The sequence below is a fragment of the Rhizobium sophorae genome, assembly GCF_013087515.1.
Lineage (GTDB): Bacteria > Pseudomonadota > Alphaproteobacteria > Rhizobiales > Rhizobiaceae > Rhizobium > Rhizobium sophorae.
The window spans coordinates 1-56322 of the sequence record NZ_JABFCN010000005.1 but is presented as its reverse complement, the minus strand read 5'-3'; the positions used below and the strand labels follow the sequence as shown (position 1 = coordinate 56322).

At 60.6% G+C, this 56322-nt stretch carries 52 protein-coding genes and 5 pseudogenes (1 of these 57 only partly in view); 34 read left to right on the top strand and 23 right to left on the bottom strand.

Annotated elements, in window-relative coordinates; translation table 11 throughout:
* On the top strand, positions 1 to 1094 hold the 3' portion of the coding sequence (locus G9X64_RS04220) for a formimidoylglutamate deiminase (RefSeq protein ID WP_171376005.1). Its footprint begins 253 nt before the window's first position; 1094 of the gene's 1347 nt are visible here — the last part of the coding sequence; its start codon lies beyond the left edge, outside the window; its stop codon occupies positions 1092 to 1094.
* Positions 1095 to 1214: 120 nt separating this feature from the next.
* Entirely contained in the window at positions 1215 to 1934 is a 720-nt protein-coding gene (hutC, locus tag G9X64_RS04215; protein WP_168315012.1) for a histidine utilization transcriptional repressor HutC, read from the top strand.
* 354 nt (positions 1935 to 2288) lie between these two features.
* Here the strand turns inward: hutC (G9X64_RS04215) and hutC (G9X64_RS04210) are convergent, their stop codons facing one another.
* Positions 2289 to 3044: a histidine utilization transcriptional repressor HutC gene (gene hutC / locus G9X64_RS04210; protein ID WP_011654961.1), complete on the bottom strand. Its 756-nt coding sequence runs from the start codon at positions 3042 to 3044 to the stop codon at positions 2289 to 2291.
* A gap of 197 nt (positions 3045 to 3241) precedes the next feature.
* Between hutC (G9X64_RS04210) and G9X64_RS04205 the strand changes: the two genes are divergently transcribed.
* From G9X64_RS04205 to G9X64_RS04185, 5 genes are all read left to right on the top strand, one after another.
* Positions 3242 to 4084 (top strand): transporter substrate-binding domain-containing protein, encoded by an 843-nt coding sequence (locus G9X64_RS04205; RefSeq protein ID WP_003548669.1) that lies wholly within the window; start codon positions 3242 to 3244, stop codon positions 4082 to 4084.
* Between the two features lie 219 nt (positions 4085 to 4303).
* Complete coding sequence (locus G9X64_RS04200) at positions 4304 to 5029, top strand: ABC transporter permease (protein ID WP_168315013.1); 726 nt, start codon at positions 4304 to 4306, stop codon at positions 5027 to 5029.
* A 10-nt stretch (positions 5030 to 5039) separates the two neighbouring features.
* Positions 5040 to 5744: an ABC transporter permease gene (locus G9X64_RS04195; RefSeq protein ID WP_168311544.1), complete on the top strand. Its 705-nt coding sequence runs from the start codon at positions 5040 to 5042 to the stop codon at positions 5742 to 5744.
* Positions 5745 to 5772: 28 nt separating this feature from the next.
* On the top strand, positions 5773 to 6549 hold the full coding sequence (locus G9X64_RS04190) for an ABC transporter ATP-binding protein (RefSeq protein WP_003548676.1): 777 nt from the start codon (positions 5773 to 5775) through the stop codon (positions 6547 to 6549).
* Entirely contained in the window at positions 6546 to 8033 is a 1488-nt protein-coding gene (locus G9X64_RS04185; RefSeq protein WP_171376004.1) for an HAL/PAL/TAL family ammonia-lyase, read from the top strand. The genes G9X64_RS04190 and G9X64_RS04185 overlap by 4 nt, the downstream gene beginning before the upstream one ends.
* Before the next feature lie 8 nt (positions 8034 to 8041).
* Here the strand turns inward: G9X64_RS04185 and G9X64_RS04180 are convergent, their stop codons facing one another.
* The 6 genes from G9X64_RS04180 to G9X64_RS04155 all read right to left on the bottom strand — a co-directional run bounded on the left by G9X64_RS04180 (position 8042) and on the right by G9X64_RS04155 (position 15712).
* A complete protein-coding gene (locus G9X64_RS04180; protein ID WP_171376003.1) occupies positions 8042 to 8584 on the bottom strand; it encodes a hypothetical protein in 543 nt (180 codons plus the stop codon).
* A 96-nt stretch (positions 8585 to 8680) separates the two neighbouring features.
* Positions 8681 to 9496 (bottom strand): transporter, encoded by an 816-nt coding sequence (locus tag G9X64_RS04175; protein WP_168311547.1) that lies wholly within the window; start codon positions 9494 to 9496, stop codon positions 8681 to 8683.
* 217 nt (positions 9497 to 9713) lie between these two features.
* Positions 9714 to 10502, bottom strand: coding sequence for a hypothetical protein (locus G9X64_RS04170; protein ID WP_018246356.1), 789 nt, complete (start codon positions 10500 to 10502; stop codon positions 9714 to 9716).
* An 88-nt stretch (positions 10503 to 10590) separates the two neighbouring features.
* A complete protein-coding gene (locus tag G9X64_RS04165; protein ID WP_171376002.1) occupies positions 10591 to 12867 on the bottom strand; it encodes a tetratricopeptide repeat protein in 2277 nt (758 codons plus the stop codon).
* A gap of 73 nt (positions 12868 to 12940) precedes the next feature.
* Complete coding sequence (locus G9X64_RS04160) at positions 12941 to 13951, bottom strand: HAD family hydrolase (protein ID WP_171376001.1); 1011 nt, start codon at positions 13949 to 13951, stop codon at positions 12941 to 12943.
* 90 nt (positions 13952 to 14041) lie between these two features.
* Complete coding sequence (locus G9X64_RS04155; protein WP_168311550.1) at positions 14042 to 15712, bottom strand: arylsulfatase; 1671 nt, start codon at positions 15710 to 15712, stop codon at positions 14042 to 14044.
* Positions 15713 to 16007: 295 nt separating this feature from the next.
* Here G9X64_RS04155 and G9X64_RS04150 point away from each other — a divergent pair, with 295 nt between their 5' ends.
* The 6 genes from G9X64_RS04150 (at position 16008) to G9X64_RS04125 (ending at position 21215) form a co-directional block, all read left to right on the top strand.
* Positions 16008 to 17903, top strand: a complete 1896-nt coding sequence (locus tag G9X64_RS04150) for a sensor histidine kinase (RefSeq protein ID WP_171376000.1) — start codon at positions 16008 to 16010, stop codon at positions 17901 to 17903.
* Entirely contained in the window at positions 17900 to 18532 is a 633-nt protein-coding gene (locus G9X64_RS04145; protein WP_171375999.1) for a response regulator transcription factor, read from the top strand. Before G9X64_RS04150 ends, G9X64_RS04145 begins: the two co-directional genes overlap by 4 nt.
* 100 nt (positions 18533 to 18632) lie before the next feature.
* The gene (locus G9X64_RS04140; RefSeq protein ID WP_168315019.1) at positions 18633 to 19004 is read left to right on the top strand and encodes a response regulator transcription factor; all 372 of its coding nucleotides are present in this window, start codon (positions 18633 to 18635) and stop codon (positions 19002 to 19004) included.
* 292 nt (positions 19005 to 19296) lie between these two features.
* Complete coding sequence (locus G9X64_RS04135; RefSeq protein WP_171375998.1) at positions 19297 to 20034, top strand: phosphatase PAP2 family protein; 738 nt, start codon at positions 19297 to 19299, stop codon at positions 20032 to 20034.
* Between the two features lie 207 nt (positions 20035 to 20241).
* Positions 20242 to 20994: a COG4280 domain-containing protein gene (locus G9X64_RS04130; protein ID WP_168311555.1), complete on the top strand. Its 753-nt coding sequence runs from the start codon at positions 20242 to 20244 to the stop codon at positions 20992 to 20994.
* Positions 20991 to 21215 (top strand): hypothetical protein, encoded by a 225-nt coding sequence (locus G9X64_RS04125; RefSeq protein ID WP_168311556.1) that lies wholly within the window; start codon positions 20991 to 20993, stop codon positions 21213 to 21215. The genes G9X64_RS04130 and G9X64_RS04125 overlap by 4 nt, the downstream gene beginning before the upstream one ends.
* Positions 21216 to 21288: 73 nt before the next feature.
* Here G9X64_RS04125 and G9X64_RS04120 read toward each other — a convergent pair whose 3' ends face one another.
* The 6 genes from G9X64_RS04120 to G9X64_RS04095 form a co-directional block, all read right to left on the bottom strand.
* The gene (locus G9X64_RS04120) at positions 21289 to 22809 is read right to left on the bottom strand and encodes a mechanosensitive ion channel family protein (protein WP_168311557.1); all 1521 of its coding nucleotides are present in this window, start codon (positions 22807 to 22809) and stop codon (positions 21289 to 21291) included.
* Between the two features lie 368 nt (positions 22810 to 23177).
* Positions 23178 to 25739, bottom strand: coding sequence for a GcvT family protein (locus G9X64_RS04115; protein WP_168315021.1), 2562 nt, complete (start codon positions 25737 to 25739; stop codon positions 23178 to 23180).
* Between the two features lie 126 nt (positions 25740 to 25865).
* On the bottom strand, positions 25866 to 26039 hold the full coding sequence (locus tag G9X64_RS37380) for a hypothetical protein (protein WP_512700250.1): 174 nt from the start codon (positions 26037 to 26039) through the stop codon (positions 25866 to 25868).
* Positions 26040 to 26048: 9 nt separating this feature from the next.
* A complete protein-coding gene (locus tag G9X64_RS04105) occupies positions 26049 to 26288 on the bottom strand; it encodes a hypothetical protein (protein WP_017957896.1) in 240 nt (79 codons plus the stop codon).
* Between the two features lie 9 nt (positions 26289 to 26297).
* Positions 26298 to 26558, bottom strand: coding sequence for a hypothetical protein (locus G9X64_RS04100; RefSeq protein WP_032996996.1), 261 nt, complete (start codon positions 26556 to 26558; stop codon positions 26298 to 26300).
* A gap of 3 nt (positions 26559 to 26561) precedes the next feature.
* Complete coding sequence (locus tag G9X64_RS04095; protein WP_168311559.1) at positions 26562 to 26882, bottom strand: helix-turn-helix domain-containing protein; 321 nt, start codon at positions 26880 to 26882, stop codon at positions 26562 to 26564.
* Between the two features lie 250 nt (positions 26883 to 27132).
* Between G9X64_RS04095 and G9X64_RS04090 the strand changes: the two genes are divergently transcribed.
* Positions 27133 to 28194 carry a class I SAM-dependent methyltransferase gene (locus G9X64_RS04090; protein ID WP_168315023.1) on the top strand — a complete coding sequence of 354 codons (1062 nt, stop codon included), beginning with the start codon at positions 27133 to 27135 and terminating at the stop codon, positions 28192 to 28194.
* Positions 28195 to 28213: 19 nt separating this feature from the next.
* On the opposite strand, the gene G9X64_RS04085 is transcribed toward G9X64_RS04090, so the two are convergent.
* A complete protein-coding gene (locus tag G9X64_RS04085; protein WP_171375997.1) occupies positions 28214 to 29239 on the bottom strand; it encodes an AraC family transcriptional regulator in 1026 nt (341 codons plus the stop codon).
* 60 nt (positions 29240 to 29299) lie between these two features.
* Between G9X64_RS04085 and G9X64_RS04080 the strand changes: the two genes are divergently transcribed.
* The 9 genes from G9X64_RS04080 to G9X64_RS04040 all read left to right on the top strand — a co-directional run bounded on the left by G9X64_RS04080 (position 29300) and on the right by G9X64_RS04040 (position 39665).
* Complete coding sequence (locus G9X64_RS04080; RefSeq protein WP_168311561.1) at positions 29300 to 30766, top strand: alpha-glucosidase/alpha-galactosidase; 1467 nt, start codon at positions 29300 to 29302, stop codon at positions 30764 to 30766.
* 123 nt (positions 30767 to 30889) lie between these two features.
* Complete coding sequence (locus tag G9X64_RS04075) at positions 30890 to 32977, top strand: ABC transporter substrate-binding protein (protein WP_168311562.1); 2088 nt, start codon at positions 30890 to 30892, stop codon at positions 32975 to 32977.
* Between the two features lie 173 nt (positions 32978 to 33150).
* A complete protein-coding gene (locus tag G9X64_RS04070) occupies positions 33151 to 34158 on the top strand; it encodes an ABC transporter permease (protein WP_026188757.1) in 1008 nt (335 codons plus the stop codon).
* Position 34159: 1 nt separating this feature from the next.
* Positions 34160 to 35296, top strand: coding sequence for an ABC transporter permease (locus G9X64_RS04065; RefSeq protein ID WP_168311563.1), 1137 nt, complete (start codon positions 34160 to 34162; stop codon positions 35294 to 35296).
* Positions 35297 to 35306: 10 nt separating this feature from the next.
* Positions 35307 to 36974 (top strand): ABC transporter ATP-binding protein, encoded by a 1668-nt coding sequence (locus tag G9X64_RS04060; protein ID WP_171375996.1) that lies wholly within the window; start codon positions 35307 to 35309, stop codon positions 36972 to 36974.
* 22 nt (positions 36975 to 36996) lie between these two features.
* The gene (locus G9X64_RS04055) at positions 36997 to 38367 is read left to right on the top strand and encodes an alpha-glucosidase/alpha-galactosidase (RefSeq protein ID WP_171375995.1); all 1371 of its coding nucleotides are present in this window, start codon (positions 36997 to 36999) and stop codon (positions 38365 to 38367) included.
* Between the two features lie 355 nt (positions 38368 to 38722).
* A complete protein-coding gene (locus tag G9X64_RS04050; protein ID WP_171375994.1) occupies positions 38723 to 38962 on the top strand; it encodes a DUF982 domain-containing protein in 240 nt (79 codons plus the stop codon).
* A 62-nt stretch (positions 38963 to 39024) separates the two neighbouring features.
* Positions 39025 to 39231: a hypothetical protein gene (locus G9X64_RS04045; protein ID WP_168311566.1), complete on the top strand. Its 207-nt coding sequence runs from the start codon at positions 39025 to 39027 to the stop codon at positions 39229 to 39231.
* 212 nt (positions 39232 to 39443) lie between these two features.
* Positions 39444 to 39665 (top strand): hypothetical protein, encoded by a 222-nt coding sequence (locus tag G9X64_RS04040; protein WP_017992210.1) that lies wholly within the window; start codon positions 39444 to 39446, stop codon positions 39663 to 39665.
* Between the two features lie 407 nt (positions 39666 to 40072).
* On the opposite strand, the gene G9X64_RS04035 is transcribed toward G9X64_RS04040, so the two are convergent.
* Complete coding sequence (locus tag G9X64_RS04035; protein ID WP_171375993.1) at positions 40073 to 40510, bottom strand: NUDIX domain-containing protein; 438 nt, start codon at positions 40508 to 40510, stop codon at positions 40073 to 40075.
* Positions 40511 to 40627: 117 nt separating this feature from the next.
* On the opposite strand from G9X64_RS04035, the gene G9X64_RS04030 reads away from it, so the two are divergent.
* From G9X64_RS04030 to G9X64_RS04020, 3 genes are all read left to right on the top strand, one after another.
* Complete coding sequence (locus tag G9X64_RS04030; protein WP_171375992.1) at positions 40628 to 41212, top strand: nucleotidyltransferase family protein; 585 nt, start codon at positions 40628 to 40630, stop codon at positions 41210 to 41212.
* Positions 41213 to 41270: 58 nt separating this feature from the next.
* Positions 41271 to 41759, top strand: a complete 489-nt coding sequence (locus G9X64_RS04025; protein ID WP_246270890.1) for a hypothetical protein — start codon at positions 41271 to 41273, stop codon at positions 41757 to 41759.
* 189 nt (positions 41760 to 41948) lie between these two features.
* A complete protein-coding gene (locus G9X64_RS04020; protein ID WP_171375991.1) occupies positions 41949 to 42563 on the top strand; it encodes a 2'-5' RNA ligase family protein in 615 nt (204 codons plus the stop codon).
* A gap of 618 nt (positions 42564 to 43181) precedes the next feature.
* On the opposite strand, the gene G9X64_RS04015 is transcribed toward G9X64_RS04020, so the two are convergent.
* Entirely contained in the window at positions 43182 to 45176 is a 1995-nt protein-coding gene (locus G9X64_RS04015) for an AI-2E family transporter (protein WP_171375990.1), read from the bottom strand.
* An 825-nt stretch (positions 45177 to 46001) separates the two neighbouring features.
* On the opposite strand from G9X64_RS04015, the gene G9X64_RS36355 reads away from it, so the two are divergent.
* Both G9X64_RS36355 and G9X64_RS04005 read left to right on the top strand, forming a co-directional pair.
* A complete protein-coding gene (locus G9X64_RS36355) occupies positions 46002 to 46265 on the top strand; it encodes a hypothetical protein (protein WP_246270889.1) in 264 nt (87 codons plus the stop codon).
* A gap of 93 nt (positions 46266 to 46358) precedes the next feature.
* Entirely contained in the window at positions 46359 to 47123 is a 765-nt protein-coding gene (locus G9X64_RS04005) for a metallophosphoesterase (protein ID WP_168311568.1), read from the top strand.
* 258 nt (positions 47124 to 47381) lie between these two features.
* Here the strand turns inward: G9X64_RS04005 and G9X64_RS36350 are convergent.
* Positions 47382 to 47486, bottom strand: a pseudogene (locus G9X64_RS36350) (mobile mystery protein B); the annotation flags it as partial.
* A 14-nt stretch (positions 47487 to 47500) separates the two neighbouring features.
* Here G9X64_RS36350 and G9X64_RS04000 point away from each other — a divergent pair.
* Positions 47501 to 47896 (top strand): annotated as a pseudogene (locus tag G9X64_RS04000) (OmpA family protein); the annotation flags it as partial.
* On the opposite strand, the gene G9X64_RS03995 reads toward G9X64_RS04000, so the two are convergent.
* From G9X64_RS03995 to G9X64_RS03985, 3 genes are all read right to left on the bottom strand, one after another.
* Positions 47897 to 48544 carry a thermonuclease family protein gene (locus tag G9X64_RS03995; protein WP_246270888.1) on the bottom strand — a complete coding sequence of 216 codons (648 nt, stop codon included), beginning with the start codon at positions 48542 to 48544 and terminating at the stop codon, positions 47897 to 47899.
* Between the two features lie 203 nt (positions 48545 to 48747).
* Positions 48748 to 49053 carry a hypothetical protein gene (locus G9X64_RS03990; RefSeq protein WP_003548855.1) on the bottom strand — a complete coding sequence of 102 codons (306 nt, stop codon included), beginning with the start codon at positions 49051 to 49053 and terminating at the stop codon, positions 48748 to 48750.
* A gap of 452 nt (positions 49054 to 49505) precedes the next feature.
* Entirely contained in the window at positions 49506 to 49940 is a 435-nt protein-coding gene (locus G9X64_RS03985; RefSeq protein ID WP_168311570.1) for a hypothetical protein, read from the bottom strand.
* A 206-nt stretch (positions 49941 to 50146) separates the two neighbouring features.
* Between G9X64_RS03985 and G9X64_RS03980 the strand changes: the two are divergent.
* Together G9X64_RS03980 and G9X64_RS03975 are read left to right on the top strand one after the other, a co-directional pair.
* A pseudogene (locus G9X64_RS03980) lies at positions 50147 to 50843 on the top strand (GGDEF domain-containing protein).
* 358 nt (positions 50844 to 51201) lie between these two features.
* A pseudogene (locus tag G9X64_RS03975) lies at positions 51202 to 52116 on the top strand (ArdC family protein); the annotation flags it as partial.
* A gap of 55 nt (positions 52117 to 52171) precedes the next feature.
* On the opposite strand, the gene G9X64_RS03970 reads toward G9X64_RS03975, so the two are convergent.
* A complete protein-coding gene (locus G9X64_RS03970) occupies positions 52172 to 52417 on the bottom strand; it encodes a WGR domain-containing protein (protein ID WP_168281160.1) in 246 nt (81 codons plus the stop codon).
* Positions 52418 to 52714: 297 nt separating this feature from the next.
* Here G9X64_RS03970 and G9X64_RS03965 point away from each other — a divergent pair, with 297 nt between their 5' ends.
* Positions 52715 to 53044 (top strand): helix-turn-helix domain-containing protein, encoded by a 330-nt coding sequence (locus G9X64_RS03965; RefSeq protein ID WP_171375989.1) that lies wholly within the window; start codon positions 52715 to 52717, stop codon positions 53042 to 53044.
* Positions 53037 to 54293 carry a type II toxin-antitoxin system HipA family toxin gene (locus G9X64_RS03960; RefSeq protein WP_171375988.1) on the top strand — a complete coding sequence of 419 codons (1257 nt, stop codon included), beginning with the start codon at positions 53037 to 53039 and terminating at the stop codon, positions 54291 to 54293. The genes G9X64_RS03965 and G9X64_RS03960 overlap by 8 nt, the downstream gene beginning before the upstream one ends.
* A 75-nt stretch (positions 54294 to 54368) precedes the next feature.
* Here G9X64_RS03960 and G9X64_RS03955 read toward each other — a convergent pair.
* Positions 54369 to 55216, bottom strand: a pseudogene (locus G9X64_RS03955) (type IV secretory system conjugative DNA transfer family protein); the annotation flags it as partial.
* A gap of 96 nt (positions 55217 to 55312) precedes the next feature.
* Positions 55313 to 55639 (bottom strand): mobilization protein, encoded by a 327-nt coding sequence (locus G9X64_RS03950; protein ID WP_171375987.1) that lies wholly within the window; start codon positions 55637 to 55639, stop codon positions 55313 to 55315.
* A gap of 276 nt (positions 55640 to 55915) precedes the next feature.
* On the opposite strand from G9X64_RS03950, the gene G9X64_RS03945 reads away from it, so the two are divergent.
* Positions 55916 to 56322, top strand: a 407-nt coding sequence (locus G9X64_RS03945) for a MobA/MobL family protein (RefSeq protein WP_171375986.1), incomplete at its 3' end; no start/stop codon positions are given.

Genomic DNA, 56322 nt, shown 5'->3' with positions numbered 1-56322 from the left:
ACAAGTTTGCCCTGGCGATGACGCCGGAGCATGTGGAGGCGGTCGCGGCCAAGCTTTATGCGGAAATGCTGGAGGCCGGTTTTTCCCGCGTCGGCGAATTCCACTATCTCCATCACGACAGGGATGGCAGCGCTTACGCCAATATCGCCGAGCTTGCCGAACGAATTGGTGCTGCGAGCGAAGAGACCGGTATCGGCCTGACGCTGTTACCGGTCTTCTATGCCCATTCCGGCTTCGGCGGAGCTGCCCCCATCGACGGCCAGCGGCGTTTCATCAACTCGCTCGAAAGCTTCGAAAGACTGATGGAGGGATGCCGGGCAGTGACCAGCCGGCTCGACGGCGCCGAGCTTGGGCTTGCACCACACAGCCTGCGCGCTGCAACACCCGACGAGCTCGCAAGGCTGGTGCCGATGGCGGGCGACGGCCCCATCCATATCCATGTCGCCGAGCAGGTGAAGGAGGTCGAGGACTGCATCGCCTGGTCCGGCGCGCGGCCGGTGCAATGGCTGCTCGATCATGCGCCTGTCGATGAGCGCTGGTGCCTGATCCATGCGACGCACATGACCGAGGACGAAACGCGGCGGATGGCGAAAAGCGGCGCGATTGCCGGCCTCTGCCCGATCACCGAAGCCAATCTCGGCGACGGCGCCTTTGCCGCGCCGCTCTTTCTCGAAGAGGGCGGGCGTTATGGCATCGGTTCGGATTCCAACGTGCTGATCTCCGTGCCGGAGGAACTGCGCCAGCTCGAATATTCGCAGCGCCTGGCGCTTCGCGCCCGCAACGTCGTCGCGGCACCTGGCGGTTCAACGGCGCTTACGCTGTTCACACACGCGCTTGCCGGCGGCGGTGCCGCATTGAAAGCACCGGCAGGTCTCGCCGAAGGCCATCACGCCGATATCGTTTCGCTCGATGCTACGGCCGTTCCTTATCTCACGGGCGACCAGATCCTCGACCATTGGGTGTTTGCCGGCGCCGTCGCCGTCGATTGTGTCTGGGCGCATGGCCGCAAGCAAGTGGAGGGCGGACGCCATCTCAGGCGCGATGCTATCGACCGGCGTTTCCTGGCGGTCATGGGCGAGCTGCTGGCCGCCTGAAAAAGAGCTTTTCCTGTCCGGACATTCAAATTAGAGCAATTCCAGCAAAAGTGTGTAACGGTTTGCGTCCGGGATTGCGTAAAAACAAAGAGATAGCGGGAGACCAATCGGAACGTGGCGATGAACCAAAGCAGGGATCTCACCTTGCATCAGCGCATCCTCAGCGACATCGAGGGCCGTATCGTCTCGGGCGATTGGCCGCCGGGGCACCGCATTCCCTTCGAGGTCGATCTCGCCACGCAGTATGACTGCTCGCGCATGACGGTGAACAAGGTGCTGACCCAGCTTGCCAAGGCCGGCCTTATCGAGCGCCGCAAGAAGTCCGGCAGCTTCGTGACCCAGCCGCAGGCGCAATCGGCCATTCTCGAAATCCACGACATCAAGGCCGAGGTGCAGTCGCTGAACCTGCCCTATTCCTACGCGGTTTCGAAGAAGGTGAGCCGCAAGGCCAAGGCGGACGACAGCCGCCGGCTGGAACTGCCCGTGGCGTCCTCGGTCGTCGAGGTCGTCTGCATCCACAATGCCGGCGCGCGGCCCTTTTGCCTGGAGGAGCGGCTGATCAGTCTTGCGACGGTTCCTGAAGCCGCCGATGCCGATTTCCTGACGATGGCGCCAGGCCCCTGGCTGCTCAACCAGGTGCCGTGGAGCACGGCCGAACACCGGATCCATGCCGTCTCAGCTGGTGCCGAGCTGGCCGTGGCTCTCGATATACCACGCAATACCGCCTGCCTCGTGGTCGAACGCCGCACCTGGAGCAATGCCGGCCCGGTGACGCATGTGCGCTTCACCTATCCTGGTGATCGTCACGCGCTGGTGGCGCGTTTCACGCCGGCATCGTAATAAGTGCCCGATCCAACCGGCCGGTGCCCCGGTGACGAACCTGCTGGATCTCAAAATCTCGCCCATGGGTGGCTATCGGAACTGCTCGGCATGAGGGTCGCCGGCAGCGTCATCCTCTGCCATTCGATCGCAGACTCGGCCCACGCCTTGTCCACGCGTTCTCGCCTCCTTTTAAAAAGGTCGCCTCCGCCCGTTTTCACAGGCCGTTGTAAGTCTCTGCCAAAACCTTATAGCGGGGCCGCCTGATGCCATGGCCGTTTTCCTCAGCCGAGCAATGCGAGCCTCTGCTGATCACAACCTCACTCCTGGCGGTGTCGTAGCCTGGAAGTCCCATATACAACATCGCGGGTGTTTTCATTCCTCGAACATCTTGCCGCTGCGCGCTTCGAGCCGGTAGCGGTGGCCGGGATAGACGAGGCGGGCGGTCGAGACCACCTGTTTCGCCGACCATGTGCGCCGGCGGATCGTCAGGCACGGTTCGGTCTTCATGATGGTCAGGAGCTTGCATTCCCAGGCCTGCGGCATCGCGGCCTCGACGACATGCTCGGAGCCGCTGAGCGGGGCCGCGGCCGTCAGATAGGCGTTCGGTGTCAGCGTCGAAAAATCCTGAGCGAGATATTCCGGGGCGGCTTCCGGATGCACGAAGCGGTCCTCGATCTGCACGGGAACGCCGTTTTCGCTGTGGACGATCAGTGAGTGGAAAACCGCAGCGCCGATCGGCAGTTCCAGCGCGTCGGCAACCTCCGGAGAGGCGGTTTCCTGGGCGAGAACGACGACGGCGGCCTCATGGACATGGCCGCGTTCGGCGATTTCCTCGGCGATGTTGCGCACTTCGAACAGCGCCGAATAGCCCTTGCGCTCGGCGACGAAGGAGCCGACGCCCTGTATGCGGATGAGCTCGCCCTCATTGGCAAGTTCGCGCAGCGCCCGGTTGGCGGTCATCTTGCTGACGCCGAGTTCGACGACCAGCTCGTTTTCCGAGGGCACGCGGTATTTCGGCGGCCACTCGCCGCTCTGGATGCGGTCGAGGATCACCTGCTTGACTCCGGCATAGAGCGGGGTGCTGTCATTTTCCGCCAGTTCGCGCTTCATCTCGCCGGGACGCTTCATTGCCTATTCCTTTTGCACGAATGGAATTCGCCACATAAATCGACTTTCCCTCTTGCATATCACAAAATATCTCATATGGTACCATATACAACCTCCCAATCGGTCCTTGAAACAAAAATAGGACAGGAAAGGGCAAGCCGGCGAAGATCGGCCGTGGTGCCGCAAGGTCTGTTTCAACTCCAGAGGAGAATTCAAAAATGAAATTCAGCGCAATCCTGCTTTGTGGCGTGGCGGCGTTTTCCGCCTTCGCCGCGCCTGCCTTTTCCAAGGACTGGACGAAGGCGACCATTACGCTCGAAGGCGCCTATGCGCCCTGGAACCTCACCAATGCCGACGGCACGCTCGGCGGCTTCGAGCCGGAACTCGCCAAGGTGCTGTGCGAGCGCGCCAAGATCGAGTGCACGCTGGTTGCCTCCGACTGGGACGGCATGATCCCGGCGCTCAACGCCGGCAAGTTCGACGTGATCATGGATGCGCTATCGATTACCGAAGAGCGCAAGAAGATCATCGACTTCACCATTCCCTATGCCGCCACGCCCGCCGCCTTCGCCGCCGCCAAGGACAGCCCGCTGGCGAACGCCGCCGGCACCGGCGCCACGATCAAGATGACGCCCGGCCAGACCGGCGTGAAGGAGATCGACGCGCTGAAGGAAGTCTTCAAGGGCAAGACGATCGGCATCCAGGCGGCCACCGTCTACGCCAAGTTCGTCTATGACAATTTCGGCGACATCGCCGAGATCCGCGAATACAAGACCGGCGCCGATCGCGACCTCGACCTGCAGAACGGCCGTATCGACCTCGGCTTCGATGACGCCGTCTATTTCGCCAACGCGTTCAAGGCCGCCAACGACACGCTCGCCTTCACCGGCCCGGAGATCGCCGGCTCGATCTGGGGCGAGGGTGAAGGTCTCGGCCTGCGCAAGGCCGATACCGACCTGCGCGACAAGTTCAACGAGGCGATCAAGTCGACGCTTGCCGACGGCACGGTCAAGACCCTGTCGATGAAGTGGTTCAAGATGGACGTCAGCCCGCAGCAGTAAGCGTTTCGGCCTTTCGGCCCGCAGACACCTGTCTCCGGCTTTATCGCCGGAGACAGCATGTTAGAACAGGATGATTTTAGGCCGGATCGGCCTAACATCTGAATCCTGTTCTAATTTTCAGAGTTAGAGCATGATGTCGTCCGAAAACCGCTGACACTTTTCGGCATCATGCTCTGGTGTCAATCCGCAAAACACTGCCACGGACGGGGAACGGACGCTATGGCAAGCTTGGAACTGCTCGGCTTCGGCTCGACGGGATGGGGCGCGCTGCTCATTGCCGCAGCCTTGATGACGCTGGCCGTCACGGCCACGGCGCTGGCGATCGGCGCGGTGCTCGGCGCGATCGTCGCGGCGGCGAAACTCTCCGGCAATCTTATCCTCGTCACGCTCGGCAACGTCTATACGACCGTGTTTCGCGGCGTGCCCGAATTGTTGATCATCTATCTCATCTATTTCGGCGGCTCCTCGGCCGTCACCGCTATAGGCAAGGCAATGGGTTACGAGGGCTTCCTCGGCTTGCCCTCCTTTATCGCAGGCGCGCTTGCCGTAGGCATCATTTCCGGCTCCTACCAGGCGGAGGTGTTCCGCGGCGCCTTCCTTGCCATCTCCAAGGGCGAGCTCGAAGCCGCCTCGGCGATCGGCATGCATCGTGGCATGCGCCTTCGCCGCATCATCATGCCGCAGGTGTTTCGCCTCGCCATTCCAGGGCTCGGTAACGTGTGGCAGCTCAGTCTCAAGGATTCGGCGCTGATCTCCGTCACCGGCCTTGCCGAGTTGATGCGCACCAGCCAGGTGGCGGCGGGCTCGACCCGGCAATATTTCCTGTTCTTCATCGCCGGCGGCTGCCTCTATCTGATCCTCACCAGCCTTTCGGACCGCGTCTTCAACGGGGCGGAGCGCCGCGCCAACCGCAGCATGCCGGCATCCGCCATGGGCCAGGCGTAAGGAGGCGACAATGGATTTCACCTTCATCGCCTCGACCCTGGTCACCCTGCTCAAGGCCGTACCGACGACGCTCATCCTGTTTTCGCTGTCGATCTTCTTCGGTGGCCTGCTGGCGCTCGTCATCGTCTGGATGCGGACCAGCGGCAATCCGGTGCTTACGAGCTTCGCCAAGGGTTATATCTTCATCTTCCGCGGCTCGCCGCTGCTGATCCAGATGTTCCTGGTGTTCTACGGCCTTGGCCAGTTCGGCTTCATCCGCTATTCCTTTCTCTGGCCGTTCCTGCGCGAGCCGATGGTCTGCGCCGTGCTGTCGCTGGCGCTCTGCACCGCCGGCTACACGGCGGAGATCTTCCGTGGCGGCATTCGCGCCGTCTCGCCGAAGGAGATCGAGGCGGCGCGCTCGATCGGCATGTCCGGCTTCCTGCTGGTCCGCCGCATCCTGGCGCCGATCGCCTTCCGCCACGCATTGCCGGCCTATTCCACCGAGATCGTGCTGATGATGAAGTCGACAGCGCTCGCAAGCCTCGTCACCGTCTGGGAAGTGACCGGCGTCGCCCAGCGGCTGATCTCGCAGACCTACCGCACGATGGAAGTCTTTCTCTGCGCAGCGATCATCTATCTCGTCCTCAACTTCATCATCCTGCAGGGCATGGCCTTGCTCGAATATTCGCTGTCCCGACACCGCCGCGCGGCCCCGCAGGCGCTGAAGGCGTAAGCGGCTTTTTGACCCGATTGGAGCACCCATGCCAGGCGTAACCCGACTATCGGTCCGCAATATCCGCAAGAGCTTCGGTACGCACGAGGTCTTGCGCGGCATTTCCCTCGATGCGGAAGACGGCGATGTGATTTCGCTGCTCGGTGCCTCCGGCTCCGGCAAGTCGACCTTTCTGCGCTGCATCAATATGCTCGAAACCGCCAGCGACGGTGAGATCTGGGTCGACGGCGAGGAGGTCCGCATGGTGCACAAGGGCGGGCGAAGCAAGCCGGCCAGCCAGAAGCAGGTGGACCATATCCGCTCCGAGCTCGGCATGGTGTTCCAGTCCTTCAATCTCTGGTCCCACATGACGATCCTGCAGAACGTCATCGAGGGCCCGATCCATGTGCTGAAGCGGCCTCGCGCCGACTGCATCGCCGAGGCCGAAGCGCTGCTTGAAAAGGTCGGCATCGCCGACAAGCGCCATGCCTATCCCGCCCATCTCTCCGGCGGCCAGCAGCAGCGCGCCGCAATCGCCCGCGCGCTGGCGATGAAGCCGAAGGTGATGCTCTTCGACGAGCCGACTTCGGCGTTGGATCCGGAGCTTGTCGGCGAGGTGCTGCGCGTCATGCGCGCGCTTGCCGAGGAAGGCATGACCATGCTCGTCGTCACCCATGAGATGAGCTTTGCCCGCAACGTCTCGAACCGCGTCGTCTTCATGCGCGAAGGGCTGATCGAAAGCAGCGGCAAGCCGGACGAAATGTTCACCGGCGGCGCCACACCCGCCTTCCGCCAGTTCATCGGCCATTTCGGAAGCGGCCAATGACGATCACCATCGATGCCGTGCTGACCTGGCGCGATGTCGCGCGCGTCGGGGCAGGGGAGGCGCTGGCGCTGTCGCCCACCGCCTGGGTCCGCGTCGAGCAGGCAAGCCGCATCGTTGCGCGCATCGTCGAGACGGGCGTGCGCGCCTATGGCGTCAATACCGGTGTCGGGGCACTGGCGGATACGGTGGTCGATCGGGCCTCGCAGAGCCTGTTGTCGCGCAGCATCGTGCTCAGCCATGCCTGCGGCGTCGGGCCATTGCTGGCTGCCCGCGAGGTGCGCGCCATCATCGCAGCACAAATTGCCAATTTCGCTCACGGCCATTCCGGCGTGCGGCGCGAGATCGTCGAGCGTCTTGCGGCCCTGCTGGAACATGATTGCATTCCCGATGTGCCATCCAAGGGCTCCGCCGGTTATCTCGTCCACAATGCCCATATTGCCCTTGTTCTGATCGGCGAAGGCAGCGCTCATCTGGGCGGCCGGCGCATGAGCGGCCGCGAGGCGCTTGCTGCGATCGGCTTCGAACCGCTGGTGCTCGGCGCCAAGGAGGGCTTGAGCCTTGTCAACGGCACGGCCTGCGCCACCGGCCTGACCACTGTCGCGCTTTCGCGCGCCGAGCGGCTGCTCGATTGGGCCGATGCGATCGCAGCCCTGACGCTGGAAGCGGCTGGCTGCCAGATCGCCGCCTTCGACGCGGCCGTGCTGGCGCTGCGCCCATCGGCGGGGATCGAGAAAGTCGGAGCGAGCCTGCGCGCGCGGCTTCAGGGCAGCGGTCTTGTCACCGCCGCCTTCGGCCGGCGCACCCAGGATGCGCTCAGCCTTCGTTCGGTACCGCATGCACATGGTGCTGCCCACGACGTCTTCGACAATTCGGCCCGCGTCGTCGATCAGGAGCTTGCCTCGGTGACCGACAATCCGGCTGTCTCAGGCACGCCGGAACAGCCGATCGTCTCCTCCGAGGCCCATGCCGTTGCCCCGGCCCTCGGGCAGGCGGCCGATAGCCTGGCGATTGCGCTCGCACAGATCGGCGCGATCAGCGAGCGGCGCATGGACCGGCTCGTCAATCCGCTGGTCAGCGGCCTGCCGCCCTTCCTCGCCAGCGACGCCGGCAGCCATTCCGGCTTCATGATCGCCCAATATACTGCCGCCGCGCTCAGCAACGAGAACCGCCGCCTTGCCGCACCCGCGGCCATGGACGGCGGGCTGACCTCGGGCCTCCAGGAAGATTTTCTCGCGCATCCGACGGCCGCCGCCGGCAAGCTGCTCACCGTCATCGACAATGCCGAATATATCCTGGCGATCGAATTGATGGCGGCGGCCCAGGCGCATGATTTCCTGGCGGCCACCGCGGCGCGGGCGGCAGGCACGGACCTTGTCTACAAGGCCGTGCGGGAACATGTTTCCCATTATGGTGACGATCGGCCGCTCAATGGCGATATCGAGGCTGTCCGCGGCCTGATCCGCGATACTGCGCCGCCGCTATAACCGGCCTCTCAGAACGGCTGGGTTTCGGAATTCTGCTTGGGCTTTTCGCCGGCCTCGAGACGTTTGAGGCATTGGACGAAGGTCGGGTAGAGCTGCTCCACCCGCGAGAGCGGCAGTGTCCAGTCGCCTTCGTCACCGGCAAAGGTGATCTGCACGTCAGGCATTCCGGCAAAGGAATTCTTGATGATCTTCTTCAGTCCGGCGCTCCCCTTGCTGGCCGGACCCCAGAGGCGAAGCGTGTTCTTGTCGAAGAAATCGGCAGCGATTACTTTCGTCACCGTACGGTCGGTCAGCGTCACCTCGGTCTTGGTGCCGGCCGGAATGTCCCATGTGGTCTTTGCGACCAGCCAGAACGTCTCGGTCGCGCTCTGGCGGAATTCCATGGTCTTCCCGATCTCGCTGTCCCACAGCAGGCGGCAATAGGGATGCGGGCTCTCATTGGCAAAGCCGACCGACCACTGTCTCGCGCCGCCGATCCATTCGGTCTCGCCGAAGGCTGAAACCGGCTGCACGATGGCCGCCATCAAAACCATAGCCGCGAGAATTTTCATCGCCAACATCATCTCCAACGCAATCGGCTCCAGCGATAGCAAAAGAAGGTTGAGCTTTTGCTACTACAGCCGCCGCGCGCGTCGTCGACTGCGGATTCACTTCGGGAAGAGGAACGTGACCGCGACGCGGAAGCCCAGTCCTTCCGGGCCATTGTCTGGAGCCGCCGCCCAATATCGTATGCCCGCCGTCAGGCTGATTGGCTGCTTGTCGATGGTGATCAGCTTGGCGACTGCGAAGTTGATCGGCACCGCCCAGTCGTTCGTTTCCCAGTTATATGTCGACTCCGTATTCAGCGAGAACGTCCAGGCGTCCTTGGTCGTGTAGGAGAGGAACGGCTGGAGGAACGTCGAACTCACATCCTCCCGGTCGCTTTGACCAGCGAACGACCAGATGTGGTTCCCGAGAAAGCCGTAAGTCCAGGGGCCGTCCTGCTTAAGGACGACCGCTGTCGGACCCGCACCCCACTTGCCGCTTCCGAGGAGCTCGTCCGTCGCCGTCGGCAGCAGGAACACCGGGCCGACGCCCCAGACGATGCCGCTCTCGGTCGGCTTGGACGGCGAGAAGAAGAAGCTTTGCGTGATGTCGCCCAGACCGAACTGCGTTCCCGACGGTCCGGCAATGTCGTTCTGCCATGTGACTGGCAGGATGGTGCGCGAGATGACGTTCCAGTCCTCGTTTATCTTGAAGGGAATGACCGGCTGAATGTTCAGCGTCGCCTTGTCGCCGTCGTCTGGACCATAGCCGTGATCGTAGTTGAACTGGAACGGGACGCTGATGAGCGAGGCTATCGGATTGGAAAGCTTCTTCGCCAGGTCTTCACTCGACTGGGCGGCTGCCGTCCCTGTCCAGACACCGAGCGGCGCGACAACCAGTACTACCCAAGAAGTGACTTTCTTCATCAATGCCTCCATGATCCGATTGAACCCAGCCCGCAGGGCAGGCTTCCTCCGAAATGAAACGATATCCCCCGGATCGATCCTGTTGGATTCCGAACGGTGAGCCGCTGTCACGGCGGCTCTCCGCTGCTGGGGGACGTCGTTTTTGCGGCTCCCGGAGGACACCAGGTCTTCAAATGGCGAGCATATGGAAGGATAATCGCTAACAGTACGAAGTTCGCCAGTCCGGCCTTTAGAACCGAATGGCGACCCCGAAGATCGGCCCCTGCTGAACGACGTCGAAGACGAACCCGTCATTATCGTAATTGACGCCGAGTGCACGATATCCGGCGACCGCAGAGATGGTGTCGTTGAACTTGTAGCCGAGGCCCAACGCCACATCCCAGTCGATATCGGCGCCGCCCGCGCCCAGCAGGCCCCACCCCGTGACATAGATTTCCGGCGTGAAGAAGTAGTTTCCTCGGACGCCGGCGACGGCATCGACCCATGTGGCGCTGTCTTCGACATCCACTCCGGCCAGAATGCCGCCATTGAAGGAGATCTCTGTTTTGGCCGACCAGACCCTCATGCCGCCGACCACATCGAGATGGCCATTTTGGTCTTCGAGCACGGCGTAACCGGCGCCAAGAAATCCCGCGAAGGTCTTCGATGTCACATCGACGCTGTCGGCAAGGATGCCGGCAGGTGTGTCGGCGTCGGCACCGAGCTTGGTGTAGATCACGTCACCGACGATGCTGAAGCGATCGTATCTTGCTTCGCCTGCCGCCATGAAAGCGAAGTCGAGGTTATTGAGGATATCGCCGAAATCCGCGTCGATATGAACTTCCGGAAGTCCAAACTGCCCAATATCGCCGGATATGCCGGCAGCCCAGAAATATGGCGCGAAGGTGAATTCCCAGCCGCTCTGGCTCTCGACTGTTTTTGCTTCCGGCGTGAGCGGCGTGATATCGGCAGCGTTGCCGGCCGACGCCGCGCAAATGCCCGTCACCAATAGAATGGCACGCAAGTATATGGCTTTCATGAGAATCCCCCGATCTCGTTTCGCCTCGGCACTGCTGTCCCGAGTCGGCACTGTGCAGCGAGAAGTAGATTTCGACAAGCTAAAATACCTATTTTCCGTTGATCGCCTGCGTCAACTGCCCGATGAGGCCTGAAATCTGCTGGTCCTCAGGTCTCAGTCGCGCCAGATCCTCGGCGTATTTCAGCGCCTCCGGCAAGCGTCGAAGCTTGAGACTGTATTGGAGCGCCAGGCCGATGATATCAGCGTCTTCGCCCGCCGCCCAACCATCGAGCTTGTCCAGTGCTTCTTCCGTCCGGCCAGCGGAATCGAGAGCGACGGCAAAGGTCGTCTTGTAGCGGGAGTTTTGTGGATCCAGCCGCACGGCTTCTTGGAGTTCTGTGATAGCCTCGGTCAATGCCTGTTTGCGTACCAGCGACAACGCGTGTCCGTACCGCAGATCCGCGCGTTCAGGCGCCATCCCGATCGCTTCGGCATAAGTCTGTTCCGATTGGTCGTTCCGGCCGGTGGCGCGGTAGAATTCCGCGAGATTGATGCGCATTGCCTCCAGTGTCGGGTCGAGCGAAATCGCTCGCCGGAACGCGGCTTCGGCCTCGGCCGTACGCTGTCGGGCGAACAGGAAGAAGCCATAATTGCTTTGTGTTTCCGCGACGTCGCCATTGGTTTCGACATAGGCGCGCAGGTCCGCGACGGCGGCTTCGAAATTGCCTTGCTGATCGCCGAAGAGGTGGGGAGGAGTGCCGGCGAGTGCGTTGGCGGCAGCAACGCGCACCACGCGCGTTGCATCGCCCAGCAGGTTGCCGATCGCCTCCAGCCTCTGCTCCGGCGGAATGTTGCCTGCCGCTTCCGCAGCACCGAGCCTGACGAGCGGATCCGCATCGGCCGCGGCCGTTTGAATGTCGGCGGTGATCTCCACGCCGCCAGTTCGGCTCATTGCTGCGATGGCGCTGCCCCTGACAATTCCTGCTTGGTTTTGATTGCGGACAAGGTCGCGCAGAGCCTCCACCGCGGCTTGATCGCCGTTTGCAGCTCCGGCGAAGGCATGGGCGATCGACGGGCGTTTGCGCCATTGCGTCCCGTACCATATCTCCATTGTTTCGGCTGCCCAATTATTCGTTCTGCCGACATGACAGGTCGTGCACGCATTCGGCGTTCCGAGGGTTGCCGACAGGTCGGGCCGGGGGATGACGAAGGAGTGGTCGCGGCGCGGGTCGACCTTCATGTAGGTGCGTTCCGGCATGTGGCAGTTGGCGCATTGTGCTCCGGTGGAGCCGGCCTGGTGACGGGTGTGCGTAGGCGTGTCGAACAGCCCGCTCGGATCCTGGTTGACGAAGCGCTCCGGCTTCGTCTCTGTGTGGCATTGCGTGCACAGTGCATTGCCCTGGGCTTTGAGGCCGGCATCGTGCGGCCGATGGCAGTCGAGACAGGTCACGCCCGCCCTTGCCATCTTGCTTTGCTGAAACGAGCCATATTCGAAGACCTCGTCAAGGATCTGCCCGTCGGGGAAATAGAGATCCTGCCGGAGCAGGGCAGGGGAGAAATAGTCGAGAAAGGGCTTTCCCGGCTGGTAGCCGTCCAGCAGCTTGGTGCGCCTGGCATGGCAGGCAAAGCAGATGCCCGCATCGACTTTTGGCAGACCTGTGTCCGGCTTGACTGCGGATGAGGCGTTGCCCGATTGCGCGGAAGCGACGTGCTTGGCGCCCGGACCATGACAGGACTGACAGCCGATGCTGGCGGCGACGTAGGTCGACTCGTATTCGTTCGTCTGCTGTTGAAACTTCGCCTGGGGATCGGTGGAATGACAATCGATGCAGGTGCGGTTCCAGCGATAAAAGGGACCTGTCCAATGGTAGGTCGATCCGGGTTTGGCCGGGGTGCCGTTGCCGAGCCAGAACCACTGCCGTCTGACCGTATCCCAGGCGATGTCGAGAGCCTGCAGCCGTCCTCCCCCGATGTCGATGAGGTATTGCTGCAGGGGCTCGTAGGCGAAGGTATATTTGACTTCGAACTCGGCCTGGTTGCCATCCGCCCCCTCGGTGTTGACGAAGAAGCGGTCATCGTGGCGGGTGAAGGTGGTGACGACGCCGTCTTGCTCAAACCTGCTATTGTCGAAATCGCCGCGCACCGTTTCCTCGTCGGCCAGGGCCATGGCCTTTGCATGGTGGGATTTCGAAAAAGCCGCAGCCTGATCGGCGTGGCAGGACGAGCACGTCCTTTCGTTCACGAAACCCTCGTGGATCGATATTTGCAGGTCGACAGCGGGCGTCGAGAGGGGGTCACGCGCAAGGCTGTGCCCGGCAAAGGCGAGCAACAGGAAAAGCAGGAGGGGCGTTCCTCTCACCGCTGCTGACCGAACAGACGCTGCCACTCAATCGCTCCCCGTCGACGTTTTAAAAGGTCACGGCGCCATCGTCCAAGGCTCCGGCGCTCGGCACATTCCCCTAGTCCTTGAACACCTGCTTCCAGTCGGCCTTCATGTCGACGACGGTCCAGCCAGCGATGGAGGCGGCATCGAGCGCCTTGTCGAGGCGACCGAATTCGGTATCGCGGTCGTAGGCGTATTCACGGTCCGAATCGGTGTGATGGATCAGCACGCCGAGCCTGGCAGGTGCGCCCGCCATGGTCGTCCATTGCAGCATTTGGAGATCTCCGTCGGAATTGCCGAAGGCTGCAATCGGCCGCCGGCCGATCTGCTGGTTGATCCCGACGGGTTTGCCGGCCTTGTCGTCGATGAAGTTGACTTCAGGGAGCCGATAGAGGGTCGGCGTGTTGTCCTGCATCCTGAATTCGGTCTTGATCGACGAGCCGATAACCTGCTCGGGCGGGACGCCATAGACTTTTTCCGCCCATGGCCGCATGAACTCGATGCCTCCGCCTGAAACGATGAAGGTCTTGAAACCGTTGGCGCGGAGATAGGCGAGAAGCTCGACCATCGGCTGATAGACGAGTTCTGTGTAAGGCCGCTTGAATTTTGGGTCACGGGCCGACGCGAGCCAATCGGTGACGATCTTCTGGAAATCGCTGCTGGTCATTCCGGCATGCGTGGTCATGATGAGCTCGACGAGGCCCTTTTCCCCCGACGCCGCGAGCGCCTTCAAGTCGCCTTCGAGCACGGCCTTGAACGGCTGCGTTTCCTTCCATTCCGGATGCTGAGGAGCAAGCACCTTGACGCGATCCAAGGCAAAGGCGAGCTGAATATAGATGGGATGTTCGACCCACAAGGTGCCGTCGTTGTCGAAAACGGCTACGCGTTCCGGTTCCGGGATGAAGTCGGGCGATCCTTGCCCGGTTACCTTCTCGACGAAAGAAACGATGGCTGCCTTCGAGGCCGTGTCGTTCCATGAGGGCAGCGGATCGCTCTGGGCGTAGGCGGAAGCAACAAAGAGAAGAGCCGCAATAACAGCCAGCGTTCCGTCGCGGGCCGATTTGATGAAATCTTGAATCGCGAACATTGGACGTCCTCCAAATTGCCGGTGCGAAAGTCAGATAGCCCACGCTTGGAAGACGGCGGCTCTGGCAGGATCCAGGCCGCCGTGCGAAAATCAGTTGCCGGTCGGCATAGGAATGCTCACGCCTTCCTTTGCCAACGATTCTCGGATCCATTGAAAACGACTGTAATCCGATAGCGTGATGGGACCGTTGTAGGTCAGGCTCTGCGGCTTGCGAGGTGGGTACTCCACGTAGGTGGACATGATCTTCTTCAATTCTTCGCCCATGACGACGCCCATCCAGGTCCGCTCTGTGAAGTTGTTCATGAAAATGTCGTAGCGTTCCTGCGGGTCCTGCCACAGATCGAACACCTGGGGCACCGTGGCTACATACTTCTCCTCACCCTTCCAGCCGAGGTTGGTGTCGACCGCCAGCCCGCCCGTCGAGGCTCCGTTATCCCCGCGGATATTAAACGCGAACTTGTAGTTGTTGACGCGTATCGCACCGGGCGAGAGCTCGTTTTCGGTAAAGTAGAACCATGACTTGCGTTCCGATTTACCGGCGCCGAGCAAGATCGGCGACATGTCGTAGCTATCGAATATGATCGGCTTGTCTTCGCGATCCCTGTCGGGAAGTGGAACCGCGCCGACTGCGGCGAATGTCGCCATCAGATCGAGACCACCGACGATGTCGTGGTTCTTGGTGCGGGGTTTGATCTTTCCCGGCCAGACCGCAATCGCAGGAACACGGTTGCCGCCCTCTCGCAGGGTGCCTTTGGTTCCGCGGAACGGGGTGTATCCGGCATCCGGATAGACGTCCTGCCACGCCCCATTATCGGTGGTGTAGAAAACCAGCGTGTTGCGGTCCATTCCGGTTTCCCGCAATTTGTCCATGATTCGGCCAATGCGGGTGTCGAGTTCCACGATCGAGTCCGCATACTTCGACTTCGACAGGGACTTGTGCTCGAACTCCGGGGCCGGCATGTTCGGCTGGTGAACCTTCATAAAGTTCACGTTGATAAAGAAGGGTTCGTCCGGCGCTTTGGCAGCCTCGTCAAGAAAGCCCAGTGCGGCCTTCTCGACGTAACTGTCAAAGAACGGAACGCCGACAACGCCTTCCTTGCCATCGATCACCGGTGTGTCGACATATTGCCCGTTAACTTTGAAATCTTCGGTCACCGGTCCTCCTGCCTTGCCGGACAACGCCCCCTTGGTCACCTTCTGGAACATCTCCCGCAGCTTCGGATCCATGTCCGGAAACCAAGTGGGGTCGGCATACGTATAGGCATTCAAGTGGTAGAGGCCGGCGTACCGCATCTCGTCATAGCCTTGCGCAGTCGGCAGGGCGTAATCCGCTTCGCCGAGATGCCATTTGCCGGTGAAGTAGGTGTGATAGCCACCACGTTTCAGCACGGATGCAAGTGTCCATTCGGCCGCAGGCAAACCACCGCCCTGACCCTGAAAGGCAACTGTCGTCATACCGCTACGGTTTGGTATTCGCCCCGTCTGCATAGCGGCGCGGCCGGGCGTGCAGCTCGGCTGGGCGTAGAAGGAGAAGAAGGTCATGCCGTCTTCAGCCAGTTTGTCGATGTTTGGCGTCGGCATCCCACGACCTTCACCCCCGCCATAGGGGCCGAGATCGCCATAACCCGTATCATCCGAAACGATGAACAGGATGTTGGGTTTTCGTTGGGAGTCCTGCGCTTGCAGGGGCGAGGCCGCACACCAGAGAATGGTGGATGAAGCCAGTGCTCCGATGCAGCGGATAAGGATTCTGCTGTTCATTTCAAATCCTTCCGTTGACGTTCTTGAATGACGGAGCCACTCGCGGCCAAGGCTGCGATTGCGTGCGTCGATTCAACTGGACTGCTTAAATGAAGATCCTGCCGGAGCTGCCTCCGGCAGGGATGCGAAAGCCGTCGCCATCTCTGCTCCGGCCCGCTGAACCTTAGCGAATGCCGCCTTCGCCCGATATTGTACTTTGGGGAATCTCTTCACGCGGTGGCAATCGAAAGTAGTGATGCCCAGATGACGCCGCGGCGGGAAACTGTTATTGTTGCCTGGCTTTGGGGGGAAGCTGATGGGCTTGGGCGAACGGTCAGGTCGATTATGCCGCGCTGCCTTTTTTTTGGCGGTGGCCGCCCTGAGTGTGTCCAGTCGTCAGGCAGCAGCCTCCGACCCCTCGATCGCCATCATCGACCGGGTTCCCCGCGTCCTCGTTCTTTATCCCTATGACGAAAGGATCGCGGCGACGACCGCTGCCGGAGAGGCCTTGCGAAGCCGTTTGCTGGAGGCGACCAACGGCAAGGTCGATCTGTTTTCCGAGTTCCTGGATCTCTCGCGATTTCCGGAAAGCGATCATGTCGCGCGCATGGCTCGATATCTGGGCGAGAAATACGCGTCGCGCCGCCCCCACGTGGTCGTGGCCCTCGGCAGGGAATCGGCCAGCTTCATCGTCGCGAACCGCGGCACGATCGCTCCCGGCGCAAAGATCGTCGCCGCCGGTTTCGGCACTGCTACCGCCGAGAAGATCGCTTTGCCCGATGACGTGATAGGAGCCTTCTCGACATTCAACATTCTGAAGACGGCCGAGATGGCCCGGAGCCTGCAGCCCGATGCCCGCCACCTCTACATCGTCGGAGGCTCGTCCGACTTCGACCGGAGCTGGCTGACGACGGCCCGCGCGGATCTCGAGCAGTTCTCGAAATCCTATGATACGACGACCTTTCTGGAAGATCTCACGATCGATGAATTCGTCGAACGCGCGTCCCGCGTCCCGCCCGACAGCATCATCCTGGCATTGACTGTCTTCAAGGATAGGACAGGGCGCAACTTCATTCCGCGCGACGCGATCGGACAGATCGCGGCAACCGCCAGCGCGCCTGTCTATGGGCCTTATCAGACCTACATCGACCATGGCGTCGTCGGCGGCAATACTGTCACATTCGATGCGCTGGGCCGGACCGTCGGGGACCTCGTCATCGATGCGATCGCCGGCAAGCCGGTGTCGGATCTCGAAGCGCCCCAGACATATGTCGTCGATGCCCGGCAGCTTCAGCGGTGGGGACTTGCCGAAAAGGATCTGCCGCCGGGCACGGTGCAGATGCACAGGGATAAGAGCCTCTGGGAGGAACACTGGGTCATATTGGTGGCGGTGAGCGGCCTCCTGCTGGCGCAAGCCAGCATTATCTCGGTGCTCCTGTTCGAGCGGAGGCGCCGTCGCAACGCGGAGCGCAGCGCGCAACTTCATTTGCTGGAAGCCGTTCATCTCAACCAATCCGCGACAGCCGGCGCATTATCCTCGTCCATCGCTCACGAACTGAATCAGCCCCTTTCGGCGATCAGAAACAATGCCGAGGCAGCCTCGATGCTGCTGCGAAGTGCGAACCCGAATCACGAACTGATCCAGCAGATTCTCCTCGACATCCAGGAAGACGATCAGCGCGCGGGCGACATCATCAGCCGGATGAGAGGATTGCTCAAGAAGAGAGACGAGATCGATTGGCAGGAGTTCGATCTGAACGATGTCACGTCGAACGCGATCCGCATCATTCACGGCGAGGCGGAACGGCGCGGGATCAAGCTGACCTCAACCCAGCCGCCGGGCGAGCTGCCGGTGCGTGCCGACAAGGTTCACGTGCAGCAGGTTATTCTCAACCTGGCGACCAACGGGATGGACGCCATGCTTAACGCCGTCCCGGAAGGGAGAACGCTTAGCTTCGCGACGGGACTGGCGAACGAGAAGGCGGAGTTGCGGGTCTCCGACACCGGAGACGGCATTCCCGAAGAGAGGCTGATCCGCATCTTCGAGCCGTTCTATACCACCAAGAAGGCGGGTACCGGGCTTGGGCTTTCCATAGCCCGCGCCATTCTCGAGACCTATGGCGGTACCATCTGTGCCGGCAACCGCGCCGAAGGAGGCGCGGTCTTTCGCGTGGCCCTGCCGCTCGCCCACAGAGAGGAGCGATCGAGATGATACCGGTTGTCCATATCGTCGATGACGACAAATCCTACCGGACGGCGACCGCAAGGCTGCTTTCCGCACACGGTCTCAAGGTCGAAGTCCATGAATCCGGAGATCAGTTTCTCGCTCGCCTTCCCGATTGTGAGCCGGGCTGTGTTCTTCTCGATCTACAGATGCCCGGCCAGTCCGGCCTGCAGATCCAACGCCGGCTGCGCGAGCTGGCGCCGCAATTGCCGGTCGTGTTCCTCACCGGCAAAGGAGACATCAAGGCAAGCGTCGAGGCGATGAAGGCGGGCGCCAAGGATTTTCTGGAGAAGAGTTCGACCACGGCGGCATTGATGGAGGCGATCGATCACGCTCTCATCCGATTTGAAAGACAGCGGGCCGCACACGAACGCCTTCAAGCCCAGCAGGCGCTGGTGGCGGGGCTTAGTCCGCGCGAGGCCGAAGTGTTCCGGCTCCTCATTCGCGGCCGTCTCAACAAGCAGATCGCTTATGCGCTCGGCATCTCGGAGCGGACGGTAAAGGTGCATCGCCATCAGGTCATGGAAAAGCTTGCCGTACGCTCGCTGGCCGAGGCAGTGTCGATCGCCGCAAATATCGGCCTCATCGACCAGGATACGGCATCGCCAGTGGGGTGATCGGCCTCCTTCCCCTTAGGACAATATCAATCGACCTCCAAGCGGCCTAATTTGATCGGGAACCGTTAATCTCTCATATGTTCGAAAGAGGGGGCATGAGGTGGAGAACCTTCGCCGCACGGTCGCTGTCGTCGATGATGACGCAAGCCTACGGCGCAGCCTCGGGCGGCTGCTCAACGCCTACGGTTTTCTGGCCATGGAGTATGCATCCGCCGAAGCCTTTCTCGCTCGCGATCCCAAAACGGCGATAGACTGCCTTGTCCTTGATATCGACCTCGGAGGCATGTCCGGCATCGATCTGCAACGCAGGCTGAGGGCCGAGGGGACAACCCTTCCGGTGATTTTCATCACGGCACTGGAAACCGCCTCCGTGAAGGCGGAGGCGGAAGAGGTGGGATGCGTTGCTTATCTGCAGAAGCAGTTTTCCGGAGCCGCGCTGATCGCGGCCATCAACAAGGCGTTCGGATCGTGAGCTGTTGACCCGCGCTTTTCAAAGGATGACGGTCGGTGTGCGATCGCCCTCGATGGTGTGCCGCGGCAGCGCGTTTTTGCCGACCCGGCCGCCGCGGTCCCTTGCCGGAGCGCGACCGGATCAATGCCTTTCGCCATCTCGCTGGTTGTGTCGATGAACCGTCGAAGGTGAACTCGCCAAGCGTAAAAACTCCCTTTAGGAGCGTCCTTGAATGCAGCTAGGCCTTGAATCCCGAGGTCGCGTTGCCAATCTGGCGAGGACGACATCATGTAAAGGGAGCTCGACGGCAGGCATGACTGAGGTTCAACGACAAGGTTTTCTGACAAGGCTTACCGCCTATGAACCGCTGACGCTGATTACGCTCGCGTCAATCGCGGGCGGACTGTTCGTGCTCCAGCGGCTGACCAGCGAAGTCCTGGAAGGTGAGACCTTTCGCTTCGACGAGGTGATTCTGCTGGCGTTGAGACGTGCGGACGATCTTGCCGTGCCGATCGGCCCCGGCTGGCTGACGCATGCCGTCGACGATATCACCGCCCTCGGCGGCATCACCGTTCTCTCGCTGCTGACGGCTCTGATCACCATCTATCTTCTGTTCGACCGGCGCTGGCCGATCGCCATCTTCGTCTTTTCCTCGGTGCTGACCGGCTGGCTGGCGAGCACGCTCTTGAAGATCCTTGTTGCCCGGCCGCGCCCCGATATCGTGCCGCATCTGGTCGAGGTGAGCGATCTCAGCTTTCCCTCCGGACACGCGATGGTCTCGGCGGTCACCTATCTGACGCTTGGGGCGCTGCTGGCGCGGACACAGCGTTATCGGTCGACGCGGATCTTCGTCATGGGCGCCGGCGTCTTCCTTGCCGTCATCATCGGCTTGAGCCGGATCTATCTCGGTGTCCATTACCCCACGGATGTCTTCGCCGGATGGTGCGCCGGCGCGCTCTGGGCGCTCGGCTGCTGGCTGATCTCGAAACGGTTCGTTCCAAGCCGCGCGCCAGATGGTGCCGCCGAGGCTGGAAACGGCGACAGCAGATAGCTCTCCCAAGTCTCGTCCATGGCGTGACGGCGGAGAGATAGGGGATGCCGATCAGGGCCGATCCGCTTCCAGATTTTCAATCTCATGCTTCAATGCCCTTCATGCATAATCTTTAGCAGCGCACGCCTTTTCCCCTTCATGCAGCTGTTGCACAGCGTTGCGGCATCTACAGGACCTTGATCTCCGTCGGTATAATGGACAAAAACCATGGCAACTCTGACAACGATCACCTCGACGGTCACGGCCGCATTTCTCGGCTCCTTCGTCGAGGTCGTCGAAGCCTTCACCATCATCCTCGCCGTCGGCGTCACGCAAAGCTGGCGTCCGGCCTTCATCGGCACTGGTCTGGCGCTCGGCGTTCTGGCCATCCTTGTGTTGGCGCTCGGTCCGTTGCTCCACCTCATTCCGGTCGAGCTGATGCAGTTCGTTATCGGAACGCTGCTCGTTCTCTTCGGCCTGCGCTGGTTGCGCAAGGCGATCCTCAGGGCTTCGGGCATCATCGCGCTGCACGACGAGGACAGGGCCTTTGCAGCCGAGACGGATAGTCTGAGGCGCCAATCCGCAGAGCGCCGCGCGAATTTGCTGGCGGGCATTGCGGCCTTCAAGGCCGTGCTGCTCGAGGGAATCGAAGTGGTGTTCATCGTCATCGCCACCGGCGCCGGACATGGCATGATCGGCTATGCCAGCCTTGGGGCCGCCGCGGCTTGCCTGCTGGTGCTGATCATCGGCCTCTTCGTGAACAAACCGCTCTCGGCGGTTCCGGAGAACAGCCTCAAATTCGTCGTCGGGTTGCTGCTCAGCGCCTTCGGCATATTCTGGGTCGGCGAGGGTATAGGCGCCGAGTGGCCGGGCGCCGACCTTTCGCTCCTGGCGATCCTTGCCGTGCTCGCCGTCTTTTCTTTCGCCGCAGTCCGGATGCTGCGCCAGTATTTCAACGCCAATGCCGAGGTCGCCGCATGACGAATATTCTCAAACTCGTGTTCAGGGAATTCTTCGGCATGTTCATCGACGACGGCGCGCTGGCGCTGGCGGCGCTGCTATTGATCGCCCTTGTCGGCGTGCTGGTGAAATTCGCCCATGCCGACGCGCTTCTCGCCGCCGCCCTGCTTCTCCTCGGCTGCCTGCTGATCCTCGCCGAGAGCGTGGCGCGCGCGGCGCGGAAGAAGTTTCAGCGGAAATAGTCCGGAGCATGTGATGCCGAAAAGTGTGAAGCGGTTTTCGAACGACATCACGCATTTCTTTGATTTAGGGCAGCTATTGCGGCACCTGGAACAGGTGGCGGATACGCGTCACCAACGAGCTCACCGAGCGGCCGTGCAACGTGGCGCCTTCGGCCGCGAAGGAATGCTGGCCGGTCTCGATACGGTGTAAGAGGGTGGCGGCAAGCTCTTCGGCAATGCCGGGCCGGTCGTGCAGCAGCGGTGTCAGGCTTGCCTGGGCAATCTCGTAGACGACGACGAAGGTCAGCGCCCGCAGGCTCGCCGCTTCGCCGACACCGATCAGCAGTCCGCTTTCGCCGAAATAATCGCCCGGCGCCAGCCGGCCGAGTTCGATTTCCTTATGGCCTTCCTGGCGCGTGGCGACAAGGGCGCCGCTGCGCACGATCATCAGCGATGCGACCGTATCGCCCTGCTCGATAAGGATGGAATCCTTTTTGTAGGTCCGCCGGGTCATGGAGGCTGCCAGCGTTTCCTTCTCATCCTCGGTCAGCGAGGAAAACAACGGGATGGCGTCGAGAAGCTTAAGCGGCGTCGGCCGGTGCGGCTTCATCACCTCCTCCGGCTGCAACTGGTCGGGCGGTGGGCCGGCGGCATCGAGCGGTCGTGCCAAGGTGAGGCCAGCAGCCTTGATATGGCGGTAGATGAGATCGAATATCTCGTTCTTCGCCGGTCCCGTCTGGCCGATATCCTTGACGCGGAAGGAGAGTTCCAGCTCCACTGCATCTGATGTCAGCGATTTGATCTGCACGCCGGGTTTCGGCTCAGTCAGGATCGAGCCGCTGCTCAAGAGCACGGCGCGCATGACGTCGATGATCGCCGATGGCCCGATCGTCGGCACGACGCGGACCGTCAGCGTTGCCCCGTGACTGCGGTCAGGACTGCTGAGGTTGGTCAGCCCGACCTTGGCCAGAAAACTATTGGGCAGGACGACGAGGTCGTTTGAGCCGTTCAGCAGGTGGGTGGAGCGCCAGTTGGTTTCGACGACGCGGCCCTCGATACCGTCATTCAGCACGATCCAGTCGCCAATCGTATAGGGCCGGCCGAGATTGAGCGCGATGCCGGAAAAGACGTCGCTCAAGGTGCTTTGCATCGCAAGGCCGAGAATGATGGCAAAGACACCCGACGTGGCGATCAGCGTGCCGACGGGAAAGCTGAAGACATAGGCGACCACCGAGAGGATCGCGCCGAGATAGATCAGGCCGATGACCAGATCCTGAACGAGACGACCTTCGCGCGGTTGGCGCTCGAAGATCAGGAAGACGCGGACGAAGGCGATCAGCGCCCAGGCGGCATTGATCCACCAGACCACCTTGGCAAGGGCGATGAAGACGCGTTCGAAGGTCGAAGCCGTCGTCGGCCCGACTTCGTAGGGTACGATGTCGTGATAAAGCAGCAGGACGGTGAGTGCCGCGAAGAAAAACACCTGGCCGGCGAGCTTCCAGCTCGGGAAGGGCCGAAGCGCTATGCGCGTGACGATCGCACCGACCACGGCCAATGTCCCGGCTTGGACGACAGGATCGGTAAGCACTCCGGACCATGTGGGATTATCAAGCATCGACTGTCCACTCGCCAGAGCGTGAAGCCGAAAAGTGTGAGCGGCTTTCGGTCAACATCATGCCTCACTCTTGAATTCTAATGACGCTTCGCCACATCCTGACTTCCAATCCGACTGCGAGGCAACCGTAAAATAGTGCCAGCACCCAGAGCGTCGGAAGCCGGGTCACCAGCGACCCCCACCGAGCCGCCGTTCAGCGTGGCGCTGACGATCAACCTCATGTCTGTGGCGCCTCATCCTTGCGGCGTCACAAGTGCTGGAGCGCTTACAGCGCCGCGCGTCTTTTAAGACACGCGGCGCTGTAACACTTTCAATCCTCGCACGTGCTTTCCGAAAATCGATTCCGATTTGCGGGGCGATGCGCTTAGCTAAGTGCGCGGCTTCAGGTTTTCTGGATCATAGATTGGCTTGTACCCGACGCCGACAACCTCCACCGGATAGGTCTCGGCAAAATACTCGACATTCAGCCTGCGTCCGACCTGGCAATACGACCAGGGCAGATAGGCCAAAGCAATGTTCTTTCCGACCGTCGGGCCGTAGGCGACCGAGGTCGTGTAGGACCGACGGCCAAGCTCGTCGACCAGGACCTCTCCCGTGGCGGGATCGACAACCGGCATGTTGCCGACGGGATAACGCTTTACGCCCGATTTGTCGGTATTCTCGGTCATCACAAGCGTGCAGAGCATGGCCGGCTGGTGCTCGCGCGCCTTGTATTCCAGATGTTTTGCCTTGCCGCGGAAATCGGCTTCCTTGACCTTTGGACGGGCGAGATCGGCTTCGATCAGGTTGTACTGGGTCAGGAGGTCGGCGTTCTGCAGGCGTAGGCTCTTTTCCATGCGGCGCGAGTTCGCATAGGTTTCTACGCCGAAGGCCATCACGCCGGTCGAGCGCAGTGCATCCCAGACGACGAGGCCGTCTTCGTACTTCATATGCAGTTCCCAGCCCTGCTCCCCGACATAGGAAATGCGGAAGGCCGTGACGGGCTTGCCTGCGATTTCGATCGGCTTGATCGCCGCGAAGGCGAAGTTTTCCTGATCGAGGCCGGCCGGATCGGCCACGGCCTTCTTCAGCGTGTCGCGCGCGTTCGGACCCCAGATGCCGATCGTCACGAATTTTTCCGAGACGTCGGTGATGGTCACGTCAAGGCCGCGGTCTTCGGCGACGCGCTTCATATAGTGTAGGTCGCGCGGGCCGGCATCAGCGCCGTTGACGAGACGGCAGCGGTCGGCCATGCGGAAGACGGTGAAGTCAGCGCGGACCATGCCTTCGTCGTCGAGGAAGTGGGTGTAAATGCCCTTGCCGATGTTTGCATCGCCGCCGATCTTGGCGGCGCACAGCCATTCCATCAGCTCGACATGGTCCGGTCCCTCGATATCGACCATGTGGAAGTGGCTGAGATTGACGATGCCGCAATCCTCGCTCATCGCCAGATGCTCGGCATTCGACACGCGCCAGAAATGGCGGCTGTCCCATTCATTCTCGCGAAGCGGGACGCGGTCGGCGTATTTCTCCAGAAGGTGCTCGTTGGCGGCGTAGCCGTGTGCACGCTCCCAGCCGCCAAGTTCCATGAAGTAACCGCCTAGCTCCTTTTCGCGCTCGTAGAAGGGCGAGCGTTTGGCGTTGCGGCCGGATGCATAGGGTTCGCGGGTGTGAACGGCCGGGAAGTAGATCTTCTGGGCGGCTTCGTAGCAGCGGCCCTCGATGAACTCTTCGGTCAACTGATGCGGATAGAAGCGGGCGTAGTCGATGCTGTTGTGATCGATTTCAGTGCGGCCATCGGTCATCCAGTCGGCGATCAGCTTGCCATAGCCAGGACCGTCCTTGACCCAGATGGCAACGCAATACCAGAGACCGCGCACCTTCTGGCTCTCGCCGCAGGATGCGCCGCCGGCGGCGGAAACCTGCAACAGGCCGTTGAAGGAATGACCCTCGTTATAGCCGAGTTCGCCGAGGATCGGCGTCAGTTCCATGGCGCGCTCGAGCGGCTCGATGATCTGTTCCATCTCGAGGTCACGCTGGGAGGGCGAAAGGCGGGCTTCGTGTTTTTCAAGGAGTTCGCGCGGATGGCACATGCGCGGATTGGTGGCTTCGTAATAGCCCCACTCGATCTGGCCGCCCTCCGTCGTCGCCGGGTCGCCGGTATCGCGCATATAGGCGGAGTTGCCCTGGTCGCGCAGCAGCGGGAAGCCGATTTCCTTGCCGGTGCCTTCAAACTCGTTATACGGACCGAAGAAGGTAAGCGGGTGGTCGACCGGCATGACCGGCAGGTCTTCGCCGACCATCTCCGCGATCAGGCGCCCCCAGAGGCCGGCACAGACGATGACGTGGTCGGCCATAATAGTGCCGCGATGGGTGACGACGCCCTTGATGCGGCCGCCTTCGACGATCAGCGACTTGGCCGGCGTGTTGCCGAACACCTTGAGCTTGCCTGCCTTTTCGGCGGCATCGACCAGCTTGCCGGCAACGGTCTGCGAGCGCGGAATGACGAGGCCGGCATCCGGATCGTAAAGGCCGCCCATCACCTGATCTTCCTCGATCAGCGGGAACCTCTCCTTGATTTCGGAAGGGCTGACATAATGGGCGCGCGTGCCGAAAGCGCGTGCCGAGGAAAGCTTTCGCTTGATTTCCTCCATCCAGGTATCGTCGCCGGTGCGCGCCACTTCGAGACCGCCGATGCGCGCGTAGTGGCCCATCTTCTCATAGAAATCGATCGAATATTGCGTGGTCCAGACCGACAGATAGTCGTGGCTGGTGGTGTAACAGAAGTCCGAGGCATGGGCTGTCGAGCCGATATCGGTCGGTATGCCCGACTTGTCGATGCCGACGATATCGTCCCATCCGCGCTCGACGAGATGATGCGCGATGGAGGCGCCGACGATACCGCCGAGCCCGATGATGACGACCTTTGCCTTTTCGGGAAATGCTGCCACGTGCTGTTCCTTCTGCTTCCGCACGAATTGAATTATTTAGCCGCGCTTGACTTACGCTTTGCGCGTCAGATGCAGGAGCCATGTCAGCCTGGTAAAGGTGTCACATTTGCCGAAGCTGCGGAACCCCTAGACCTTTCCGCATGGAAGCTGCGATGGGCTATTATGCACAAGGCTCATGATCGTCATTGGTCCTACGCCGCCGAGTACCGGCGTAATTGCGTCAGCCCGGATCGAACGGTTAGGCAAAGCGGCGACGACCGGATATGGGCGAGCCCTTGCGGCTAGCCCGTCCGCCCGCACGCCCCGGGATCACGGCGCTGCAATCGCTGCAAGTCGGTCGATGTCGACCAGCACGATGTCTTCGGAAACAGGCTCGCGATTGTGCAGCCGGAACCATTCCGCAGCTTCCCGCACGCGGTCACCATGCGGCGGCGGATAGGCGCCAAGTCCGAGAACCCATTCCCGCACGGTCTCGCGCTCCATCCGCCCGGCCCGGTACCGATCGCAGACGGTTTTCGCCGATGCGACGAGATCATTGATGCTTTTCACGGGATACCCTCAATGCACGGACGGCTCTTCATCCTCAAGAAACGATCGAATGCCGTCGCGGGCGACGACGGCCAGGAATTCGTCGAAGGCATCCCGGTCGGTCGGAAATGGCTCGTCCCAGCGGATCAGGTCCTCCGCTTGCGTGACCACCTCCATCGTCCAGTCTTCGTTGCTGCCGGACGTGCGGAAGATATCGACGAGCACGGTGATCCCGTCGTCGGTGAATTCTCCCGCCAGTTCGGAGTGTTCGAGCTTTTCTTTTTTCGCCATCATTCAGCCACCCGCACCGGGCGGTGCGTCGTTTTCGAGATATTCTTCATATTGAACCGTCTCAGTCTCATTCGTGTCAATCGAGGCTTCGGCGCGTTTCGCGAGGCGAACGCCCGCACCCCCGCCATTTTCCGGGATGAAAACAACGCCTGCGCCCTCCAGGGCGTGCTTCATATCCTGAAGGGTCCGTTCGTAGGGAGAGCGCTTCCCGGCCTCGAAATTAGCAATCGTCGCTTTGGCGACTTTTGAAGCCGAGGAGAGATCGTCCTGAGACCATGCCAAAAGGGCACGAGCGGCGCGGCATTGAGCGGAAGATAGGCACAAAACAATAACCTTGCATCAAAAGTGTGATTCTGCCTCGGCAGATTATATTAAAAACGCAATCTCGATACAAGCAATGATGAGAGCAGCTACATGACGGCACAGCATGTTAGTGAGCGCTGGAATGGACCCGCCTATTCCAGTCTTTCGACCATTAATACTCCGCGCTCATCTACCCAACGACCAGGTTGATTGACTGAATATTATTAAAGACTAATTTAGCTTACCTTTATCACGCGCCCGGGAGGTAACAATGCGTGAGCCAGATATGCAAAAACTTGATGCGCTTGTCGGTCGTCTTGTTGGAGACGTTGGCGCCGCCATGTCAGGTGCCCTGGTCGTGCTTGGCGACCAGGTCGGAATCTATAAGGCGATGGCCGACGGAACGCCGATGAGTGTCCAGGACCTTGCCGCAAAAACGGGGATAAAGGAGCGTTATCTCAGGGAATGGCTGAGCGCCCAGGCGGCTGCCGACTATGTCGCTTACGATGAAAAGACCGATCGTTTCAGCCTGACGCCGGAGCAGGCGATGGTGTTTGCCGAGGAAAACAGCCCGGCCTTTTTCGTCGGCGCCTTCGAGGTCGTGCAATCCATGTGGATGGACGAGTCAAAGGTCGCCGATGCCTTCCGTACCGGCAAAGGGCTTGGTTGGCATGAGCACAGCACCTGCCTTTTCCGAGGCACCGAACGCTTCTTTCGCCCGGGCTACAACAGCCATCTCGTGGCCGAATGGATACCGGCTCTTGCCGGGGTTGAGGCAAAGCTCAAGGCCGGCGCCAGTGTCGCCGATGTCGGCTGCGGTCATGGGGCATCGACCATCCTGATGGCGCAGGCCTATCCCGCGTCCCGCTTTACCGGCTTCGACTATCACGGCCCGTCGATTGAAAGGGCAAAGGCCGCCGCCCAGGATGCGGGCGTTGCCGACCGTGTGACCTTCGAGCAGGGCTCGGCGGCGGAATTTCCGGGGCGCGGCTATGATATGGTCGCCATGTTCGACTGCCTTCACGACATGGGCGATCCGGTCGGCGCCGGCCGGCATGTCAAGGAAACGCTCGGGCCGAACGGCACGTGGCTGATCGTCGAGCCTTTTGCCCATGACCAACTCAAGGACAATCTCAACCCGGTCGGCCGCGTCTATTACGGCGCGTCGACGATGATCTGCACGCCGGCATCGCTCTCCCAGGAGGTGGGGCTCGGGCTCGGCGCGCAGGCGGGAGAAATGAAACTTCGAAAGGTCGCGCTCGACGCCGGATTCACGCACTTCCGTCGCGCCACGGAAACGCCGTTCAACATGGTGTTTGAAGTCCGGGCCTGAGGCAACTTGGGATAGCCAGCTATCTCAGCTTGCCGATGCTGGCATACATGCCTGTCGTGCGGAATTCGGTAGGATTGGTGCCGTAGACGCGGCGGAAGACCTTGGAGAAGTAGTTGGGGTCCTCGAAGCCGCACATGATGGCGACTTCCTTGACCGGCAGGAAGTCGGCCTTTGTCAGAAGCTTGACGGCGCGCTGCAGGCGCTGCTGCAGCACGAATTCGGCCGGCGGCATGCCCTCGCTCTCGGCAAAGCTGCGCGAGAAATGCGCGCGGCTGAGGCCGACGATGCCGGCAAGCTCATTGACCGGCAGCGGTTTTTCGAGATTGGCGTTGATATGGTCGATCACCGGCTGCATGAGGCTGAGCTCGGCGGCAAAGGCCGGCGAGCCGAAGACGTCGTCGTAAAGCGCCATCGCCGCTTCATAGGCGATCGCCGAGGCAGCACCTGGCGAAGTCGCGCCCTTGACCAGGCGCAGGCTGCAATCGGCAAGATGATCGATGGTCGAGGGCTGCAGCTTCAGCACCGGGCCGGCGGTCGACAGCACCATCTGGTGGATGCGCAGCGTTTCCTCGCCATTCATCGAGATCCAGAAATATTCCCAGCGGTCGCCCTTCTCCAGCCAGTAGCGATGATTGTGCGGCACCAGCACGAGCAGCGTGTCGCCGCCCTGAAGGCGATAGTTGCGGTGCTGATAGCGCAGCTGGCCGCTGCCGCTGATCGTGTGCTGCAGCACGGTGAAGGGCGTCTGGCCGCGCCGGCGGCCGTCCCAATCATACGTCTCGTTCTCACGCACTTCATAGCCGGCGCTGGTCGGCATGGCATGCAATCGCTGGCGGCCGCGGGGCAGCGAAACCGTCCTCATCGACTGTCCGTTGGCGATCAAATCCTGCAGCACAAAATTACCCCTGAAAGCATAATCCTTCTCTGGTCGCCCTGTCGATTTCGGGCATAATCCCGACCGACAAGAGGAAGAGACCACGGCCGACAGAGCGGCCGGGAGGAAAAAGGCAGATTTTACGGCGTTTTCAGCCACATGCGTCAGCATGCGGCCTGATCCTCCATGGCCTTCTTTTCCTTAGCATTCGATTGGGTCGAGGTGAAGATCATGAGTTTCAAAATCGCTATCATCGGTGCTGGCAGCGTCGGTTTCACCAAGAAGCTATTCACCGATATATTGTGCGTTCCCGAGTTTCGCGACATCGAATTCGCGCTGACGGATCTCAGCGAACATAATCTCGAAATGATCAAGGCGATCCTCGACCGCGTCGTCGAGGCGAATGGGCTGCCGACGAAGGTGACGGCGACGACCAACCGTCGCCAGGCGCTGGAAGGCGCGCGCTACATCATCAGCTGCGTCCGGGTCGGCGGGCTCGAGGCCTATGCCGATGATATCAGAATCCCGCTGAAATACGGCATCGACCAGTGCGTCGGCGATACGATCTGCGCCGGCGGCATTCTCTACGGCCAGCGCAACATCCCGGTCATCCTCGACTTCTGCAAGGATATCCGCGAGGTCGCCGAGCCCGGCGCGAAATTCCTGAACTATGCCAACCCGATGGCGATGAACACCTGGGCGGCGATCGAATATGGCAAGGTCGATACCGTCGGTCTCTGCCACGGTGTCCAGCATGGCGCCGAACAGATTGCCGAGGTGCTCGGCGCAAAGTCGCTGAGCGAGCTCGACTATATCTGCTCCGGCATCAACCACCAGACCTGGTTCATCGACCTGCGCCTAAACGGCCGCAGGATCGGCAAGGACGAGCTGATTGCCGCCTTCGAAGCGCATCCGGTCTATTCGCAGCAGGAGAAATTGCGCATCGACGTGCTGAAGCGTTTCGGCGTCTATTCCACCGAAAGCAACGGCCATCTCTCGGAATACCTGCCCTGGTATCGCAAGCGGCCGGATGAAATCACCCGCTGGATCGACATGTCCGACTGGATCCATGGTGAGACCGGCGGCTATCTCCGCCATTCCACCGAAACGCGTAATTGGTTCGAGACGGAATATCCGCAATTCCTGGAATCCGCTGCGAAACCGATCGATCCTGCCAAGCGCTCGAACGAACATGCAAGCCATATCCTCGAGGCGCTGGAAACGAACCGGGTCTATCGCGGCCATTTCAACGTCAAAAACAATGGCGTCATCACCAACCTGCCGTCCGATGCGATCATCGAATCGCCGGGCTTCGTCGATCGCTTCGGCATCAACATGGTCTCGGGCGTCACCCTGCCGGAAGCTTGCGCGGCCACCTGCATTTCCTCGATCAACGTCCAGCGCATGTCGGTGCATGCGGCGATATCGGGCGACATCGACCTTCTGAAGCTTGCCGTGCTGCACGACCCGCTGGTCGGTGCCGTCTCGACGCCGGAAGAGGTCTGGCAGATGGTTGACGAGATGGTCGTTGCCCAGGCCCGCTGGCTGCCGCAATATGCGCATGCCGTGCCTGCCGCCAAGGAGCGGCTGTCGAAATCGAAGGTGCAGACCCGCGACTGGGCGGGGGCCGCACGCCGCAACGTTCGCTCGATCGAGGAGCTGCGCGCGGAAAAGGCGGCGCTGAAACAGGCCGTCTGATGTTCTTGAAGGATGGGTCGTCATGGGTTTCCGGGAGGGAAATCCATGGCGTCAGACCCGCTTTCATGTCGTTCGAGGAAAAGGAGCCGCGTGAGCCGTGCTCCGGAACAAGAGGGAGAAACGATGATGAATTTCCGTAACGCAGGCATTCTGGCCGGACTGGCGCTCAGCGTCTCAGCCGCGGCGCTGAATGCCTATGCCTCCGAGCCAACCATTCCACCGCAGCCGGCGGATTTCCCCGCCGAAGGCAAGATCAACTATGTGGCGCGTGACTCCATCCTGGAGTTCAAGGCGCTGCCCGAATATCATGAGCCCGACTGGGTCACGAAAAACTTCGTCGCCACCGGCAAGCTGCCGCCGGTCAAGGACCGGCTGCCGAAGGAGCCGCTGGTCTTCAAGACAGGCAATATGCCAGACGGCATCGGTGTCTACGGCGATACGATGCGCCACGTCATCGGCGGACGGCCGGAAGGCTGGAACTATGGCGCCGGCCAGACGCAGGGCTGGGGCGGCATCGATATCGGCCTTTCCGAATGCCTGACGCGCACCGCGCCGCTGTTCCAGGTGCAGGCCTCCGACACCGAGCCGCTGCCGAACCTCGCCAAGAGCTGGGATTGGTCGCAAGACGGCCATAAGCTGACCATGCACCTGATCGAAGGCGCCAAATGGTCCGACGGCGCGCCCTTCAATGCCGACGACATCATGTTCTACTGGGACGACGAAGTCATCGACCCGAACGTCTCGCCGCTCGGCGGCGGCGCCTCGCCGGAAGCCTTCGGCGCCGGGACGACGCTGAAGAAGGTCGACGATTACACCGTCGAATGGACCTTCAAGGAAGCCTTCCCGAAGCAATATCTCTACACGATGTCATACCCGAATTTCTGCCCGGGTCCGTCGCACATCCTGAAGCCGAAGCATCCGAAATATTCGAAGAACACCTACGACCAGTTCAAGAACGCCTTCCCGCCCGAGTTCATGAACATGCCGGTCATGGGCGCCTGGGTACCGGTCGAATATCGCCCGGACGACATCATCGTCATGCGCCGCAACCCCTATTACTGGAAGGTCGACGAGAAGGGCGATCAGCTGCCCTATCTGAACGAGCTGCACTACAAGCTCTCGACCTGGGCCGATCGTGACGTTCAGGCCGTGGCAGGATCCGCCGATTTCTCGAACCTCGAGCAGCCGGAAAACTTCGTCGCCTCGCTGAAGCGTGCCGCGGAAGAAACGGCGCCCGCCCGGCTTGCCTTCGGCCCGCGCCTCATCGGCTACAATCTCCGCATGAACTTCTCCGCCAACGGCTGGGGCAGCCCGGACGAGCGCGGTGAAGCGATCCGCGAGCTGAACCGCAACGAGGACTTCCGCAAGGCCGTCACCATGGCGCTCGACCGCAAGGCAATCGGCGACTCGCTGGTCAAGGGACCGTTCACCGCGATCTATCCCGGTGGGCTCTCCTCCGGCACCAGCTTCTACGACCGCAACTCGACGGTCTACTACCCCTTTGATCTTGAGGGCGCCAAGGCGGAACTCGCCAAAGCCGGTCTCAAGGACACCGACGGCAACGGCATCGTGAACTTCCCGGCCGGGACGCTCGGCGGCAAGGATGTCGAAATCGTCATGCTGATCAACAATCAGTACACGACCGACAAGAGCCTTGCCGAAGGTGTCGTCGGCCAGATGGAGAAACTCGGGCTGAAGATCGTCATCAACGCGCTCGACGGTGCCAAGCGTGACGACGCCCATTATGCCGGCCGCTTCGACTGGCTGATCCAGCGCAACACGACGGAGCTGTCGTCGGTGGTGCAGAATACCGAACAGCTTGCGCCTGTCGGTCCGCGCACCAGCTGGCACCATCGCGCCGGCAAGGATGATCAGCTCGATCTGATGCCATTCGAAAAGGAGCTTGTCGACGTCGTCAACAAGTTCAGGACGAGCCAGAACAACGAAGAGCGCGTCGATCTGATGAAGCAGTATCAGAAGATCTCGACGGAGCACGTCAACACCGTCGGCCTGACGGAATATCCGGGCGCCCTGATCGTCAACAAGCGGTTCTCCAACGTGCCCCAGGGTACGCCGATCATGATGTTCAACTGGGCTGAAGATTCGGTGATCCGCGAACGCCTGTGGGTGGCCGCCGACAAGCAGGGCAAATACGAGCTGTTCCCCGAACAGCTGCCTGGCAAGCCCGGCGAAAAGGGCCCGATCAACTGATGCCTGTCATCAGGACACAAAGAGCCAAAGCGCGTCGCATGTGATGCGACGCTGGAGAGTTCCCTCCCAGCTGAAGTGAAATTCAGGCCGCGCGTGGCGCGCGGCCTGATATGACCAACAAGCCGGCCGCGCTGACAAGGAGCGACTGGCGGCAAGGAGAAGCGAACCGTCTGATGTTACGATTCCTGCTCGTGCGCATAGCCTCTGCGATCCCCATTCTCTTCATCCTGAGCGTGGTGACTTTCGCGATTATCCAGGCCCCGCCCGGCGACTACGCCGATTACATCCGCTCCCAGCTGATCAACCAAGGCGGTGCGTCCTATGCCCAGGCCGAAGCGCAGGCGCAGCTCTACCGGGTCGAACATGGCCTCGATAAGCCGCTGGTCGTCCAATACGTCAACTGGATCGGCGGGATCGTGACGCGCGGCGATTTCGGTTACAGCATGTTCTACAACAAGCCGGTCGCCGATGTCGTCGGTGAACGCCTGCCGCGGACCTTGCTTCTGGCGCTCGTCTGCCACCTCTTCGCCTCGGTGCTTGGCATCGGTTTCGGCATCTGGGCGGCAACGCGCCAATATAGCTGGATCGACAGCCTGCTTTCGGGGATTTCCTTCCTCGGCATGACGGTGCCGCGCTTCCTGATGGCGCTGATCATCGTCTATCTCCTGGTTTTCCAGCTTAACGTCTCCGAAATCGGCAGCTTCTTCTCGCCGCAATATGGCGGCGCGCCCTGGTCGTGGGCGAAGTTCGTCGATCTCGTCCACCATGTCTGGCCGGTCGTCGCGATCGCCACCTTCGGTGGGCTCGCCTACAATATGCGCGTCATGCGCGGCAATCTGCTCGATACGCTGAATGCCCAATATGTCGAGACGGCCAAGGCCAAGGGGCTTTCCGGCGCAGCCGTGGTCATGCGCCATGCGGTGCCGAATGCGCTGCACCCGCTGGTGATGTACCAGGGCGTCGTGCTGCCCTATATGCTGACCGGCGAGATCGAGACCGCGATCATTTTCGCATTGCCGACCGTTGGCCCGGCGATCGTCGGCTCGATGGCGGTCGGCGACGTCTATGTCACCGCTACCTTCATGATGGTGCTGTCGGCGACGCTGATCGTCGGCAACATCATCGCCGACATGCTGCTCGCTTTGCTCGATCCCCGCGTCCGCCAATATGGAGGAGCCTGAGATGTTGGCTTTCGACTCTTCTGCAACGCCGCCGACAACCGACATCGAGACCAAAAAACAATCGCGCGGGCATGAGAGCTATATCGCCCTTGTCTGGCGCCGGCTGAGGCGCTCCTGGACCGGCATGGCAGGGCTGGTGCTCGTCGTGCTCCTGCTCGTCATGGCGATCTTTGCCGATTTCTTTGCGCCGATGGACCCGAAGGCGACCGATGTCGGCTTCGCGCCGCCGCAGATGATGAGCTTCCACGACAAGGACGGCAATTTCGTCTTCCAGCCGCGCGTCTATGCGCTGTCGGATTCCGAAGAGCTCGACCCGGTCACCTTCCAGCCGATCGTCGGCGTCGACTACGACAACCCGCGGCTGCTCGGCTTCTTCGTCAAGGGCGCCGAATATCGGCTCCTCGGCCTGATCCCGGCCAACCGGCACTTCTTCGGCTCGACCGACGGCCAGCCGGTGCATTTCCTCGGCACCGACAAGTTCGGCCGTGACGTGCTGTCGCGCGCCATCATCGGCTCGCGCATTTCGCTGACGATTGCCCTGACGGTGGTCTTCATCGTCACCATCATCGGCACGACCGTCGGCATGGTGTCGGGCTATTTCGGCGGCACATTTGATGTCTGGCTGCAACGTTTCGTCGAACTGGTGCTCGCCTTCCCGCAACTGCCGCTCTATCTGGCGCTGACCTCGCTGATCCCGGTGACGGCGCCGACCAATGTCTTCCTTGCCTTCGTCATCGCCGTGATGTCGGCGCTCGGCTGGGCGCAGATGTCGCGCGAGGTGCGCGGCAAGACCTTGGCGCTCGCCCGCATCGATTATGTCAGGGCGGCAATGGCCGTCGGCGCCACCGATACACGCATCATCATGCAGCACATTTTCCCGAATGTGATGAGCCATGTCATCGTCGCGGTGACGCTGCACATACCGAGCGTCGTGCTCTTGGAATCCTTTCTCGGTTTCCTCGGCTTCGCCGTCAAGCCGCCGCTGATCTCCTGGGGGCTGATGCTACAGGATACGGCGACCTATTCGGTGATCGGCTCCTATCCCTGGATTCTCTCCCCCGTCGGCTTCGTGCTCGTCACCGTCTTCGCATTCAATGCGCTCGGCGACGGATTGCGCGACGCGGTCGATCCTTATTGAGGTGATGAAGATGGCTCTTGCACTGGTCAATTCCTTCGCCCCGCCCGTCCGCCACGATCATGATGGCCGTTCGGACACGCCGATCATCGACGCCCGCAACGTGGCCGTGAATTTCAAGGTCGAAGACGGCATGGTCGAAGCCGTCAAGGACGTCTCCTTCCAGCTCTATCGCGGCGAGACGATCGCGATCGTCGGCGAATCCGGCTCCGGCAAATCGGTGACGGCGCGAACGGTGATGGGGCTGTTGTCGAAGCGCGCCGTCGTCTCCGACAAATCGACGGTCGCCTATGACGGCAGCAACATCCTGAAATTCTCCGAGCGGGCGCGCCGCAAGCTGCGCGGCGACCGCATCTCGATGATCTTCCAGGAGCCGATGAGCTCGCTGAACCCGATCTATACGATCGGCAGTCAGATCGTCGAGGCGATCCGCGTGCATCGCCGGATCAGCAAGAGGGATGCGCAAAAGCGGGCGCTCGAACTGCTCGAACATGTGCAGATTCCCGATCCCGCCGCGCGGCTCATGCAATATCCGCATCAGCTTTCCGGCGGGCAGCGCCAGCGTGTGATGATCGCCATGGCGCTTGCCAACGATCCGGACGTGCTGATTGCCGACGAGCCGACGACGGCGCTCGACGTCACCGTGCAGGCGCAGATCCTGAACCTGATCCGCAACCTGCAAAAAGAATTGGGGATGGCCGTCATCCTCATCACCCACGACCTGACCGTGGTGCGGCAGTTCTCCGATTACGTCTATGTGATGCAGTATGGTGAAGTGCGCGAGCACAACACCACCGAAGCGCTGTTTGCCAATCCGCAGGACGTCTATACCAGGCATCTGCTCGCCTCCGAGCCGCGTGGCCAGGCCAATCCGCTGCCGGAAGGGTCGGATGTCATCCTCGAAGCTAAGGGTGTGCGCGTCTCCTTCATGATGCGTCACGGTACCTTTCTCAAGCCGGCGATGCGTGAGCTTGTCGCCGTCGACAGCCTCGACCTGACGCTGCGCCGTCACGAGACGCTCGGACTCGTGGGCGAATCCGGTTCCGGCAAGACGACATTCGGCCAGGCGATCCTGCGGCTGAACACGCCCGACAGCGGCGAGATCCATTTCGACCATCAGCCGATCCACGGCCTTTCCCGGGCCGAGATGCGGCCCTTGCGCGCCCGCATGCAGGTGGTGTTCCAGGATCCTTTCTCATCGCTCAACCCGCGCATGACGATCGGCCAGATCATCGAGGAAGGTCTCGTCGTCAACAGGCTGGGCGCCACCAAGGCCGAACGGCAGGACCGGGTGCGCGAAGCGCTGATTGCCGCCGGCATGCCGGGCCATATCCTGTCGCGCTTCCCGCACGAATTTTCCGGCGGCCAGCGCCAGCGCATCGCCATTGCCCGCGCCATCGCGCTGGAGCCGGAATTCATCCTGCTCGACGAGCCGACATCGGCGCTCGACCTTTCCGTCCAGGCGCAGATCATCGAACTCCTGCGCAAGCTGCAGGACGAGCGTGGCCTGAGTTACCTGTTCATCTCCCACGATCTCAAAGTTGTCAGGGCGCTCTGCCATCGCGTCATCGTCATGCAGCATGGCAAAATCGTCGAAGAGGGCCTAGTCAACGAGGTTCTCACCCATCCCAAGACCGCCTACACCGAACGGCTCGTCAAGGCCGCTTTCGAGGTAGCATGATTGCCGAATGCCGGAGGTTATAATGGCAGCAAATCCCAAAATCACGTTCATCGGAGCAGGCTCCACCGTCTTCATGAAGAACATCGTCGGCGACGTGTTGCAGCGTCCGGCCCTGTCGGGTGCGACGATCGCCCTGATGGATCTCAACCCGCAAAGGCTGGAAGAAAGCGCCGTCGTCGTCAACAAGCTGATCTCGACGCTCGGCGTGAAGGCGAAGGCCGAGACCTATTCCGACCAGCGCAAGGCGCTTGCGGGCGCCGATTTCGTCGTCGTCGCCTTCCAGATCGGCGGTTATGAGCCCTGCACGGTCACCGATTTCGAAGTGCCGAAGAAATACGGGCTGCGCCAGACGATCGCCGATACGCTCGGCGTCGGCGGCATCATGCGCGGGCTTCGCACCGTGCCGCATCTCTGGAAGGTCTGCGAGGATATGCTCGCCGTCTGCCCCGAGGCGATCATGCTGCAATACGTCAACCCGATGGCGATCAACACCTGGGCAATCGCCGCGAAATATCCGACCATCCGCCAGGTCGGCCTCTGCCATTCGGTGCAGGGCACGGCAATGGAACTGGCCCACGACCTCGACATTCCCTACGAGGAAATCCGTTACCGGGCGGCCGGCATCAACCACATGGCCTTCTATCTCAAATTCGAGCATCGCCAGGCTGACGGGTCCTACCGCGACCTCTATCCCGATCTCGTGCGCGGCTACCGCGAGGGCAGGGCGCCGAAGCCCGGCTGGAACCCGCGCTGCCCGAACAAGGTGCGCTACGAGATGCTGACGCGGCTCGGCTATTTCGTCACCGAAAGCTCGGAGCATTTCGCCGAATACACGCCCTATTTCATCAAGGAGGGCCGCGAGGACCTGATCGAGAAATTCGGCATTCCGCTCGATGAATATCCGAAGCGCTGCATCGAGCAGATCGAGCGCTGGAAAGGCCAGGCGGAGGCCTATCGTTCGGCCGACAAGATCGAGGTCAAGCCGTCGAAGGAATATGCCTCCTCGATCATCAATTCGGTCTGGACCGGCGAGCCCTCAGTGATCTACGGCAATGTACGCAACAATGGCTGCATCACCTCGCTGCCTGCCAATTGCGCTGCCGAAGTGCCCTGCCTCGTCGACGCCTCCGGCATCCAGCCGACCTTCATCGGCGACCTGCCGCCGCAGCTGACCGCGCTGATCCGCACCAATATCAACGTGCAGGAGCTGACGGTGCAGGCGCTGATGACCGAGAATCGCGAGCACATCTATCACGCCGCGATGATGGACCCGCATACGGCAGCCGAACTCGACCTCGACCAGATCTGGTCGCTGGTCGATGATCTGCTCGCTACCCACGGCGACTGGCTGCCCGAATGGGCACGCACGGCCCGCAAGGTGCAGGCCGCCTGACCCCCTCTCCCGGGTGAGGCGTCAAGGAGCCCCGCGGTGGCAACAACCGCGGGGCTCTTTGCGTGGGGATGGGGCGTTTTGCGATTTGGGGACATGACTCGCATGGCCGGATCGACATCCTTCGCCATTTTCTTGAATGCACCTTCAGAGCCGAATCGAAGGCGCTTCACCGAAGATAAGGCGAAGCCTTCGAAGCACGGCGGTAGGACGCAGCGCAACAGCGACGGCTATCGCGAGCGGTTGTGGGGTAAAACGAAAGAGCCTCATGCTGCTGCCCAAATTCTGGCCGGATCGTCCGTTTGGAACAGATCCTCCTAATATACGTTTGTGGGAAGCCTGCCCCACGGAGGACGCCATGATCAGCATCTGGGATGCGAACGTCGAATTGAAGATAGATGATCGTTTTCACGTCATCAGGAGCGCTCGGGAGGCGGTCGCATTCTTGAAGAAATCCTGGCCCGACAATAGAAGCGAGAGCTACGCGACAGCGCGGAAGGTATGCCTGGACGCGGCGAATGGTGTTGTTCCCGGTGCGGAAGCGCGAGCTGCGTTTGAGGCTGCGGCGAAGGAGGCCGGCATCCTGCGACAAACTTAGGGATTACCTTATTCGTGCCTGCCATTGAACAGAGGCGCTGGCGCAGTGCCATGAGGAGCGACATGACAGAGGGTGATGCACTCCGCCAGGAAATCTATCGGCTTGCCGCGGCAGCCGAAGCTGACCCAGAAACAACGTCGAATTTGAAGGCGCTGGCCGTGCAGCTCTGGGCAAACTTCGACGAATTCACCGTCGAGGACCTGGAAGATATACTGAGGGACGAATGGAGAACTCGCGGACTGCCGTTCAACGACAACGCGGATATGTAGGCGCTTCTAGAATTGGAGACGTCTGTGCTACCTCAGAGGCCTCTTTGCTGCGTTCGCAATCGGGCCCCTAGCTGACCTTTGTTCGATCGGTGACGCATGCTCCTCGTGAGCAGTGGTGCCGATATCTTCCGCGCGCTGGGTTCTCAAAATTATGGTACTTGAAAGTACCTAAAATGCCCCTATAGTTGAGTCCGTTGGAGAAAAATCGGCCAATGGACTTCGCGCTCCTTTTCAACCTGTTCCGGAAGCCCAAGCAGGCTAACGTCACTGACGTCACGCTCTGGCACAAGCACGAGACACTCCTGCCGGTGCCACTCGTCGACGCCGCCGCCCGAAACCCGTCGGGACAAATCTGGCGTCGGCTGAATGGTGTGCAATGGGAATATAAGCAGGACCCGGAAACGATTGAAGAATTCGACGCTCGACAATATTGAGGCTCAAAGCCCCGTCGCGGTGAAATTATCACAAACTCCCGCCCCTTTCGCGAGTGATTATCGTCGTCGGGTGTACCGCGCACATGGGTGCCATTCTTACGACAATGGCCGCGCACATAGACACTCCCGCCATAACTCGGCGCTGGCTTCGCCCATGACGAATGACCGTCAAAGCCCCCAGGGCGAGAGACCGCGCTGCGGCGCCACAACGACGTCCGGCAGCGTCGAGGCTTTCCGACGTTGGTCCCCCGAACGGCTAGGGGCTCTCAAACCCGCAATCGAGACTCTTGTAGCGTCGAGCTACGCTTGAATGATGGCAACTTATGGATTGCGCTGTCGACGCGAACGGCGTGCTCGTTTCCCTCAAGCTGCCTTCGGAAGTAAATTCAATGATCGGGCTGAAACGCCTACGAAAACAGAGCCGACACAGGGTAAGGCAGGGCGAGGGCGGGCATGTCATCCCGCTCGAAATATCCAACCGCTCTGGTCTCGCTGTCCGTCCACGCGCCTCGATCCGCAGCGACTCGGCATTTGAACAATGTGACCACGTACTCCACTTGATCACCGTTCGGGTAAGTGTACCGAAAGTCTCTTCCGCCAAAGATGCCGAGAACGGTGGTCGGGAATACGGCGAGGCCAGTCTCCTCCATCACCTCACGAATGATGGCCTCCTGTGGCGTTTCGCCAGGCTCGATTGCGCCAGCAGGCAAACTCCATCCTTCCCCTGAAGCTTTTTCTTGCAGGAGCAGATTGCCAGCATGATCATGAATGACAGCGGCCACCGAGGGAAGCAGGAGTAGGCGGTTCCCGATCAAACGGCGAAGCTCCATCAGGTATGGTGTCATCTTGGTCTTTCCATGGTTCCAATATCCTTTTGAGTCTTTCGACAATGCAACGCGGTAGAAGAATCACTCGTGTGGGCACATCATTGACATCGCAATTGTCTGAAGGAAGAAGTGGACATGGAGGACGAACAGTTTCGGCAGTTGCAAGGCATCGTTCTCAAGAGCCAGATGTTGTCAGCCCTTCTGCACAATTGGGAAAAGGTAGCCCTTCCGGACTGTTGGGTCGTTGCTGGTGCGATTGCTCAGACCGTCTGGAACCATAGGTTCGGTTTTCCGCCAGCTCACGGCATCAATGACATTGATATCGTCTATTTTGACGCCAGCGACCTTTCCGAGGACGCTGAAGCGGAACAAGCGGCACGCGTTCGAACGACCTTCTCCGATCTACCCGTTTGGATCGACGTGAAAAACGAAGCCAGGGTTCATCTTTGGTATGAAGCGAAACTCGGATATCCGATCAAGCCGTATACATCGACCATTGATGCCATCGCTACATTCCCGACAACGGCAACGGCCGTCGGCCTTTGTCCTCGCAATGGCAGCCTCGAACTGTGCACTCCTTTCGGCCTTTCCGATCTCCTAGACGGCGTTGTCCGTCCGAACAAGAGGCAGATCAGGCGGGAGATTTACGAGAAGAAGGTCAGTCGGTGGCTCAAAGTCTGGCCGAACCTTAATGTCGTGGGTTGGCTTGAGGACGAATGAGGAGACGCGTTCGTGTATCCTTGGGTCTGGCATAATCTAAACTACTTACGAAATGGGCGTGGCGTGTTCCAAGATCATTCCCGTCGATCAAATCGACTGCAGCCTCGTCGGAATTTTCGAGCTGCAGGAGCGCGTGGAAGAAGCCAGGAAATCGACCTGGGCAGCGGTTTGCGCAAAGTGTCCAGCTGCTTTCGACGGGGCATTGTTGCGCATGGCCTCCTTTCGGGTTGAAGGCGGAGGGCTGAGCATTGCTGCCAACCGGACCCGCTTTTCTGCCTACGTGGCGACACGCCATCCCGCTTTCGCATCCGAACATCCGCACGCAGATCGCGCTGATCCCCTTGGATTGACCGCTATCGTGCTGACGGCCGACGGCAATGTCATTGTCACGAAGCGAAGTTTGCTTGGATGCCGAACAAATCCACGGCTGCGGCTATCCTGTCGGGCGCAGATGCGGCACCGGATCGAATTGAAGCGTCTGAACTGCTTATTTACTCCGCGGAGGATATTCTCGATGACAATGGCCCTCACAAAAACGCCGCTATGACGTGGAGTTTCATCAAAGCCAGAAAGTTCCTGCAGCTGCATTCGCGCTCAGACTTCAGTCCGATGGGCCGTAGCACAGGCATCTAAGTACATTGCGGGGAGACAATGCCAAGTCTGTTCATTCGAGACCGATCTCGGTTGCGATTGTGCCGCTGTCCTCTGAGACATCCTCAACTGCGGGAATTTTGCTGTGATCAGAACGAAGATCGACCTGCTGTGGTTCAAGCGGTGCTGCGCGTTTCACCTGCAGCTTTTCCCCGACCGCGAGACAGTATCAAAACTCAGCGCCCTGCAGGACGGCATCGAGCGCGAGTGCGATGGTCCGCTGCTGCGCGTCCCCGCTGCGAGCCTGCACATGACGGTCGTCACTTTGATCGATGCAGCGACCCAGTTCAGTATGCCAAACGACGAGGTTTGGAAGCTGAACGGGGAGCGATGGAAGGAGATCGTTGAGAGACTGGTCAAAGAGACCCCACCGATTGATCTCAGTTTTCAAGAGATGCAGGCTTCAGAAGCTGCTATCTTCGTAGAGTCACCCGAGCCGCCAGAGCTGCAACGGCTTCGTCTAGCTGTTTCAGACGCCATCTGGTTCGAAGATTGGCGTCCAAAGCCGCCGCGAATAGCTCACATCACGCTGTTCAGGTTCTTTGCCGAGGAATGGCTGCCAGCGCTCCCCGGCGATGCTGGGTTGTTGCCCATCGAACTCAACGTAAAAGCCCTTCAATTGGTGAAAGAGAAAATTTACCCGAGCGTCGAAGTCGATGTACTTGGCCGACCATCGTGTCTGGGCGCAAGCGAATCATGACGCCCGGTTCAGAACAGAGGGAACGCTCCGCACGTCCACTCTCCCGGGCGAAACACCCTCAATGGCTAGTGGCCGCCAATATCGCCGCGAACTGGGCCTATGCCCCGCGGCTGTGCATTGGTTGTGTTGTCCGATCCACTCGTTGCGCGCCCCGAGACGATTGCTGCCGCGGCTGTTTTTCAGAGGCACGGCGTTCTCCGATCATGGCAGGCTGCCAAGGCCTCGAGGGCCAGGCGAGGTGAGGGGAACGGCGGGTCGCTGATTACGAGGTCGGCGACTCTCGGCTCAGGCGGCCTGAGCGGAACACACGGTTCTTAGGGCGGTCGGTCCGGCTCTGCCGCGCGCAACTGTCATGCTCTTATAAGAGCACAAATAGAAGGATTGTCCGCAATCTGTGATTGGAGAGACTTTTTATCTCAGTCTCCATCGGCTCCGATCTTGCCGAGACCGTGGAATTTGCGATCGACAGCATCGACGTCAGCGTCCGGGTGGAGCTCGTCTGATCTTTACGGCGGACGACAAGAACATCCTCGGTGACGGTTGCGAGGCTCCAACCCGCGAATGTGCAATTCATGTGATGCTCCATGGCTCTGACCGGCCCCTGAACGCCGTTTGCCGCTAAATGCCGGAGCGCGCGGGGGCTATGCCTGTCTTGTTCGAGGACCGCCTGGTACGAATCTTGCGCGCGGGCGTCACCAATGATGGTGGTGCATCGGCGAGTGCCTCGCGGGCAGCCGAGGTCAAGGTTGTGGCAACGAAATCTGCCTCCCCAAGCGCGGGCGGTTGCCTTTCCTTCTGGTTTTCCACCCAAAAGACCGCGCCGACGCGAATGGCTGGGTATATGCGCTTGAACCGACGAACAAGTATGGCGGCGTGCCTTGTCGAGTCCTCATTGAGGAAACAAACTACGATGGCGTTCGATTGTTTCGGAACGAGGCTCATGGCGCGGCGATTGGGGATGTCGGAATGCCTCGCTGCGACCACCTCTGCTCCCTGTACCTGAAGTATCTGGGCAAGCATCGCAGCCGACGCGTCGTCGAGCGGCCCCCTGCCTCCGACGCAAAAGACGGTCTTGCCCCGTCCGTCAGGTAGCTCGCTTTCATCCCCATTCCCTTCCTTGGCGGGGCTGGGCTGACCTGCCGCTTCCTTCTGTTCCTCTTCCTCTTCCTCTTCCTCTTCCTGCTCTTCTTCCTGCGCGATTTCCGCGAGGTTCGAGACCAGTGTGATGGCAGTCCCGAACACCTGTTCCATCTGCTCCGCGGTCAAGACGCCTCGACGTCTATCCTTCTCCGCGAGTAGAAGGGCGGGAATGGCAACCTTGCCATAGTAATCCTCCAGATAGTCCTCCTCCAGGAATTCCTCAGCGTAGTCGGTCGCCTCATCGGGATCGCCGGCAAGAAGCCGCTGATACAAACGCTCCTTGGGATCGAGCACCGGGTCACTACCAAAAACGACCTCAAGGAACTCGAACTGCGGGACATACCGGCCCAACACTGCGAGACACACGGTCAGCGGCGTGGACAGCACAAGACCGACTGGTCCCCACAGCCATGCCCAAAAAATCGCCGCGACGATGATTGCCAGCGGAGAGAGGCCGGTACGGGAACCATAGAGCCAAGGCTCGATGACGTTGTTGCTGGTCAATTCCAACACAAGGAAGATGGCCCCAACCCAGAGAACAAGGCTCCAGCCAGGGTCAACTGCAAAGGCCAGGAACAGCGGCAGGACCGTCGCGATCACAGGCCCGATATAAGGGACAAATCGAAGGACGATGGCTAGCATCCCCCAGAGCGCTGGATTTGGAATGCCAACCGCCCATAGTCCGAGCGCCAATGGGACGCCGTAGGCGCAGTTCACCACCAGCTGCATAAGAAGATACCGCGCGACGCGGCTACCTGCCTCCTGGATGGCTTCTGTTGTGCGATGCAGATCGCCATAGCCAACGAGCCGGATAAAGCGATCGCGAAGCTCTTCCCGCTCTAAAAGCATGAATATTACGACGACGATGATCAAGCCCAATGAAGCGATGGGGCCGAGCAGAGGACCAATCAGGCTAGTAAGCGTTTCAATTGGTCTACTAGGAGCGAATATCTCAACGAGCACGGGCTCCCTTGGTCTTGATCCGGTACCTGGAGCACCTGGGCGCTGCTCGGCGTTGCTGAGCTCACGACCGACGCTCTCAACAACTGATGTCAGGCGCCGCACAATACCGCTATCCGTTCCACTTTCCTGGAGAGACCGAATTTTTGCTATGATGTTGCCTTGGTAGGCCGGAAGGTTCTGGGCGACTTCGGCTACGTGTCCCGCTACGACAAGCCCGAACAGGACGAGAACAAGAAAAGCGATCACGACGGTGACGATTACCGCCGGAATACGCGGCATCCCAAGCTTTCGAAGACGAGAGGAGATGGGAGCCAACGCGAACGTCAACAGGACTGCGATTGCTAGAGGAAGAAGTACTTCCTTGCCGAAATACAGGATGGCAATAACAGCGAGTACACTCGCGAAGGCAGGCATGCGTGAAGGGGCGGATGGCGAGGTCGAATAGACGCGGCGGGGACCGAGGTCATTTTCCAATTCCGCCTCCGTGATCCTGGCGTCACTCGAAGACATCGATGTGTCGGTCGCTCTCACCAAGTCTTTGGAAAATAGGGCGCAGATCGGCCTCGGCAATGGTGTGACGAACCTCCCTCAACGGGCTTTAGGGCATACGTTCCGAAAAACAGCCCCGCCGTCGTTAGGGCTATGTTGCTGATCGCACCTTGATGCAGGCCAGTTCCTTTCAGCCACTCGTGCCGTTGCGTACGCTGCAGGCAATGGGCGCAGCATCTTCCTGCAATCCCGCTCCGAGCCATTGGGACCTTTTACGGTAGAATACTCGGCATCGCCCGGCTATTAGGTTCAAGTCACGTGGCCCTTTTAACGGTAATCGATGCCAAATCCTCCCGAATCCTCCGGCGAAAGCCTGGCAACTCCATCACGGGTCGCAATAAGCCAGCAGATTCAGCGATGCAAGCGGCCGCCCCGGATTCGCCAGGCCTCGTGGAGGTGGAACGGCTGCAGCATAGGATGAATGGCGCACTGGCCTTCTCGATTTTGATCTCCCACCGCAAGGCGTACACCGTCGCACTCACACGGCTACGAACATCCGACCTGTTCGATCGTACAGCCTGGAAAAGAGCTGTTCCATCAGTACCGGATTCCCATGGCCGCGGCGACCTCGTCGCTGTACCGCAAAGTCGTTGACGATCGGAGGCCTGTTCTTGACGCGGATGGTACGGATCTCGCTTTGCCTTTTTATCAACTCGTCGCGATCACGGGTGAATGCCTGGCGGGGGGACCAATCGCGTTGAGGTGGCCGTTTGCTCCATCCCGGCACTTTTGGCTATGAAGGGCCATGCGCTCAATGGCCGGCATAAGCAAAAGGATGCCTGCGACATGTATTGTTGCATCCGAAACTATCCTAATGGCATCGAAGCTCTGGCGGAAGCGTGCAAGCCGTTGCTTGATCACGCAAGTGGCGCTGAAGGCTATCAGCATATCGCCAGCAAGTTCGAGGTGCGTGATGGCTATGGCGCTATGAGCGTCCGAAACTTCGTCGCCGAAACCGATATTCTCGACGGGCGTTCCGCCGATCAGTGGCCGCGAGACGCTTTCGGGCAGGTCGCCGCCTGGCTGCGAGCTCTCGGCTTTCGAGGTTGATGCAACCGCGTATGATGCGGTGATCCCGGCACTATATCGAATCGGGGGAAGACTGGACTATGAAGGCACCATGTTCGCCTGCAGGAAAAAATCGTGATCATCACCGAGAGCTTGCCGTCCATTGTCTATGCCATTGCCGACGTCCACGGACGCGCCGATCTTCTCGAGGCCATGCTTGGATACATCGCCGCTGACTCGAATGATCATCATTCGAAGCCGGTCGTGATCTTCCTGGGCGATCTGGTCGATCGTGGCCCCCACAGTCCAAAGGTACTGGATCAGGTCTATTCGACACTCGACCTATATCCGGGTTCTCGACTGATCCTTGGCAACCATGATTTTTACCTGCGTGAGCTCCTTCGCGGTGCTCTCACATATGAGGACGCCGTCAACTGGATGGATTGGGGTGGCGTCGCGACATTGAGCGCGTATTCCACTTGGCCAGTCCCCGCGTTCGAGAACATCGCTGCAGATATCCGCCGCGTTTTCCCACACCATGTGGACTTGCTGGAAAATGCGCTGTCATTCAAGGAGATCGGGCGCTTCTGCTTTGTTCACGCTGGAATACGTCCCGGCGTTCAGCTCGCAAATCAAAGCGAATACGACTTGCGGTGGATCAGGGCGGGCTTTCTCGACCACATTGACGTTCATGACCATGTCGTTTTACACGGTCACACGATCACAAAGTCTCTTCGACCCGAAGTCTATTCAAATCGCATAGCATTGGATACCGGAGCCTATCGCACTGGCCGGCTAAGCGCCGCCGTAATCAGGCGCGATGAGCTTTCACACTTCGTATGCACCGAACTGACCGAGAGCGGCGCCATCCGAGTCGGCGAGTGGCGGCCATCTAATTGACAAGAGTAGGAGATCGACTGTCGATGTCTCCCCGTGCTCGGGCTCCGAGCGATTGGCGGGGAAGCAACGCTTGAATTTCTAGACCGAATGAAAGAATGAACGGCACTGCATCGGTGCCTTTTTCGCGGCTGTGGGTCGGGAGTACGGCTCGGGTCTCGCAACGTGGGCCTTGCCGTTGCGCTTCGATTATGTCGAGATAGGGAGCGATTTCGAGCGCCTTCGCCTGGATTTCGAGGACTGGAACGAGGGCCTTTCCGCTCAGTTGCGCGCGAATTCGAGAAGGGGGCCTATGTCGTGATTGTCGGCGGCTCGAAGTGCGGCGATGTACCGCGTGCGCAATTCTCCCGCGTCGGCCAGGCTCCCGCTATCGGCGGTCGGAGAAGCTGGGCACGTCCATTTCCAACCAGATCGCGGACAACCTGTCTCGCTATCAGGTCGATGTCATCGAGGTCATCGGCCATACCGACGAGCAGCCGCTGGCCCCGACGAGTTCCAATCTCGACAAGACCTTGATCGATGTCCTCGACAGCAAACCGCCGATCATCGCCTTTGAGCCGGCCGACAACGCGGGGCTAGGATTGGCACGGGCGATCGCCGTCGCGAATATCCTTAAGGCGAACCCAAAACTGAGCCAAACAACGGTGCTTCCGATGTCGGCGGCGCAATTGATACTACCGGGCGATACCGTCACCGCGGGGCAGGCGGGAAATGTCGAGGCGCGACGCCGCATCGAAATCAGGATCCGGAGACGGGCTCAGTCCCTGTCTCCATGATCAATGGCCCCATCGCGGCGCCCGCCATCCGGCTTTCAGCGCTTGGGCTTCATCACAAAACCAGCGCTCGCCTTTCATGGTGTCGACCTTGGTGCGGTCGTACCATGGAGACCATGGCGCGTGGTAGATATGGCCGTTCTCGGTGATGTTGCCTTTGATCGGGCAGCCCCTTGGGGCTTGTTGCTCGGCCACCTTCCATCTCTCGGCGCGATAATCCCATGCGGGGATCGTGAAAGCCTGCCAAATCCCCAGGTGCTCGCCGTGAGCCTTGTCCTCGAGCGTGGCGTAGTCGGTAGAGTATTTTCGGAATGCCCATGCGTTGCCTGACGCGATCATCTCGGCATTGATCTCACGCTCGCCGACACGACATACACCCAGTTGTCGTTCGTAGATGTCCACTCCGCGATCATCGCAGACGACGTCTCCCGATGCCACCAGTTCCTCCATCGCCGCAATGGCAACCTTGCCGCAGGGCCAATCTCCTCCGGACAAAGAAGCGCATTTCTGTCCGGCCTCGGGTGCATCGATTCCGTTGAGCCGCACCGTGACTTGGTCAAGAAGGATCGTGTCCCCGTCTATGACCCGCACCGTGGCCGCAGTCGATTCCCGTGGGAATGCCCCGATCGCGAATGCGATGATGACCGTCATCCAGCCTGTGTTTCTGAACTTCGTGTTCGCCAATAAGGAGTTGCCTTCTCTGTTCTTCAAAAACGCGACGCGAGGCGCCCGCTTCCGTTGCCCACGCCGCTTCAACTCGCGGCGCGTCGACGTGAGAACAGCCTCGCGATCCGAGGAAGCCCCTGAGGGGTCAATCTACACCCGCTCGTCGAACTGTCTTCGAGCGCGATTTTTCAGATCCCCGACCCGTCGAGGTTCCGGTCATCGTCGCCCTCCCAGGGTGGGGGTATCGACGTGCGACCAAGGTTGGCCGAAGGCATTGGCATCCAGCATTTCAGTTCCGGATCGGCATATTCGATGATCTGCCCCGGCGAGGAGTCGGACGCGCGCCAGCCTTCTCCCGCGAACTGATCGCCATTCGACCAGTACGCGAGGTCGACCTCCGCCGGCCCCTGCTCGGATGGCCGGATCGTGACCAGGATCCGACTACCGTCTTTCGGTGCGCTTGCCATATGGCGCCAACGGTCTGCCTCGTCCATCGTTTTTCCTCCTGTCTCGCTACAGGAGAATGTCACCTCCCCATCGAAAACGGTCAACTGAAACTTTGCCAAAGCGATCCATTGACCTGAACTGGAAAACAGCGGCCGATCCCGTTGGGGAAACGGGCAACGCCGGGGCCGGAGCAAGGTGACATCTGGAGCGTTCGGCGACGCGATCTTGGAGAACGCATCGGAATGCCGCTTTGACGCTCACCGCTGTCGCGGCGACATTGATCCTCGTTCCACGGGCAAACTGCTGTCGCGCTTCACCATCGTCGCGGCATCCCTGCATCGGATGCCGCGCGAGCGCGTTGACGCCACGCCGTCAGCCCACGGGTGCGAGTGTGGTCGGTTTGAGCTGACGGCGTCGGCACGCGTTGAAACGGGGACCAGCCGATGACTGCGGCGGCCCTTGCTTCCGAGGCGAGCGTCAGCCGCCGCCTTAACCGCGCTTAGCCAAAGAACGCGCGCAGTTGAGCGAAGAACCCACTTGGCTTGGAACCCGCCATCTTTCGCAAACGGCGAGCGACGACTGCAGCGCTGACGCGTTCACCGAAATGGCAGAAGCACACGAGATCATGCAATTGCTCGTCGCTGAGTTCGAAGAACCGTTTGGCTTCTCCATAGCTGTCATTTTCCATTCCCGCCGCCCGCAGAATGGGATCAGCGAATGCGACGGAGATGGGCGTGCCATCATCGCGCAGGGCAAGTCGATCTGAAATCGGCTGATATTCGGTTTCGTGAAGTGTCTTCAGAAACGGTCTGGGGCTGCGTTCGAGACTTTCGGCCCAGCGTTCAAGCCGTTCGCGCCGCGTGATTTCAAGGCGCTTGCAGGTCGGGCTGACCGTTGCGATGCTTTTCAACTGATCTAGTGCGTACTGTTCCATTTCGGCCTCCTATCTCCGGAAAAATAGATGGTCCGCCTCCCGAAAACAGCGTCGCTCAGGTCGCGTCCGATGTCCAATCACGATTGAAAACGGGCATCTAGTTGACGTTTCCGTAATCACTGGAGGCGCCTTTGCTTGCGGGCCGGCTCTTTTCCCATAGGGTTTCCGCGCCATGTCACGCCAAAGGCAACCAGGCAGGGTTCGGTATGGACGTAATTTTCGAACAGCTTCTGCACCTTTCTGGACACACCGAGACGCTCATTGCCGTTTACGATGGTCATGACCGGCTGCGGTACGCCAATAGCGCCTTTCGTTCTGTCTATTTCATCGAACCCGATGAAGCTCCACTCTGGCGACATCACCAGCTTGCGAGCGCATGGCAGGATTGTCCGGCAAGATCGCGACCAGGCGATCAAGGCGTCCTACACCGATGAACTCACGGGTGTCGCTAACCGCCGCTTCGTGATGGCACGCGTCGACGACATGCTGACAGCCGGCCGGGACGGAAACAACGGATGCCTTGCCGTATTCGACATCGACAATTTCAAGCACATCAACGATCGGCTTGGTCACCACGCCGGGGATCTCGTCCTGCGCGATTTCGCTCATCGCATCTATCAGATTGTTCGTCGCAACGATTGCTTTGGGCGAGTCGGCGGAGAAGAGTTCGTTCTCGTGATGCCGGCGACCGGGCCGGAAGACGCCATCGCCATGGTCGAGCGCATGCTGACTGTGATCCGCTTCTCCCGGCCTCTGCCTGAGTCACCTGACTTCAGCTACACCTGCTCCGCCGGTATCGCCGCTTGTGCCCCGTCAGACAGCGCTTCGGAGCTTTATCGACGCGCCGATCAAGCGCTCTACGCTGCCAAGTTGAGCGGACGGGACAGGGTGCGCGCGGCGTAGGGACAGCTACGCTTGAAGCTCCATTTGGCCTGTCTTGCACGTCAGTCGCTCGCCAGGGCAATGGCGATCGTCGGGCCGGCCGGGCAAGCCATCGCCGCCGCGTGCATCCGCGACGTGAGCGAAATGATGCCGGATCGCGGGGTTTGCCATGTCCGCCTCCGCCTAAACCTCCTCCTTGGATTGCGTGCCATCGCGTCCTGCCCCGGCTTTTGGTCCTGCCAGGCTCGCGCCGCCGGCAACGGCTTTGCCGTCCTCCACTGCGTTTCGGCCCCGCGGGGTGCAGGCAGCGCTTGCAGCCTGGCTTTCGGACCGCCGTAGCAGGTCGCGATGGCCGCGACCTCGAAACGGAGGTTCCAACATGAGCTGGCAGCAATCCAATCAACGATCCGATATCTACAGCCGCATCACCAACACGATCATCGCCGATCTTAAACGGGGCGTGCGGCCATGGACCAGACCCTGGACGACGGGACATGCGACAGCCGAGGTCAGCCGGCCACTGCGCCACAACGGCCAACCCTATTCCGGGATCAACGTTCTGCTTCTCTGGTCGCAAACCATCGCCCGCGGCTTTGCCTCGTCACGCTGGATGACGTTTCGCCAGGCAATCGAACTCGGCGGCGCCGTTCGCAAGGGCGAAACCGGCACGACCGTCGTCTTCGCCAGTTCGTTCATCCGCACCGAGACGACCGAGACGGGCACCGAGATCGAACAGGATGTTCCGTTCCTCAAGGCCTACACGGTGTTCAACATCGATCAGATCGCCGGTCTTAACGGCCGCTTTGACGACGTCGCACCTCACCCCGATCCGATGAGCCGCATCGGCAATGCCGGCCGCTTCTTCGCCAATACCGGCGCGCTGATCCGACACGGAGGATCGGCTGCCTATTATGCCGCTCAGCGTGATTACATCCAGATGCCCTGCCTGGATGCCTTCCGGGACGATGCGTCTTACGTCGCCGTCCTCAGCCACGAGATCACGCACTGGACCGGCGCACCGCGACGGCTTGATCGCGATCTCAGCCGCTACGCGAAAGACCGGAGCGAACGCGCCCGCGAAGAACTGATTGCCGAGCTCGGCAGCGCGTTTCTCTGCGCCGATCTCGGCATCGTCCCAGAGCTCGAACCACGCCCCGACCACGCAAGCTACCTCGATGGCTGGCTGAAGGTTCTGGGCAACGACAAGCGCGCCATCTTCTCGGCGGCAGCACATGCGCAGCGCGCCGTCGACTACCTGCATTCCTTGCAGCCGGAGCTCGACGAGGAGGAGGCTTTCCTTCACTCAACTGTCTCTTCCTTCACTCAGGCATGCGAGACGCCGATGCCGATCACCGCAGGACCCGATAGCCTCGCGACCGCTTTTTGCGCAAAAGCGTGAGCAGGAGATCGACGGCTTTTGCCTCGCTATCGAAGACATGGATCTTCTGCTGCCCGCGGCTGCCGATCCGTCCCCAGCTGCGCACCAGCGATGTCCCACCGAAGAGGTTCGGCTCGATCGACAGCGCATAAAAGCGGGCCATGTTCTTCGATGGATCGATGCGTTCGATATAGAGACGATAGGGCTGGACTGTCATGCGGGCAGAATCGCAAAGACCGGTTCACTGCGTCCAACGACATTTGTGAATCGGTCAGGCGTGATCGATTCATCGGGGTGATGGGACCGCCTGGCTCATCTCTCCTGCCGTGTTGAACACCACGGTCTCCTGGCCAGCCTGGCCAGGCAAATTGGAGACGGCCCTACCGGTTGAGGCGTAGGTGCAGGCTGGGCGATGATCTCTAAACATATCGTTTGCTCTAATATGATCTGCAAACAGATCTATATCGTTGACAACAGGGACAAGAGATATCTATACATATCATTGCATTGTCGAATGAAACGCGCAGGTATCACCATGACCCCAGATTCGGAGGCTTTGCTCGAAATCGGGCGGTTATTGAAGAAGGCACGACAGGCCTCGGCAATGACCCAGGAACAGGTCGCCGATTTGGCAGGCATTTCGCGTCCTCGTTATCGCGACATTGAGACGGGGGTCGCTGCGGCTCGCGCGACAACCTTGATGAATGTCGCCCGCGCGCTCGGCCTGGAAATGATGATGATCCCCCAAGCAATGGTTCCCGCGGTCGAGGCCTTGCTGCGCCCACATGACGACGATGACCTCCCGGCTTTCATCTCCCGCCCCGACGATAACGATCATGGCTAGGATGTTCCAGGCTCCGAACGCCATTCCTTCGCTTGAGGTGCTGCTGAACGATCTGAAGGTCGGTACACTTGTCAGGACGCCTGGAGATTTCAGTGCGTTCAGCTTCGACGAAGCTTATCGTGCGACGGGTGGGTTCCCAGTCCTTAGCCTGTCATTCCGGGCGGCGACGGGAGGGTTGCGCAAGGATCCCAAGCCAATTGCCGGCGCCTTGCCGACGTTCTTCGCCAATCTTCTTCCTGAAGACAAATTGCGCGAGGCGATGGAAAAGCACCACGCAGGTCATGTGCGCGCGGGCAACGATTTTGATCTGCTGGCCGCGCTCGGTCAGGACCTGCCAGGCGCTGTCCGCGTTGTACCGAGCGGTGGCACGACGGCGGTGATCGAGGACGCGTCGAGGGGCAAGCCGAAAGCCCGGTTTTCACTCGCAGGTGTGCAGATGAAACTCTCGGTGATGAAGAACACTGGCAGGGGTGGTGGTCTAACCTTGCCGATGGGTGACGAGCAGGGCCATTACATCGCCAAGTTTCCTTCGACATCGTTTCCTGGTGTTTCTGAAAACGAGTACGCCAACCTTGCATTGGCTGCAGCGATCGGCATGGAAGTGCCAGAACGCGAGCTTGTCGAGAAGTCCGATTTCGAAGGGATCCCCGAGGAGTTCGACACGCTGTCGGACGGAAAGGTACTCCTGGTCAAACGCTTCGATCGGGGCGCCGGCGCCGAACGCATTCATATCGAGGATTTCGCTCAGGTCTTCGGTATTTATCCCTCGCGCAAATACGAGGCCGCAGCATACCACGATATAGCCTCCGCCCTCGGTGTCGCCATCTCGCCGACGGCCGCCCTCGAGTTCGTACGCCGTCTGGCCCTGACGGTAATAACCGGCAATGGCGACATGCACCTCAAAAACTGGTCGGTGATCTATCGTGGCAATGGCGACAAGCCGGAGCTCGCGCCGATCTACGATGTCCTGTCGACCGTGCCCTATATTCCCGCCGATGCGATGGCGCTGTCGCTCGGCGGCGAGCGCTCCTTCAAGGCGCTCGCCGCGCAGCGATGGAAGATCTTCGCCAACCGCGCGAGGCTGCCGGAGCCGGCTGTGCTCAAGGCGGTCGTCGATATCGTTGAACGCGTCAACAAGCATTGGTGGAGCCTTCCGGAACGGGCCGTCGTCCCGGAAAAAGTGCTCGAGCGGATCGATGAGCACGTGAAGGCGATGACGCCCTTACTCAGCAGTTGCGCCAATCAATAGGGCTGGAATCAGAAGCACGCTGTCATGACGGATCTTCCGCTGCCGCGACTGCGTCCAAGGCGTGCGCAGACCGGTTCATCGGGGTGATGTGAACCGCCTGGTACATCTCTCCCGCCTTATCTCTCCTGGTTGGCAAACAATCCGGCAAATTCCGGATCGGCATAATAGCGCAACTTTGTCGCAACGATCGGCCGCTGCCCGGCGATGAACAGCAGCTCGGTCTTGGCATGCAGATTGCGCACTTCGTCGGGCGTCAGCAGAGGGCGGGCGACATGCTGCTCGGCGAAGGAGAGGCCGGTCCTTTCCGAGTCGAGCGCGCGCGCCGCCGTGTTGAACACCACGGTCTCCTGGCCAAGCAGATCGGAGACCAGACGGGCGCTGTCGTGATCATTGACGCCGAACACTTGCAGCACGCCGGCGTTGGACAGAAACGTGCCGGCACGCTGGCCATAGGTGGCGCGCAGCTGATGGATGTCCTGGACGATCGGCCAGAGTTGCACACCGTAACCTGCCATCAATCCCATGGCCCGTTCGATCGGCGCCAGATGACCAAGGGCGGCGAACTCGTCGAGCAGATAGAGAGCCGGCGGCGTGGGCGAGGGTGCGGTTCGCGCCATCTCGGTCAGGCTCTGGGCCGCCAGCAATCGCAGCCAACGCGAGTAGGCCGCAAGCCTGTCCGGCGGCAGGACCAGGAACACGGTCGCCTTGTCTGCCTTGAGGTCACCGAACCAAAAGTCCGAGCGTGACAACACCCCGGTCATGCGCGGACTGTCGAGGAAATGCGTATGTCGCTGGGCCGCCGACAGCACACCGCTGGCTTCACGATCCGACTTGCCGAGATGACGGTTGGCGGCCCGCGCAATCAGTCCGTTGACCGCGTCGCTTGCCTGCATCTCGCCCAGCACGGCACGGAACGCTTCCGGCCGGAAACGTGATCAGGGCGACGATGGCCCAGAGCGGATCGCGGGCCGCCATGCGCATCATGTTGCGGAGAGCGATTCTGATCTGGTTGGCATGGATCATGATGCCGCACTCCGGTTGCCGATATTGCCGACGTTGCCGAGCGACGGCTCATTTGCCTGCGGCTTCAGCAGATCGTCGAACAGATCCCGATCGCCATGGCGCGTGAGGAACTTCGGCAGTTCCGATCTCAACCACGCGGCCAGTCCTCCGCCGATCTGCACATCGCGATCATGCTCCAGCCGATGCAGCACAAGTGTGCCGATCAACACCTTGCGGCGCGTATCGATGGCGCGCTCCTGCTTGCTGAGACGGATCTGCAATGTCTTGCGTTGCGCTTCCAGCTGCGCCAGCCGTTCCCCGATGGATTTACGTGCCACTGTCATTGTCTCCCTTATCATCGATGAGCGATTGAACCGGCGCCATCAGGACATGGCTGTCCCCAATCGCATGCGCAGATGCTGCGACGATGGATGCATGTCGGCTACTCGCATATCTGCGCGTGGAAGCGACCGGGTGAACGGCTTACGAGGTCATCGGGAGATTGCCGCGCGCTCCCACCAGTGCCCGAAGGAGCCAAGCGACGAAGGCACAAGGGCGCACTTACGAGTTGCGGGGCAACTCAAAGCGCGGGCCGGCGGATCGGCCAAGAAGGACATGCGATGGCGATCTATCATCTCAGCATGAAGCCGATCGCCCGCAGCGGTGGCCGCAGCGCCGTGGCGTCCGCCGCCTATCGCGCCGCCGAGCGGCTGACGAACGAGCGCGATGGGCTGACGCATGATTTTAGCAACAGGAACGGTGTCGAGCATGCCGAGATCGTCTTGCCGGCTCGTTCTTCCGCCTATTGGGCGATGAAGCGATCCGCCTTGTGGAATGCCGCCGAGCGTGCCGAGAAACGCAGCGATGCCCGGATTGCCCGGGAATTCGAAATCGCGCTGCCGCACGAACTGACGCCGGATCAACGCCTGGTGCTGACGCGGGCGTTTGCGCTGCATCTGGCCAATCGTTATGGCGCTGCCGTCGACTTCGCGATCCATCGGCCGGGCGAGGGAAGCGACATCAGAAA

What these genes read in the sequence shown, in the direction of transcription:
- G9X64_RS04035 (WP_171375993.1), bottom strand. Translation starts at nt 40,510, where the DNA reads ATGACACCATACCTGATGGAGCTTCGCCGTTTGATCGGGAACCGCCTA.
- G9X64_RS04070 (WP_026188757.1), top strand. Translation starts at nt 33,151, where the DNA reads ATGTTACGATTCCTGCTCGTGCGCATAGCCTCTGCGATCCCCATTCTC.
- G9X64_RS04195 (WP_168311544.1), top strand. Translation starts at nt 5,040, where the DNA reads ATGGATTTCACCTTCATCGCCTCGACCCTGGTCACCCTGCTCAAGGCC.
- G9X64_RS03960 (WP_171375988.1), top strand. Translation starts at nt 53,037, where the DNA reads ATGGCTAGGATGTTCCAGGCTCCGAACGCCATTCCTTCGCTTGAGGTG.
- G9X64_RS04075 (WP_168311562.1), top strand. Translation starts at nt 30,890, where the DNA reads ATGATGAATTTCCGTAACGCAGGCATTCTGGCCGGACTGGCGCTCAGC.
- G9X64_RS03985 (WP_168311570.1), bottom strand. Translation starts at nt 49,940, where the DNA reads ATGGAACAGTACGCACTAGATCAGTTGAAAAGCATCGCAACGGTCAGC.
- G9X64_RS04190 (WP_003548676.1), top strand. Translation starts at nt 5,773, where the DNA reads ATGCCAGGCGTAACCCGACTATCGGTCCGCAATATCCGCAAGAGCTTC.
- G9X64_RS04200 (WP_168315013.1), top strand. Translation starts at nt 4,304, where the DNA reads ATGGCAAGCTTGGAACTGCTCGGCTTCGGCTCGACGGGATGGGGCGCG.
- G9X64_RS04030 (WP_171375992.1), top strand. Translation starts at nt 40,628, where the DNA reads ATGGAGGACGAACAGTTTCGGCAGTTGCAAGGCATCGTTCTCAAGAGC.
- G9X64_RS36355 (WP_246270889.1), top strand. Translation starts at nt 46,002, where the DNA reads ATGTATTGTTGCATCCGAAACTATCCTAATGGCATCGAAGCTCTGGCG.
- G9X64_RS03990 (WP_003548855.1), bottom strand. Translation starts at nt 49,053, where the DNA reads ATGGACGAGGCAGACCGTTGGCGCCATATGGCAAGCGCACCGAAAGAC.
- G9X64_RS04150 (WP_171376000.1), top strand. Translation starts at nt 16,008, where the DNA reads ATGGGCTTGGGCGAACGGTCAGGTCGATTATGCCGCGCTGCCTTTTTT.
- G9X64_RS04055 (WP_171375995.1), top strand. Translation starts at nt 36,997, where the DNA reads ATGGCAGCAAATCCCAAAATCACGTTCATCGGAGCAGGCTCCACCGTC.
- G9X64_RS04175 (WP_168311547.1), bottom strand. Translation starts at nt 9,496, where the DNA reads ATGGAGGCATTGATGAAGAAAGTCACTTCTTGGGTAGTACTGGTTGTC.
- G9X64_RS03950 (WP_171375987.1), bottom strand. Translation starts at nt 55,639, where the DNA reads ATGACAGTGGCACGTAAATCCATCGGGGAACGGCTGGCGCAGCTGGAA.
- hutC (WP_011654961.1), bottom strand. Translation starts at nt 3,044, where the DNA reads ATGAAGCGTCCCGGCGAGATGAAGCGCGAACTGGCGGAAAATGACAGC.
- G9X64_RS04050 (WP_171375994.1), top strand. Translation starts at nt 38,723, where the DNA reads ATGATCAGCATCTGGGATGCGAACGTCGAATTGAAGATAGATGATCGT.
- G9X64_RS04170 (WP_018246356.1), bottom strand. Translation starts at nt 10,502, where the DNA reads ATGAAAGCCATATACTTGCGTGCCATTCTATTGGTGACGGGCATTTGC.
- G9X64_RS04145 (WP_171375999.1), top strand. Translation starts at nt 17,900, where the DNA reads ATGATACCGGTTGTCCATATCGTCGATGACGACAAATCCTACCGGACG.
- hutC (WP_168315012.1), top strand. Translation starts at nt 1,215, where the DNA reads ATGAACCAAAGCAGGGATCTCACCTTGCATCAGCGCATCCTCAGCGAC.
- G9X64_RS03965 (WP_171375989.1), top strand. Translation starts at nt 52,715, where the DNA reads ATGAAACGCGCAGGTATCACCATGACCCCAGATTCGGAGGCTTTGCTC.
- G9X64_RS03995 (WP_246270888.1), bottom strand. Translation starts at nt 48,544, where the DNA reads ATGACGGTCATCATCGCATTCGCGATCGGGGCATTCCCACGGGAATCG.
- G9X64_RS04060 (WP_171375996.1), top strand. Translation starts at nt 35,307, where the DNA reads ATGGCTCTTGCACTGGTCAATTCCTTCGCCCCGCCCGTCCGCCACGAT.
- G9X64_RS04085 (WP_171375997.1), bottom strand. Translation starts at nt 29,239, where the DNA reads ATGCTGACGCATGTGGCTGAAAACGCCGTAAAATCTGCCTTTTTCCTC.
- G9X64_RS04100 (WP_032996996.1), bottom strand. Translation starts at nt 26,558, where the DNA reads ATGGCGAAAAAAGAAAAGCTCGAACACTCCGAACTGGCGGGAGAATTC.
- G9X64_RS04015 (WP_171375990.1), bottom strand. Translation starts at nt 45,176, where the DNA reads ATGTCTTCGAGTGACGCCAGGATCACGGAGGCGGAATTGGAAAATGAC.
- G9X64_RS04125 (WP_168311556.1), top strand. Translation starts at nt 20,991, where the DNA reads ATGACGAATATTCTCAAACTCGTGTTCAGGGAATTCTTCGGCATGTTC.
- G9X64_RS04185 (WP_171376004.1), top strand. Translation starts at nt 6,546, where the DNA reads ATGACGATCACCATCGATGCCGTGCTGACCTGGCGCGATGTCGCGCGC.
- G9X64_RS03970 (WP_168281160.1), bottom strand. Translation starts at nt 52,417, where the DNA reads ATGACAGTCCAGCCCTATCGTCTCTATATCGAACGCATCGATCCATCG.
- G9X64_RS04120 (WP_168311557.1), bottom strand. Translation starts at nt 22,809, where the DNA reads ATGCTTGATAATCCCACATGGTCCGGAGTGCTTACCGATCCTGTCGTC.
- G9X64_RS04160 (WP_171376001.1), bottom strand. Translation starts at nt 13,951, where the DNA reads ATGTTCGCGATTCAAGATTTCATCAAATCGGCCCGCGACGGAACGCTG.
- G9X64_RS04065 (WP_168311563.1), top strand. Translation starts at nt 34,160, where the DNA reads ATGTTGGCTTTCGACTCTTCTGCAACGCCGCCGACAACCGACATCGAG.
- G9X64_RS04155 (WP_168311550.1), bottom strand. Translation starts at nt 15,712, where the DNA reads ATGAACAGCAGAATCCTTATCCGCTGCATCGGAGCACTGGCTTCATCC.
- G9X64_RS04130 (WP_168311555.1), top strand. Translation starts at nt 20,242, where the DNA reads ATGGCAACTCTGACAACGATCACCTCGACGGTCACGGCCGCATTTCTC.
- G9X64_RS04080 (WP_168311561.1), top strand. Translation starts at nt 29,300, where the DNA reads ATGAGTTTCAAAATCGCTATCATCGGTGCTGGCAGCGTCGGTTTCACC.
- G9X64_RS04135 (WP_171375998.1), top strand. Translation starts at nt 19,297, where the DNA reads ATGACTGAGGTTCAACGACAAGGTTTTCTGACAAGGCTTACCGCCTAT.
- G9X64_RS04045 (WP_168311566.1), top strand. Translation starts at nt 39,025, where the DNA reads ATGACAGAGGGTGATGCACTCCGCCAGGAAATCTATCGGCTTGCCGCG.
- G9X64_RS04040 (WP_017992210.1), top strand. Translation starts at nt 39,444, where the DNA reads ATGGACTTCGCGCTCCTTTTCAACCTGTTCCGGAAGCCCAAGCAGGCT.
- G9X64_RS04090 (WP_168315023.1), top strand. Translation starts at nt 27,133, where the DNA reads ATGCGTGAGCCAGATATGCAAAAACTTGATGCGCTTGTCGGTCGTCTT.
- G9X64_RS04180 (WP_171376003.1), bottom strand. Translation starts at nt 8,584, where the DNA reads ATGAAAATTCTCGCGGCTATGGTTTTGATGGCGGCCATCGTGCAGCCG.
- G9X64_RS04205 (WP_003548669.1), top strand. Translation starts at nt 3,242, where the DNA reads ATGAAATTCAGCGCAATCCTGCTTTGTGGCGTGGCGGCGTTTTCCGCC.